This is a genomic window from Paraglaciecola sp. 2405UD69-4 (genome assembly GCF_047525415.1).
Taxonomy (GTDB): domain Bacteria; phylum Pseudomonadota; class Gammaproteobacteria; order Enterobacterales; family Alteromonadaceae; genus Paraglaciecola.
Genome location: NZ_JBLIXM010000002.1, coordinates 922,743 through 980,413 on the forward strand (window position 1 = coordinate 922,743; position 57,671 = coordinate 980,413).

Sequence of the window (57,671 nt, forward strand, 5' to 3'; positions counted from 1 at the left end):
GGTGTCATAGTGCCACGTTTAAAATATACAGATACTAGTCAAATAAAGCCGTATGACTTCGCTAAGGTTGGGATTAGCACCAAATGTTTTGCAGTTCGCTTCAAGTATTACTCTGTGATCCCTTTTGAATACTTAAAACACGTAACTCTTACTAACAGTTCAGGCAATGTAGGTTTTATATCAGAACAACTTGATGATGATAGTATTTATATGTTTCAGAAATCAAACGATGACGAAATTGAAAATAATGTCTTAAATTACCAAAGAATAAACAAGCATTTATTTATTGATAAAAAGTTTGACTCCTTAGTAAAGTTGAGTAATTAGGTTCATTATTTATATTACAACTAGGTGAATAACATTAATTCACCTATACATATTTCGACTTATTGCAAAGTATCTTCCAACTGCTGAACCCTCAAAATTAACCCATCAATTACTTTTTTTTGTTCATTGATTTGTATCTGTTGGGTGCCAAGTTTTGAGGTCAGCTTATTTTTCTCCTTTACATTTTGTAAATGTAAAATTCCAAACATTTGGATAATAACCTCAATTGGTATATCTGGAGTCGGATGCCATTTTTCAGAAAGGCTCGGTGTTGGTTCGATGAATAATTTCTTGTTATTCAAAAATCGTTTTTCGATCATTTCATAAAACGGTGCGTGCTCACTAATAAAATCAATACGTTCTTGAGGAGAATAATGACTTTGCAACCAAGTAGATTCAGACTCTAAAGTAACATTATGTACGCGATACTCTCTACAAGGAGTAATAAGTTCTTTTAAATACTCTGGAAAATATTTTCGGATATACCAATAAAATTCAACCACAAACAAGTTTTTTTCGGTCTCATTAGGTCTAGCAGATAGAGACTGAAACTCATTTGTTTCCTCAATATTTAGAACATTAAGAAAGTCGCTAAAAATACTATGATTTTTTAACTGCTCTCTCTCAAAAGGTCTCACAATTATATGTTCCTCACCAAATACTTCGGCATAGCTGAATATAGTCTTATATGCATCCATGATATAAATAGGGTCGCCTTTTTGTAGATCTTTTTTATGTACAACGTATGAGAAAAAGTTATAACATGTATTGGCTAAGTCGTCAGCTCTACGTAAATACATTACAATTGAAATTTCCCTAAAATACTTTTTCAATAATTTAAGTTCATTAAAGTTTACAGAGGGGTGGCATAACAAATCACTTGATATTACAACGTTGTTATAGCCATCTGATTCAGCAACTATTGAAGATACATATTCTTCAAACTTTAAATTAGTATGATGGTTTACATTTTCATGAGGCTCTTCACGAAGAGATGAAGCTAGCTTATGATGCGCTATTTTACCCGCGTAAGGATTTGCCATACATCGACCACTTTCGGGGTAGATGAATGAATGTTTTTTCAGAGCCTCACTGTTAATATGTAAGTACTCTTCCAAAGATGTCGTTGCTGTTTTAGACATTCCAATATGTATATATAAATGCTCTATCATTAGTATTCTAACCCACTTTAAATTATTAATATTCGTATAACCAGCACCAAATATACTTTACGAAAGATAGTCACCCGGTAAATATGCAAGAAGCTTCTCAACAACTTTCTGCCAACCATACTTATCAATAAAAGCAGTTCGCTTGTCCACTCGACTTCTTGTTGATAGCTCATGGAATAAGTTTAAATCAGTTTGAAGGCTATCAAAATCATGGATAACAAAGCCGTTATCCATTTCTTTAACATATCTAACACTTGGAGCTAACTCTTCGGTCAACACATACATTCCAGTTGACAGATAATCTATTGTTTTCGTATTGTCATGTTTTTGACCAACAGACCTAGAAAAATCAAGCCCAAAGTTATGTTCGAAAAGTACTGACTCATAATCATCATCAACCCCCCCTAAAAACCTGAGGTTATCAGGCCATGACATACCACACCAGTCAGACAATACTCTTGTAACATCTGCATTAAAGCCCTTATCATCAAGCAAATTGACAACTGCATGTTCAATAGGTCTTTCCGATTGTTTGAGTTTTTTCGTACAGTCAAATATTAAGCGACTAACAATACTAAAGTTTACATCATCAAAAGCTCGGCATGTCTTAAAAATTTTTACTAGTATTTCAGGATGACGAATACTGCCAACCCATAACCCTTTAGGTTCTAGAAAAGGCCTTATTTCTCCTATCAAGTTCAACGCACCGAAATCTAGTTGTCGTACATTTAATTTTAAAGACACTTTTTTAACTAAGTCTTGTTGGTTGTAGTTATTGACCGTAATTAAATCAAAACCTTCGTACGCTTCTTGCGCCAAGTGTTTGGGTAAACTGGATACGAAACAAGAAAGCAATATTTTTCTTTTGTGTTTAATATTTTGGGGATTAATACCATGAATGCCAGAGAGTACTTCAGGCTTTGTAGTACTAAATATAAGAACTTTGGCTTTGACATAAAACTGCTCTAGCTTTTTCTGACTTACAAGAACAAGATCGCTAAACAATGAGCGGGTTATATCTGGCGAGGTAAACTCTACAACGAGTCCAACCTTAAAACCTAACTTTACAAGCTCAGTAGCAACATTGACGCTTCTGATTGCGTTCCCATAAACCTTTGAAAACGGCTTATTCGTGTCATTAACTTCTATTTTGTGACCAATGATTAGAAAATCAAACATAAAAATATAGCCTAATTAGATGAAATAAATGTACGTTACAGGACAGAGTTTCCCTACATCATACGAATCACTGCTGCGAGTAGATGAGCATTTAATCAAATAATGTTGCACTACAAATACGATAGAGTTAGAAAGACAATTAAATTTAATATAGAAACCCAACAATTACTTCAACTCTGTTTGGATAGCTGTTAAATCGTCAACCCAATTGTGGACATATTCAAGTTCTTTGTCTGATACCAACTTGTCATAAACTAATTGTTGGTAACAATTCAGCAATGCTTCCTCAGGGCTATTTTTTTCATTCATCTCCATAGAAGATAACGACTTGAGAACATGAGGGGTGTTCTGATAACACTCCAACTCATCACTAAAATCTTTATAAAGATCATGGGCATTTCTTTCTTGGAATACAGTAGCAGGAGCAAATGCTAATGATTTCTGCATATGATCTAAACACCGCTTGGCAACGAAAGATCTTAGTATATCAGTAAACCTGAAACTAACTGTTACAGGCAAATACATTAAAGCAAAAACCCTATGGCTCCAAAGTGTATTCTGAGAATTGAACGGACAATAAATTCCTTTAGGTAAAGCATATGAAGAGTTACCTTTAGAAAACTTAAATTCATCTGACGCTTGAGTTAAGCGATAGATAGCATCTACATCAGGATCTTTATCTGCTAGTCCTTGAACAATATCTGCGTTTACCATTTCTGATGAAATATCAAAGTTTTGTGTCTTTGTTACTTCGTGTAAGGGAAAACCCCTAGGCCAAATTTTTTCATCTGAAAACAACTGATAACAGTTAAATGAAGTTAACTCACTCAATTCTAAAACTAGACGATTTGCATTTTTAAACGAACTCAATGACTGTTCTTTATAAGGAAAGTTGTCATCATCAGTTTCGAAAATTTCAGTCGCGCCAGCTCGAATAGCTAAGAGGTACCCCAAATTCTTCCTACTGTAATGATGAAAAGGCATGTCAATAGACTTAAACTCATTCAAGCTAAGCTGCCTTTCATAGGAATAATATTGCAATCCCTTTATATGTGAATCTATATCTATCCCTCCTTTATCACCTATCACAATAATATTGTTAAATTTAGGAAGTGTTAAGAATTCCTCTATTGGCTTAGTTAAACCATTAATGGTTGTTATTACGGTATAAATCATTCATGTATCCAAATAAATACTTTTTAATCGAGTGTGAAGGTGAAGGAAAGCTCAGCCCAAAATCAGTAATCAAACGATGAGAAATTGAAAGTTCGCTATCGCTTAAACCATTTGAAGAGGCGATTGATTTTTCTAACTGTTTAAATGTGAAAACGGTTTCTACCCCATAAGCCTCCCATAATGTTTCCACAAATTCAGAAGCGATAGAAATAGCTCTTTTCCCCATCAACTTAGCCTCTAACAACATAGTGCTGTTTATTGAGAGAACCACTTCGGAATCATTTATTGCGTCTAAAGGATCATCAGTGTTATTAAAAAGTACTAAATCATTCAGCAGCTTATATTTTGCAACTATTGAGCTAGGGATTAGATCAACATTATTGGGAGGGTTTCTAATCACTAGACGCTTGTGCATGTTTACTGCATATTCGCACATAAACTCTATAATTGAGTTTTGAAATTTCACAGCCTTTTTTATGTCACTTTGACAGTCCATATTTTGCAATACAAGCAAAAAGGTAGTAGCTGTCTTAACGGTTTTCATGGTAGTGAAGGTTAAAGCTTCAATCTTCGGAGCCCCAACAATTACAAACCCTGCACCAGAATGGCCACGTCCTATAAAAACTCTTTTTTGCAGTTCCCCCCACAAAAGGCAATGCTTACAAATTGGAATGTCATAACCGTATTCTCTATCCAAATAATAACGGTCCTCTGATGAAAAGACCCCTTCATGAGGAATTAAAATAGTTAATATGCCCTTTTTATTAGCTAAATCGACAATATCTCTGAACATAAAATACCAATCGAAAGTAAACACTATCCCTTTTATATTGGAATCTAATACTTGTTCAAGCTTATCTCGATACACACTTCTATTTTGCTTGACAAACTGATGAATTTTTATTCTGTTCTGTGGCGAATTAGGTTTTTTAAAAAAATTAATTGGAAATATGATTTCTTGGTCGGGATCCACCATATTAATTAACTTATCACAGGTATTTTTTATCCAATTTATGTAAACAAATTTGTTGTCAGGAATACTAGCAAAAGCCTCCCAATTGAATAAATTTTCGGCTTTATTCATACCAATTGTACTCATAAATATCGCCATCAAATCCTTGCTTTACAAAATGCGGAAAGAACTTTGATAACAATTCGAGATCACCAGCGTCAAAGCTTAACTTTGGAGGTAGCCTAATTGCTCTCTTTCTAATGATAACCGTAATATTGTAACCATATTTAAGAATAGATGGATTTGAACAATCAAAACCTGCCATGACCAAATTATATAAAAGTATGCCAGCGTTCCACAAAGTAAAATGACCACCGACAATATCTTGCTTCAAGGGGGGTACCGTTATGGCAATAACCCCCCCCTCTTTAACCAGACGATTAATCTTAGTTAAAAAGAGATTTATATTTAGTTGGTGCTCAAGAACATGGGAGCACCAAGCACAGTCAAATAATTCAGTTTCTGGGAACTCATTAAAATCACCATAGAAATAATCTATCTCTTCCGGCCTCTTATTCTTTTTGTAATAAATTGACCGCCCATAATCGATAGCTGTTACTTTTTTGCCATATTTAGTTAAAAGTTGGGAATGTAGTCCTTCCCCAGCGCCAATATCCAGTACGGATGAAAATGTGTAGTCATCAACAAGTTTTTGCAAACCTTGGGCTGCAGTCGAATAATTTACTAACGTTTGAAAATCAGCTCGAAGTGGCTTTAAATAAGACTTATAAAAATTTCTAGAACAAATCATTTTAATAACTTTCAATAAAATTCTAAGGGGTCAATTAGGTTGTTATCGGCATATTTAAAAGAAACTGAACTACCAGATAAAAAGTTCATTTTTTAATAAAAATTTACACAACTTTTTACTCTAATAAAGAGGAACAATTTCTAGCTGCAATTTAGAATTTTTCAACTGTAAGGTGATCTCATGTGTATATTTAAATGCAGATATCAATACTACGTCGCCATCAATTAAATCTGCAGGCTCCAAAACTGGCACGCCTTCATAGTCTAAACTTAATTCTTTATCAATTACACCGCGGATTTGTGGCTTTAAATAAGGAAACAACAGCCTTCCTATACTTCCAACCCCATAAAGAACAATTTTATTCCGTATCGACAAACATTCTAAATTTTGCCCTATTTGAACCAATGAATTGTAAACTATATTTTTGTGACGTAATGAAGAAGTACTTACTAACTCTTGAGAAAATAGCTTATACGCATAAAAAGCATCAAACTTGAGTCGTAAAAAATTATCAAAATTGAGGTATTCCCATGATTTCTTTTTATCATCAATAGATAAAATATCTTTCCAAAAAGTTGACGTAAAAAACTCTTTGTATATATCTATATAATTTTGATTTAACGTTGGTCTAAATAAATAAATAGATTTTTTGCCAAAAAATCTAGCTTCTTTCAAAACCGAAGATGACAACGCAACAACTACATCAATCTGTTTCATGGATAGTAGTTGATAAACGTTTTCATTTTGCAGGTACTCAACGTTTTCGAGACCTAAATTATTCAAACCATCAACAATTTTTCTAAAATCATTTTCTGACATTAGAGGGTGTTTTAAGAGGTATAACTTGTTATAACTTGCCGATAACTTTTGCAATTCAAGCGGAAAATCTAGCAACGTTAAAAACCTATCACCATCTTGACAGGCTTTATCCACAAACAATTGACCAATTAAGAGAGCACTATTATTTACTAAGGTTAAATGGCTTTTTTTAAAATGTTCACAATAGGCACTTAATATGTTGGCTTCATGGATAAGCACATCGTTTTCTATTTGGTAAGATATTAGCTTTGATTGAATAGCAGTATTATTTGAATAAAATGAGAAGAAAATGTCTTTACCAAACCTCAATGGAGACAACCAAATATCGATATATCGTAAACCTAAATGATCAAAATAATTTCGAGTACTTTGTGATAACTCATAACCGATAAACAAATCACTTTTACCAATATAACTTTCAACTAGTTTTCGTGAACGCAGACAGGATATATCAGGCTCTATATAATTTAACAACTTATTGCTATAAGTTTTATTGTTTAACTGATAAAACTCTTCAATTGGAAAAGCATTATTTAAACTAGTATCTAATGTTACTTCTGCACCAACTTTAGTTAATATTTCAACGAAAAAGTCTAACCTCTCAAGTCCTCTTTTCCCAACAAAAACCTGCGTTGTAAGAAAGTCATAACTAATAAAAATCTTTTTTTTAAATGGTTTCAATTTTTCATTTCTCTCAAGAAAAGCGTCAAGGAGTAGCATACTCATTTTCCCCATAAGCGCTGACTGCAGTAACTACTTCAGAATGCTCTTTTATTGAGTCATAAATGGCTTTAGTAGAACCGACCGAACCAATAATTACCACATCATCTATATTACAACCTTTTATAACATCAATGTCGAACATGGGGATTCTTTCCACTGGACTAGGAGTTGGAAAGGTGCTGATAAATCCCGATAACTGCTTACTCTCTTTAATTATTTTTTTTGCTATAAGTTTAGCTAACTTGCCACTACCGAATATATAAACTTTAGCCGTCGGTGAAATTTTAGAAAGATCAAACTCTTTGATGATTAGACTTTCACAGGAGTGTCTTTTCAAATTACACTTTAGAGTGTAATAATTTAATATCAACTTAAAGTACTTTACTGGTGTTTTAATTTCTCCAATAAAACTAATTCTCTTTTTGTTTCCATTAAAAGTTCGAAGAAGCCTCACATCTATAAACGGTAAAATTTCAGATGAGTTGTTTCCTAATGCTTTTAATATTATGTTTCTAACTATTAATCCGTCATATAATCGCTTAGAAGCAGCTCGACTATTTTGAGCAAGAGTTATAGACTTTTCATGTCTGAAATAACGATAGCCCAAAGTAGAAAGAACTGATATTTTTTGATTATATTTATTATCGAAAAATAAAAAAACAGACCATAATAAATCCTCAAACATATTTACTCTGGGGACTCCAGATAATCGCTTTAACGTTTCTATTGCACATGTACGACGAACTAACTTGTTTACTGCAATATGCCAAACCCATGCGTTTGGCAGCATTAAAATTCGTTGAAGTATTTCATGTCCCGAAATATAGTTTCTACTCGACAAGGTATTATTTGGTGAAGACCAGGTACTACCTTCGATGTTGCATTCCTCTACACCGAAAATTACGATATCTAAATCACATATTTGAGCTTTTTTCAATGCTTCATAGTATATATCTTTCTGAACCCAATCGTCAGGATCCAAATGTACTATATACTCTCCATTAGCAGCCTCTATTCCAGTTTTTCTAGCTGCAAATAATCCTCTATTATATGTATGTTTTATATACTTAATATCAGGGTAACAAGCTATAATATCTTGGCAGTTTCCAGGTGAATAGTCGTCAACAATAATCACTTCGAATGATGTAAGTGAGCTAGTATAAATAGATTGTAGCGCTCTTGAAAGGTACTGTTCCGCGTCAAAAACAGGAATAATTACACTTAAATCAAAAGAATTTTTAATTGAAGCGGGGTCGTGCATTTTTAAAACTCCCATTTAATTTAAACCGTCACAAAATTTATTGAATTTCAGTTTTACGCCTAAACAAGAATTAGGGTGTTTTATAAACTTATAATCTTCATTGTGTTACAACTAAACTCACCCGACTTTTTATAAATATTCTGCGCAATTTCATCTTTAAAGCGTTTAGAGCATATTACAATATTCTTACAATTCGATTTTATTGCCTGGTTTAGTGACACAACCTCATATCCTAAATGTTGAAATGGTCCAAATATTTCAGCTTTACGATCTATCACCATATCCACTATGAGATCATTTTTATTTAAGTGCGGAAGTAATTTTTCGAAAAATACTCCAGCACCATAAACAGTAAAATTAGTCCACCCTCGTCTCAAAATTCTATCCGCTAGCTCAGCAGCATCATTATCTGTATCCATAAGCAATAGGCCATGTTGTTTTTGCATAAACTCTTCTGACAACAAATTCAGCATTGCTTGAGGCCAATGAAGATTGTCAATTTTCCATTTTATATTCCTACTGAATTCAAGATACACACTTTCAACACCGAGTCGTTTTACCAATTCGAGCTGTTCATTGCTAATCACTGCATAAGAATTATCCGAACCGAAATTATCTTGCTGCTTAATTTGGGTAAATAACTCGGCTTCGTATTTGGTTGGATATTGAACGTAGCGCAGTAATATACTCATAACCTCTGAAAGGTTAATTTTATGAAAACCTAGTTGGTGATGGCAATTAACATACTCTATTGTCCCTGCCAAAAATGCTTTTACTGGGGAAGTATTCTCTTTAAGTTTGGGTGCTAATATTGGCGTTCCTTTAGGATCATCCCCATAACTCAGCGTTGTTCCGTAATCACCTAGTAAAAATGCTTCAATACACTCAGATGACCTACAGAGAAGTCGCCTTAAATGATTAGTATCTGTACCTGCATTTATAAAACTAATGTAAGCTGTTGTTTTAGCATGCTTATAAACTCTATCAGATGAAACAAATAATAGATTTGCAGCACTATGTTGGTCAAAAATCATTTGTAGGTTATGTTGGATAGTCCCACCATAACCAAAATCTACAACTGTACATTCTTGATATGGAACAGAAATTTGTGAACTATAATATGAAGTGAACCTCACCTTTTGTTGCTTAATTATTTTTTCTATTTTAGCGATGTTATTCGTCGCTAATTCAATAAGGCAATTAAGTATGCTACGGCCGCCATAAAATAGGCCATCAGAACTTTTCATGAATTCAGATTTAAATTTACTATGCAGTGCATCAGGGATAAGCTGAAAGTCACGATAAAAGTCGTCAACTGTGTACCCTCGTCTAGAAACTAACAGCGCAATTAGGTCATTAAACCAATTAATTGAATCAAGATTTATAGAGGGCCAAATAGTGGATTTACGGGAAGCAAAGAGCTTTTTGACTACTATATGCTTTATATTTCTCTGTGATAGCCTCAAAGAGATAAGCGGAACAAAAACTTCAGCTTCACGCATTAGGCACAAAATTGTAGAGCTTTTTACACTGATAGTCTTATCAATAACCCAATCAGAGAACGCAAAAAGCGCAGGTCCCCACACAAAAGCACCTAATTCGAATGCTTTTGGTTCAACTAAAGCATACGTCTTATCCTTTTTATGAGTAACAGCTATTTGCCTAATAGAGTTGCAGGTGAATCCTGAAGGAGAAATAAACTTTTCAGTTTTAAGAATTTGAGTACTACTAAGTCTCCCTCCAGCGTAAATAGCATGTAAGCCAATTTTATTAGGTACTTCAAAATCCGACTTTAGATTATCCCCAACATGTAGCCATTCAGAATACTCCAAACTAAGTTGCTCTTTTACATAATGAAACAATTGCCCTGATGCTTTATTTTTTTTATATTCTGATGATACGTATAGTGGGATATCGCAAACCCACTTATTTTGATCAAAAAATGTTTTGTGAATCTGCTCTTTACTAAGATACATATCAGACAAAAATAAAATCTGAATTCCTTGAGCTTTTAACTCAGTTATTAGATTCAACAGGGGCTCATATAAAAAACCATATAGAGCTTCAGTCTCTAATTCACTTTTCAGTAATGCAGCTTTAATTGATTGCGAAAAAGGCATGTAATCATATATTTCCTCAAGTGAGACCTCATTACTAGGCACATTATATTTCGCCTCTTTTTCAGCAAAAAACCTCAACTCCTGAAATTCTTTATCATGTAACCCTAATAGAAGTTCATCTTTAACCTTGGCATACACGTGAGAAAAAATATCTGTAGGTTTAGATACTTTTCGATAAATTAACGTATCAAACAAATCAAAAGACACCACTTTAATGTCATGATCTTCAATGAAAGAGTTAATGTTAGCGATCAATACAGACATAAAGCGTCCCTTTAAAGCGGTGTGAATAATAAAAATCTGAGTTAAATATCAACATTTCTCGGTCAGCAACTTTGCAGCTTCGGCAAAAATAACGGCTGAACTATTTCCAATATTTTTAGGCTCATAAAGTTTTTCAAGCAGGTTATGCCTTTGCTTTACATATTGGTCTTGTTTTAATGAACTTAAAATACTGTCAAACAGATTCAATAAGTTTGCAGGTTTCAAACCGGGAGTGTTTTTGTCAAAATCTAGCATAAAATCACCGTGACGCTTTACGTACTCCTCCTTGTCATAAACAAAAAATACAATAGGTTTATCTAAAAGCAGGTAGTCAAAATAGATCGAGGAATAATCTGTAATTAATAACGATGACATGGCTAGGAGCGGATAAATATCATTCGTACTTGGGTAAAAAACAATATTGTGTTGATAGTCTGGTGTAAACTGATAATCCTCATTTTCCATTGAATCAAAAAATGATTCTGGACGAATGAAAGGGTGCATCTTCAATACAATAAGTAAATCATGTTGCAAAGCAAACTTGTTTAAACTGTCTAGATTGATGGGGTTGTTATCAAAAGAGTCCCCACGCCATGTTGGGGTATAAACAATCAGTTTATTATTTGAAGTTTTCGCCCAAGCATATATATCTTGATCAACCAGCGCTAAACTTTTTTTATTATCGCCTTGTTCAAATAGTACATCGTTTCTGGGATACCCAGAGTTAATAATTCTTTTATAATCAAAAATTTTTGAAAAGGCGTAATCTGTCACAAAATCTGAAGTTGATATAACTAAATCATATTTCACGGCTTTGTAATTGGCTAGGTGACCAATTTTTTTTAGGGGAATACCATGCCATATTTGAATGGTTTTCGCGTCATTAATTGCGTAGCGTAAATCTTGGGTGATGGGGTTATGATCTAACACCATCAGTTTAGATCTTAGGCTGTAAAAAATGAATAACCATGAGTTAATGTCGACTATCTTGAAACCAAGAGGTTTTAACAACGCGATTTGACTTTTATTGTCGGTGGCTATTACCGCATTAATACTTTGCTGATTTTCAAAGTACAAATAGAGCTGTTTGATGTTAAGGTCAATAAACCCCTGCCCTAAAAATAGTACGGTGTTATCGCGTTGCATGTATTTTTTAAAATATCGCTGTAATACTAAATGGATTCGCGGCAAAGCACTGTTATTGGTTTTTTGCCACCATAATTTGAAGTTAGATATTTGTCGGAAACCCTCATTATAAATCACCAACTGTCGTTGTGAATTGGCAAGGCCGATATGTTTCAAAGCTTTGTTTATTTCTAACCCATAATTAGGGGAAATAATAAGTACTTTATCGAATTTTTTCTGAGCTAAATCATCAGGAGAGATGATATCTTGGCCCTGCTTACTTTTATCCACAAAACCTAAAAAATTGATACTGGAGTCTTGCTCCAGATAACGCTTAAGTTTTTCTGACATGGGGGTAAATGGGGTTATATAAACGGACTGTCCAGGTTTAAGACCAAGCTGCTCTATTTGTGATGACATATTATTTCCATAACGGCTTTTTAACTCTTTCTCTTCGTCCAATATATTGCAAAACACCAACCATTATAAAATCACCTATTCTAGTGCTTTTACAATATCCAACACCCCATCCAATCCTTGTTTGATTTTTTGGATTGCTTCACTGTCTATTTGCGATAGTGCTTTTTTTAGGCTTGTTGTTGAAATACTAGGAGTACGTGGCAAATATATGACCTCACACAAAGTCTGTAGCTCATCAAATTTACCTTGCCAATCTGCGCCAATACCAAATAAATCAATATTATACTTTTTGATATCCCCACTTTTCTGAGACCAATTATTTTCTGGAATTACTAAATCAACACAGCCTAATGCCCCAACAATCCTTGCCCGTTCAGCGTACCCGTAAATACACTGCTTGCCTTTTAAAAGATTAAATTCATCGGTAGACACACCCACAATAAGTTTATCTCCCAAAGCTCTTAGCCTTTCCAATAAATTAACATGACCAACATGGAGTAAATCAAAGGTGCCATAGGTAATAATTGTTTTCATTTAACTCTCAGCAGTAAATACAGTCGCAGATCTAATATCACTTAATGACCAATCTTGTTTTGGAGTACGCCAATCCCCATAATGTCCACTTAAATAGTCCTCCACATCGCATGGAAAATAGACGATACCATTAGAAAAAGAGTAAGGTTTGGGGTCTATAAAATGTTTAGCTGGCATCCGAAAACCACGGGATGCTAAACAATAATCCATATACTCCCCATGTATATACTTAACAAAAAAATCGATTCCCGGAAAACCCCCAGAGTCATCATTTGGTAGCAACTTTAGCGCTCGAATAGCTCCCGCTGGGACAGCCCCGTAGGCTTGTTGATTAATATATTGATGTAAGGTCCAAGCTACGCCTGTTATTGTAGATAAGCTAGGAAGTTGCTGTTCTATTACGTTTATACTGAGATTTAAATAGTCCGCATCAATAGCAAAATCTAAATCATCATCCCAAGGTATAAGGGCATTATCTCTATAAACTCCTAATAAAGTACCAGCATCTATATAATGTGGAACTTCATGTGCTCTCAATTGTTTAGATAATAACAATAATATATCTACAGCAGTTTGGCCTTGGCGATGTGAGTTTTTTAACTGAATGGGTTTAATTACCCGAGCAGGTAATACTTCTACTTCAATACTAGGAATAAGTTCCATTAACTGAATTTTTATTTGTTCAAAAAATTCACTTGCGATAAGAATTTTATCTGGCTGTAACTCCCCTATTTTATCCGGTGGTATAACAGGGATATTTTGAATATTAATTCCATGCTTAGATACATCGTTGTCAGCAAAAGCTAAAACGTTAAATTCTTCAGAAATGGCCGACAATGCAGAGCGTCCAGATAAGCTGGCTCCAAAAATAACTACATTAAACATTGGCTGACATGCGCCGTGCATTTCATTTCCTTTTAAGTTTCGAAGTTTGGTATTCACTACTATAGTTATCGACTACTTTTTGAAGAGCTTTAACTTACAAAACTAAGCTGTACTTCCTGCATCAACAGTCATCACTGTGCCTGTTATTGCAGCGGCTTGCTTACTCATAACAAACACAATCATAGCAGCGACATCTTCTACTGTTGCAAGCTTCCCTAAGGGGCTACGACGCTTTACTGATTCTAACTTTTCACCTTGTAGGCTGTTAGTCATATCCGTTTGCATATAACCAGGTGCGACGCAGTTTACTGTCACTCCAGCTTTACCAACTTCTCTTGCTAGTGACTTTGTGAACCCTTCCAGGGCAGCTTTACTTGCACCATAAACGCTTAAACCATTAAAACCAGTTTTAGCGATAATTGATGAGATATTAATGATTCGTCCCTTGCGATTCAGCAGCATTGACCGTAACAAGTACTTGCTTAACAGCATTGGAGCCTGAACATTCAATCGCATTATATTATCTATATCAAGATTTGGCATAGTCGCTAGCACACCGTCATGGCCAACTGCAGCATTATTAATTAAACCATAGGGGCGACCGAACTGTTTCGTAATCTGACGGCAAAGTTCGGGTATGTTATCTAACTCACAGAGGTCTGCTTTTACAAAATGACATACTCCTGGGTACGTTTCTGTCAAAACCTGTAATTCATCAGACAAAGTACGTGCTATGGCTACAAGGTGATAGCCTTCACTGAGAAGTGCTTTACTTGTGGCAAGCCCTAAGCCTTTACTAGCACCTGTCACTATCACATAGTCAGTCATTTACATTACTCCGAGATAATTTACCTGATGAGTTAACTCTAATATTTGCCACTTGCGTTAATTTTACAGGTATTTCAAAGCGTTGCAGCTGTAACTTACATTCTTCTCGAATATTTTTGAGTACTGAGCTCCAGTCAAAACTTTTACCTATAACAATATCTGCTTCTACCAAAGCGCCTAAAACACTATTTGCTTTGGCATAAACTCTACTTTGTTGCACCCCGTCTACTGATAACAGCACCGACTCAACTTTTTCTGGGTGTACTTTATTGCCACCCACATTAATAATGCCACTGGCTCTACCTAAAAAGAGTACTCTATCATTTAGTAAGTCGACTCTATCTTGAGTATCAAGAAATCCATTACTATCAATAAGTGCAGCAAGGCTCTTATCAAGTTCACCTTTAGGTTTAATTCGCAGATGCTGATTGTCATCAACCATCAACTCAGCACTATTAACTCCTTCTTGTAGCCAAGACTTAGGAAAACCTGCTCTTTTATCAGATACAACAAAGCCAACGCCAGCTTCTGTCGAAGCATAAATATGACGAATATTAGCTTTGGGGAAAATATAACTTAAAGAATCGAGTATCCCTTGGTCGGCTATTTCACCGCCTAGGGTTATATTAGAAAGAGATAAGCTTTGTAATTGATTGGTCATTAACAGCTGCCGCCACATGCTAGGGGTGGCAGATATTGCTGAGACGCCTTGCTGGGCGAATATCTTAACTTTATCAATGAGACTAGTCTGCTCTGTTACCACTAAGCTTGCCCCACTCAATAAAGCCTGTAGTAAAACCTGTAAACCAGCAAATCTGTGGGGCTCATATAAGTTTGCCCAACATAAGTTTTTTAGCGTGTCAGATACCCGAATTTGACTAATGAGGTTATTAAAACTGTGAGAAAACCACTTAGGCTTTCCAGAGGTGCCTGAAGAAGCTAGGTACCATTTGGTTTGTAGGGGTTGGGATAGTTCCCCCCCTTGAGTAACTTCAGTAAAATCACTAATACTTTTTACAGACCAGCGATAGACATCCTGAGGGGTATCTTTAACTGAATCCCTAGAGCATAAATAAATTTTTTCACAGAAACCATCAAACGCAATCAAAGCTGTGACAAATGAAATTGAATCAGTGTTTACAACCGCCACACTTTTCGCTTTAAGCTTTGCAAAAGCCGTGCGCAAAGCAAGGGCCTCTGCTAGAAGTAGCTCTGCCGTTACCTTGTCAGCATCTGTAATAATTTGACTTTGCTTATTAAGGCTATGTAGCCCGCTCTCAAATGTAGACATTAGACAGACTTACGAGCGAAACCTTGTTGATAAATAGCGACAAACTCTGCAAATGTAGAAGGATATATAGTTATGGCCATTTCAGTAAAAGGATCTATTCCCAATTCTTCTTCTAACTGCCCCACCAGCATGGCATACCCCAGAGAATCAAGACCTGACTCCAACAACACAGTATCAGCTTCAATTGCTGTAACAAGTTTACAGTCACTAATTTCTGCCACTTCAATCATGGCATTTCTTACGACTTGCTCTATATCCACCACTGTTATTCCTTCTCTAAAAATTGAATTTGGCTAATAGCCTTTTGAATAGGTTTGGGCATTCTAGCCAATACTTTGAACTGCTCATCTTTCCACTTTTTGGTAGCATAACTAAAAAAGTGAACTTGATAGGGCTCTTCTATGCCGCAATCTTGCAGCACTCTAACTCCCCCTTGCTCACTTTTTATTTTTTCATAGCCAAATAATTTATGTAGCTTTAAAGCAGAGCGATTAAAGGATAAAACTTCGGCATCTAAGGTTAAACAGCTACTTTGCTGCATAGCCCAATTCAAAGCTGCCCACTCCAGGACTAAGCCACTACCAGGTAAAATATCTATTTCACCTAAATAACACCCCCATTCAATATGGGCAGTTTTTACCTGACTAAAGTTTAACACTCCAACTGGCCTTTGATGCTGACAGTAAATCCAACACTGGCGATTTTGATCTTCATTTAATGCAGCAAACCAATTTTCATGCTCACTTTGAGTAATTGGCGTACTAGTGTGCATATTTACCCGCACGCGCTCACTGTTTCGCCATTTTAAAACTAAATTTAGATAATCCGCAGTTAAAGGAACAAAGAAGTGTTCACTTTTCGTTTTTAGTAAGTCATTGACCACTATCAAAACATCGCCTTTATGATTTTCTGAATACCAGATAAGTTTGAATGTATTTTAGTATTTTGATGCATAAAATTTAGCTTGGCTGAGTTTTCCCATAAATTAACTGCAGATTGAGCGATACCTTTAATCAAAGATTTAGCTTCCACATTATGACTCCCTACAAGCTCACACCACCCCTGCTCTTTTGCTTGCTGACTGGCAAATACTTGATTTTCAGCAACAATCACTAATACAGATGGCGTCAAACAGGTAAGTAACTCAAATTGACTAGCTCCAGCGGCAGATATAGCTAAACGAGCTTTCCCCATCAGTTGCGCAATATTTTGGCTGTCATGGTGATGACTAACAGACAACGAAGAAGCTTGGATAAATGCAATTAACTGAGGCAATGCTTGGTATCCAGCCCCTGTCACTACGGTTATTGGCATATCAGCTTGTAAAGCTGCCAACTCTTGCAATAAAGGGAGTGTAAATTTAAAAGGGTCACTACCGCCAAACATAAGCAATAAAGATTTTCTATGCTCATAGAACTCTAGTTCAGATTGGTAGAACTCTTCTCTCAAAACTCGATAGCTATCCCCCACACATAAATAAGCATTAGGTGCATATTTGTCATAAGGTAAATGTTCAGCCCCGGTAGACCAGTTTATAAGCAGGTTTAAATTAGGTTCAACACTCTGGGATTTACATAATAAACCATCGTCAAATATCCCAAGTTTGCAGCCTATTTTATTTAGCTCATTGCGATACTCACAATCAAAATCATAACCATCTAGAATGAGCCACTTTGCCTCCACGTTATGGCAAAGTGAAGACAATGAAGCTAGCTCAACTTGTTTAGAAGTAGTTGGCAATATATGTACTTCCCCAACCCAGTCTTGACGACTCTGGCAATAATGTTGAGTGCTATCGGTAATTGCGAACACTAGCTTGATCCCTTCTCGATACAGTCCCTGTGCCACAGCAAGGGATCTCATCAAGTGACCAAGACCTATAGTCGGGTTTGCATCAACCCTAAAAACCACACAGCTAGACATAAAGTTACGACTCTACAAATTGCCAAGATAATGGCGTCCCTTTTTTCAAATCACATTTTGAGACTTTATCGCAAATATCATCCCAATGTTTTGGCGCTAAGCCATAAGCAGGCCGAACTATTTTTATATTGTCTTTTGAAAATGGCTCCCCTGCTTTCATGTCTTTACTAATATATATTGAGCGACGATATAACTTGGATTTTTCTTCGGCCTGAGTTCCCCCATAACAAACTTGCCCCATAGCTTGGTGTGCTCTAGTGGTTTCTTTTACTAAAGACGATAATTCATCTGGCTCTAGTGAAAATGCAGCATCAACTCCACCAGCATTTCTATCAAGCACAAAGTGCTTTTCTATCACAGTGGCTCCCAATGCAACTGCGGCCACAGATACACCGACTCCAGCGGTGTGATCAGACAAGCCTACTTGGCATCCAAATGCCTCTTTTAGATGAGCAATAGTAACGAGGTTAGTGTTGGTAGCCTGGGCAGGATAAGTACTTGTGCATTTGAGTAGTATTATGTTTTCACAACCCGCGCTTTTAGCGGTATTAACAGCCTCTTCTATCTCACTTAAACTAGCCATACCGGTAGACATAATTAATGGCTTACCTTTAGTGGCGGCTTTACGGATTAACGGTAAATCGGTCAACTCGAAAGACGCAATTTTAAAGCAAGGGACATCTAATTCATCCAAAAAGTCCACAGCGGCTTCATCAAATGGTGAGCTAAAAGCCAACATGCCTAAAGCATTAGCCTTATCAAACAAAGGCTGATGCCATTCATAGGGTGTGGCGGCTTTTTGGTACAAACCATAGAGCGATTCACCCTCCCATAAACTATCTTTTTCTTGAATAACAAAATGTTCGTTATCTACATCTAAGGTCATGCTATCGGCTGTGAAGGTTTGCAACTTGATAGCATCAGCACCAGCATTGGCTGCCGCTTCTACCATAGCAAGCGCAAGATTCAGGTCTTGTTGGTGGTTTCCACTAAGCTCAGCTATTACAAAAGGTCGATGGGATGGGCCAATTAGCCTATTGCCAATTTGAATATCAGCCATTATGTACACCTTGGGCTTCTTCTGCTAGATGCTCAAAAATAGATTCAATGCTTTCCGTTAAATCAGCAGCATTATCACAATTACATGCGCGTGCATTTGTTTGCCCCAAAGTATTACTTCCAGCAGAATGCCTTAAACAAGGTGAAACTGTATCTGTAGCAAATTCAGGCATTAATAAAGACGGCTCACTGGCTCCGCTAACCAACAAAGTTGGGCACTCTACAGCTTGGGCATACCATCTAACTGCCGCTGATTTACATACCATTAAATCACTAGCAGTGAGCATTTTTAGCAATTGTTTAAGATCCCCTTTGCAGTCTTGCTCTACCCAAACTACATATCCTAGCTGCTCCAAAGACTTTTTTAACTCCCCTTGATAGGGGTAAACATAGCTGTCTGCAGATTGTTCAAAGCACAGCCCTATCACTTTAGTTTTTTTCTGATTTTTAGATAAACGCTTATCTGGCGTGACAATAATCTCGGATTGCAGTTTATCCACCACTAACCCACAACACTTTTTTAGATAAAATTCAGGGTATCCACCATCAGGTGCATCCTCATACTTCCACCATTGACTATGCCACTTGTACATCAGGCTAAAAGTACTGTCTGTAAACCTCTGAGGAGAGTTCACATAATCAGCTTCTAGTGTCTGGTTTTGCACTTGTGTTAGCAATTCTTTTACAGACAAACTAAGAAAATTACCGCTTACTGGCTCAAGTGCATCTTTTAAAAACCTAGCAAGAAAACACGGCATAAAGCTAGTATCAAGATTGATTATTTGGCTATATGCCTCACCTACTATCTCTTCAGCTAGTGCTAAAAAGGCTTCTAATCCTTGAAAAAAGTCGTCCGGCCATTGCGCTTTAGTCAGTCCATAGACTTTAACCTCTGGCTCTGCGAGTTTCATCAATTTAACCCCATCACCAAATGTTAAAAAGTGTAACTCTGCATTAGGGTTTTGCTGCTTAAAGTATCGTACAACAGGTAAACCAATGGCGCATATGTCAGCAGTACTTAACATACGTATAACTAATATTTTTTCTGCGGGCTGAGTATTATCTAAAATTTCAGTCACTTTTTAATCCTTGTATATATGCTTTGTACATCAACTCTGCTCTGTACCAATCTTCTGGAGTATCAATATCTTGAACAAGGTGACGAGGTAAAACAACAGGAATACTATGCTCACTAAACATTCGCTTTTTAGAGAGGTAGTCGTCTGTTCTGCCCCAATAAAATTGTCCTGCATCATGATAGGCTTCAGGTAAATCTTGAGAGCGTTTACTTATAGTTTCAGGAAACATAGGCGCCACGCCAGAGCCTTTTTGAATCAAAGCTCTTTGGACTGGAAAAGCAAAGCTAGTAACAGAAAAAGCAAATGCCTTATCATGATTTTTTTGCAACAAACCTAAAGCGTTTTGTAAATATTTAGCTTCAATAAATGGCGCTGTGGCATAAATACAACAGCAAAACTCTGGTTTGTAGAAATTTTCAATACAAAAATTTATCGCATGGTTAGTTACAGGTACCGTTCCAACAAAGTCATTTGATAACTCTTCAGGGCGAATAAAAGGCACTTCAGCACCATAGCTAATAGCAATATCTGCTATGTCTTTGTTATCAGTGCTTACAATAACTTTATCAAACACACCCGATAATCGTGCTGCCTCGATGGAATATGCTATGAGAGGCTTTCCAGCGAAGTCTTTTATGTTTTTCTTAGGAATACGCTTACTGCCACCTCGGGCAGGGATAACCGCAATATTCACACTAATACCTGTTCAAGTGCATCTATAACAGTCTGTTGCTCAGTGACTGTGAGAGTGGGATATAAAGGCAAGGTTAAAGCATTGTTGTAAAAACCTTCAGAGTTTGGAAAGTCTCCTACCTGAAAGCCCATATTTTGATAATAAGGCTGAAGGTGTATGGGAATATAGTGAACATTAACCCCTACTCCCATCTCGTGAAGTTTTTGATAAACGTCTTTTCTATCATGGTGTGTTAATTCAACCATATATAGATGCCAAGCACTTGTTGCAAAGTATTCCACACTAGGTAATCTCAATGGTAGGTATGCTAAGGCCTTTTGATAAACTTGAGCGCGCTCTAATCGCTTAGCAATAAAACTATCTAACTTTTTAAGCTGTGATAGCCCCAAGGCAGCATGCACATCGCTTAATCGATAATTATACCCAAGTGTAACTTGTTGGTAATACCAAGGACCGTGGTTTTCACCCTGCATCAAATTGGGATCTCGGGTTACTCCATGTTTTGCATACAATTGTATTTTTTCTGCAAATGGAGGGCAATTTGTGAGAATTGCACCGCCTTCTGCACTAGTTATGGATTTGACAGGGTGAAAACTCAGCACAGCCATATCTGAAAATTGGCAGCTGCCTATTTTTTGCTCTTGATATACGCCCCCCAAAGCATGAGCGGCATCTTCAATCAAGATAATGCCATATGGTTTTACTAGCTTTGAGATGTTCTGCATATCACAGCTTAGTCCTGAAAAATGCACCACAATTAAAGCTTTAGGAAGCTTGCCTGCTTGTTCGGCCTGTTTAAGTTTAATTGCAAGCTGGGTAACGCAAATATTTCTAGTTTGAGAGTCAATATCCACAAAGTCGACAGTCGCACCACAGAATAGTGCACAGTTAGCCGACGCTACAAATGAGTTAGGTACAGTCCAAACTATATCACCATCCCCTACTCCAGCAGCCAAACAAGCCACATGCAACCCTGAAGTCGCACTGTTTACTGCAGTACAATATTTGGCACCAGTGTATTCACAAAGGGCTATTTCGAACTGAGGAACAACTGCTCCTTGTGTTAAAAATTGGTTTTCCAACACTTCTACTACAGCATCAATATCTGCTTGGTCAACTGCATGTTTACCGTAAGAAATCATGTTTACATCCAGTTTTAGACTGTAACCTTATCGAGTTTTTTCAGCTCATCCACTGTCAAAAAGTGTGGATTAGTACCCGAGTGATACTCAAACTTTTCTGGTACCGCTTGCCCCTCTTCACCTAACTTGTTTTTAAAATAATTTACCGTTTTATCGAAAAACTTTATGGCTGGAGTAATAACATAGTGGTCGTCAAATTCTAGTGAATGATGGGCCATTTCTTCTGGCACCATAACCTCATGTAACTTTTCACCGGGGCGAATACCAACAACTTCATATTCTCGATTACCACTGATGGATTCTACCAAGTCTAAGATTCTAATTGAGGGAATTTTTGGTACAAAAACTTCTCCACCTTGCATTCGCTGAAAGTTCTTAACAACAAATTCCACGCCCTCATCTAAGGTGATCCAAAAGCGTGTCATTTCCTTGTGAGTCACTGGTAATACTTTTACGCCATCATCTAATAATTTGTGGAAAAATGGCACAACAGACCCTCTAGAGCCCACCACATTACCGTACCTAACCACTGCGAACCTTGGGCCTTTCGCCCCAGAGATATTATTAGCGGCAACAAATAATTTATCAGACGCTAATTTAGTTGCTCCATATAAATTGACCGGGTTAGCGGCTTTATCGGTAGACAAAGCAATAACCCGTCTGACATCAGACTCTATGGCTGCATCAATGACATTTTGCGCACCATTAATATTGGTTTTAATACACTCGTTTGGATTATACTCTGCCGCTGGAACTTGTTTTAAAGCAGCGGCATGGACCACATAATCCACATCTCGCATTGCCGCCTTAAGTCGCTCTTTATCTCTTACATCACCTATAAAATAACGCATACATGCAGCGTTAAAGGTTTGCTGCATTTCAAACTGCTTAAGTTCATCTCTAGAATAAATAATTAGCTTTTTAGGAGTGTAGTGCTTAAGTAAGTGGCTAACGAAGCGTTTACCAAAAGATCCAGTACCACCTGTTATTAAAATTGATTTATTTGAAAACATAGTTATTTTTCCCTAAAGGTGGGCAGCTAAAATTCTTACAAAAAAACAGCATTAAACATGATTACAGGTATTTTTTCACGGCTTTACGCCCACGTACTAACCCAGATAGCTGTTTTAATGACGCTTTTGCCATCTTTTCACAGTAAGCAACTAATAGACCATTCATTATTAACTCTTGCTCTGCAAAATTTTTTAAGTGCTCTTTGGAATGCTCTTTTAAAAAAGCCTGAATAACATCTTCACGGTTTTTGATAAGTTGCAAAAGTACAGCTTCATCGGGGTCATCAGTACTGAGATGTTCCACCAACCTTTGATTAACTGTACTTAATTGAGGGGGCGTATAGGGATGGTCTAAAGTTAATTTTTTCAAACTGCTGCTTGACGTTTTTGCCTCTGCGCTTCATAAGCCTCTTGTTTAGCAGACTCAGGAATTTGTGACCAGGCAGTTTTAATGGGTAAAAACAGAGTAATCACTTCATCTACAATCTTCAAGTTATTCTGCACGTTGGCATCAATTAACCTTTGTAACATATAATCATAAAGGTCAAACAAGTTGCCGCCCACATCACCGCCAACCTCTAAATCAATGGTATCTCGTAAATTCATAATGATTGCAGATGCTTTAGATAGATGTTCAGACTTACCAGCATAGTCTTTACGCTCCATACAACCTTTACCATAGGCTAATTTATCTAAGGCTCCTTGCATTAACATTAACGTTAATTTGTGTGGGTCTGCCTGCGCTATATCTTGTTTAATGTTGCCTTTTTTATAAGCGTTGATGCCTTTTAAAGCCATAATAAATTTCCGTGCTATAAATAATTATATTGCACAACTAGCCTAAGGTTGCCAATAAGGCAGAGCTAGTTGAGTTTAATGAAGCTACTGTTTGGTCTAAATTTAAGTACTTGTCTCGCAATATTTGTTCAGTACTGGCTAATCGTAATTCTAAGGTTTCTCTATCGTCATAAATCTGTTCACGCTGATCTTTTGCTGTATCTTCCCGAAGTTTAAGTAAACCACTGAAATTAGTATATTCTTCGATAAAATCATACAAGCGAACAGCAATACCACTTTCTTCATCAGTAAAAAGCGCTGCTATATCATCAAAATTATCTTCTAATGCCTCTGACAAGCGATCCTCACCGCTACCTAGACCAATATTATCCGTAGAGCTAATTTCCAGTTCACCATCGTCATTAAACTCAATACCAATTTGATAAATGGTCCCTAGCGCAGATGAGTCGACTGATGAAAATAAAATACTAGCAATACCATTTTCGATACCACGAACCAAAGAGTCTCCAGCTAAGGCTCCATCTTCTTCTAAGTCAGACTCACCATAGTTAGTTAAAACCTCGATTTCAGCTTTTAATGCGTTATAATTATCTACAAATGCTTGAATAGTCTCTTTTACCTGATCCGTATCAAAGCCAACACTCAGTTTAGAGGCTTGATAAGTTAAGCCGTCGGCAGCAAGCTCGGATAGCTCAGATACTGTGAAACTCACATTTTCAATAACATTCTCAAACTCATCAGTATCACTTTCAACATCAATACCGTCTATAGTTGCTTTTGAGTTTTGAGCAGACTTAACCGCTGACAAATGCTCGATAGTTTCTAGAGAATTAGTGGTAGAAACACGGTCTAGCTCAGCAATATCGTTGTTATTTACTATAACCAAATCATTGCCTTCCCCTGTTACACTAGAGGTAAAAACTAGTTTAGCCCCACCTGCTTCGGTACCGGTTGAGATGATACTTGCTGTCACACCAAAGTTATCGTCCGAATTGTTAATGGCGTTTCTTAAATCTTCTAGGGAATCACCTGCCGATAAATCAATTGTAAAAGCATCACTAGTGGCATCAACTTTAAAAGTAAGACTAGCCGTTCCTGAAGAAAGCACTGAATCAGAGGAACTTTCAAAACCGCCATCTTCTGCATCAGCGGTTTCTATCCTACTGCCAGCAGCTAATTGAGTTACTGTGATTTGGTACTCGCCTTCTAAGGCACTATTTGAAGCCTCAGCAGTAAAGGGCTCAATATCAGAAGAAGGGTTATTTATGGTCGGCTCTCGGCCTTTAAGGTTAGTTTCACTTCTCAAATCATCTAGGGTTTCTTGAAAGTCTTCTAATTTAGACTTTAACTGGCCAATAGCAGAAATTTCAGCTTCAACTGACTCTTCTCTAGCATCTAAAGCTTCTGTTTTAGGTACACTTTCAGCCTCTAGTAACTGAGTTACTAAGCCTTCCAGGTCCAATCCAGACCCTACCCCTAAAGATTGTATTGACATTTTACACCTCTAATCCAAGCTTAATGAATGTAATTCATCCACTTCAATTACACTTGCTTATTAAATAATAACCCCACTGCCGTACCAACATCAGCTTGTAAATCTTGCAAACGCTCAGATAGTTTCAATACTTCTTCTGACGGGATCTGCCTAATAACATCTCCAGACTCAGCATCCGTTACTTTAACAACTTGTTTATTACTGTCTTCATCTACAGAAAAATTTAACTGTCTGCGACTGCTGCTTTGCACAAACTCACTGATTTGCGTAACAGCGTCTTCAATTTGGCCAAGGTTCGTGTTTTGCTGTACTGCTTGGTTATCGGCAAAACTTTCGGTAACTTTAGCTTGCAGATTTAGGTCTTCTGACAACTCAGGTGGTGATATTTTACTTTGTATATTATTTACTTCAAGCTCATCAGATTTCGAAGCAAAAGTCTGGCCAACTTGAAAAGAATTAATTTCCATAAATCCCTCCTTTAAAATACAAATGGCCGCTATAAAGAATAGAGGCCAATCATAGAGCTATATGTATCTCCAAAAGCAAATCATTAGCCTAGTAATGACAACGCTGACTGTGGTCTTTGATTTGCCTGGCTTAATACAGATAAAGAAGCCTGTTGAACGATCTGGTTACGGGTCAACTCAGCTGTCTCAGATGCAAAATCAGTATCTCGGATACCTGAACGGGCTGCAGAAACGTTTTCAGAAATATTCGATAAGTTACGAATAGTCGATTGGAAACGGTTTTGTAAAGCACCCAAATCCGCTCTTACACCACCAATTGCAGATATTGCATTTGTTATAGCCGTTAACGCTGACGCTGCACCTGCTTCAGTTGCAACAGTAGTATCAGTTAGAGATAACCCTGAAGCCCCATATCCACCGGCTCTTGTTAACCCAACGGCAATAGTTTGCCCTGCGTTCGCACCGACTAAGAAAGTAGCAGAAAAATCTCCTTTTAAGATATCCACCCCACCAAACTGAGAGTCACTAGCGATACGGCTTATCTCATTTTTTAGGGCGGTCACTTCTTTTTGAAGCGCTGTACGGTCAGCTGATGAGTTGATACCGTTTTGTGATTGTACTGCTAAAGTACGAATACGTTGTAACGCTGTAGTTACCTCATCTAACGCACCCTCAGCTGTTTGAGCTAACGATATTGCGTCATTTGCGTTACGTGCGGCCTGGTTTAGACCTTGAATTTGTGTTGTTAATCTATCGGTGATTTGTAAGCCTGCAGCATCATCTGCAGCACTATTAATACGGAATCCTGATGACAAACGTTCAAATGATGTACTTAAAGCATTTCCTGAATCAAACAACTGGCGTTGAGCGTTCAAAGAAGATACGTTGGTGTTAACAAATAAAGACATAAAAACCTCCTGAAAACTCACTGCACGCTTTTAGCGCTATTTTTAACAGCAAGTTTGCCTCAATATTAATGTTCAGAAACCTCTTCCTGAACATCACCTCATTTACATTGATTAGTAACACCTCTATTACTAATCAAAGCTAAAGCAATCAAGTTAGACTACCTCTCAACTAATGGTATCGACCTCAGCTAAAGTAACTTTAATTTTTTTTCGATTTTATTATAAACTCTCTTTAAAAAAGTTTTAAATCCATGTTTTTAATACATAATTTTTAATATAAAAAACTCAACAATGTCCTCAAAGGTAATTTTCATTTAGATTTAGCCACAAGATAAATCGTACTTATTTTTAGCAAAAAAAATATGAAGATATAAAAACAAAGGTATGAAAATAGATAGTCAATTTTACTAAAGTTTATAGCCCAGTTTAAAAGTACCTTTATGAAACTAGACCATGAAAAAAAGTGAAAATAACATCAAATGAACTGAGAAAAAGTTAGAATCTCATACCAATAAAATATTGGCACAAAGAATGCTTTGTTTCTGATGTGTAACCTTAAAGGGTTATATAAAAAAGGCCGAGGTATCTTCTAAAAAGAAAGCCTCGACCAACTTGCTCACGTTAGGAGATGGAGCAAAAAGGTTTCTGTCCGACTGGCAGGGTTAGAGATGAATACTGGCCTCTCAACCAAACTTCTACACTCTTAGTCCTGTTAGTCGGCGTTTTAAATTACACCCTAGATGTAACATAAACATAGAAATACTTATTGTTTCCGAAGGCTTCTACTTTAAAGCCTTTATATAGTTACTTAGAAAAAAGGCCTGAGTCACAGCACATTGGAATGACGGAGACTCAGGCCAACTTGCTCACGTTAGGAGTTGGAGCAAACTTGGCACTTATTAAGGTTATAAACCTTAATGTATAAAATAGTGCCCTCCTTAGCATATGCAGCAAACATCCATGATTGCATTTTTTAGGGCTTAGCCCCGGGTTGGCCTCTCATTTCCTACCCTCTTTATTTAATTTTTCGAGCTACTTACCCAAGTAAACTTAAAGCTGACTGTGGACGTTGATTAGCCTGACTTAACACTGTAATGCTGGCTTGCTGTACAATCTGTACACGGGTTAATTCTGCCGTTTCAACGGCAAAATCTGTATCGCGGATACGACTTCTTGCCGCAGACACATTTTCAGATATGTTACTTAAGTTTCTGATAGTAGATTGAAATCTATTTTGTATTGCCCCTAAATCTGCTCGTTTTGCATCAATGATTGAAATAGCTTCTGAAACAGCTTTCATTGTTGCCGAAGCCTGTGCTTCTGTAATAACAGATGTATCACTAACAGCTAAGCCTGAAGCTCCAAATCCACCCTCTCGCTCTACATTCACACTAATAGTTTGGCCAGCATTAGCACCCACTAAAAATTTTGAAGAAAAGTCACCTTTTAGTATGTCAACTCCACCAAATTGTGATGTAGATGCAATTCGACTTATCTCCTCTTTTAGAGCTGTCACTTCTTTCTGAAGTGCCACTCTATCAGCTGATGAATTTATGCCGTTTTGAGATTGAACCGCCAGCACTCTTATTCTTTGTAATGCTGTGGTAGTTTCTCCTAAGGCTCCTTCGATTGTTTGTGACAATGAAATACCATCATTAGCATTTCTTACAGCTTGATCTAGCCCCATAACCTGAGTGGTTAAACGGTTAGAAATTTGTAAACCTGCTGCATCATCTTTTGCACTATTAATACGAAAGCCCGACGATAGCCTTTCAAAGGATGTGCTTAAGCTATTGTTTGAATCAAATAATTGTCTTGTCGCATTTAAAGACGACACATTAGTATTAACGAATAAACTCATTTTTTATCTCCTAACCATGCACTGACTTATATTTTTATTTGTAGCGTCAGTGTTTTTTGGTAATGCTAATATTAAAATTTACACCCGTAGTGCACATTTGGCACACTACATGCTTTTAGTTAATTGCTAGCTGGTACCCTGGTTAGCATTTTTGTTAAGTGTTAGACGCACATAAACAAAAGCAAAAAAGTGTGAGCATATGCTCAAGCTGACAGACGGAGTTGGTGGCCTATACCTCAATACCTCACTACCTCCTGGCATCTACTTCGTCTGTTAGCGATATAACAAAAAAGTTCCAACTACTCTTGTTATATCAAGTTAGCTTACGCTAATCTTGTTTTTAACTCGTTGATAATACTTAATAAATTTAAATCCCTCGGTCGGTTGCAGCCTGTCCCCACATTTTGCAATTCGACCGTTTTCCTATGCTCATTGGGTTACCCCTCCCAACAAACAAATTATCCTCGTATAATAAGTTGCAGCCTGCCCCCGCGATTGCTCAACATTTGATACATAACCTTTACTCACCAATCTAGCTAATTGTTAACCTTGTAATAAACTAAGTGCTGATTGTGGACGTTGATTTGCCTGCCCAAGCACAGTAACACTTGCTTGCTGTATGATTTGCCAGCGGGTTAACTCTGCCGTTTCGACGGCAAAATCTGTATCACGGATACGACTTCTCGCCGCTGAAACATTCTCAGAAATGTTACTTAAGTTACGAATGGTAGATTGAAATCTATTTTGCACGGCCCCTAAATCTGCACGCTTAGCATCTATTATCGAAATAGCTTCTAATACCGCAGTTAAAGTAGTTGATGCACCACCTGTTGTCTCAACGCTTAATCCCGCCACACCAAGGCCGGAAGCACCATAGCCCCCTTCTCTAAGCACGTTAACACTGATAGTTTGTCCGGCATTTGCGCCCACTAAAAAGGCTGAAGAAAACGCGCCTTGTAGTATATTCACTCCACCAAACTGTGAAGTAGAGGCGATTCGACTAATTTCTTCTTGAAGTGCCTGCACCTCTTTTTGTAATGCAACTCTATCGGCAGAAGCATTAATACCATTTTGCGATTGAATTGCGAGTACTCGAATACGCTGCAATGCAGTAGTGGTTTCTGCCAACGCACCTTCGATAGTTTGCGATAAAGAAATTCCATCATTTGCATTTCTTACAGCTTGATCAAGACCAAGAATTTGAGTTGTAAGACGGTTAGATATTTGAAGGCCTGCGGCGTCATCTTTCGCACTATTAATACGAAACCCCGAAGACAGACGTTCAAATGAAGTAGTTAAATTATTGTTCGACGTAAACAACTGGCGAGTTGCGTTTAACGACGACACATTTGTGTTGACGAATAAGCTCATTTCAATCTCCTAACGATTTTTTTGTAAATTCTATTTGGCTGTTTTTATTGTTATTGGCCTTAATAGATGTAGAGCTTTTCTTTTATTATTATTTAGCTTCTACTTCGCCGTTCGCTTATATTTTTGTTAGTTGCGTAACGTCTATTTAAGTTATCGTTGCTTTGATGAAAATCCTTTAGGAAAAAAACAATTTATTTTAAAAGTTATTATTTTTCAGACACTTAAGACATGAAAAAGCCGGAGAAACTCCGGCTGAGGGCTCTTTTATTAAGAGAGAGTGAGCAAACTCTCAACTGCTCGGTCCGTTAAATCCAGAGCACTACCTCCTGGCTTCTACGCCTCCAAACAGGAGAAGAGTTTTGAAACCTAGGCTATTGTAATACTTAACCTAGTAAAGATAGCGCTGATTGTGGTCTTTGATTAGCCTGACTTAATACTGTCAAACTAGCTTGTTGAACGATCTGGTTACGGGTTAATTCAGCTGTTTCAGTAGCAAAATCAGTATCTCGAATACCTGAACGGGCTGCAGAAACGTTTTCAGAAATATTCGATAAGTTACGAATAGTTGATTGGAAACGGTTTTGTAATGCACCCAAATCCGCTCTTACACCACCAATTGCAGATATTGCATTTGTTATAGCCGTTAACGCTGACGCTGCACCTGCCTCAGTTGCAACAGTAGTATCACCAATTGATAAACCTGAAGCTCCGAACCCACCGGTTCTTGTTAATCCAACGGCAATAGTTTGCCCTGCGTTCGCACCGACTAAGAAAGTAGCAGAAAAATCTCCTTTTAAGATATCCACCCCACCAAACTGAGAGTCACTAGCGATACGGCTTATCTCATTTTTTAGGGCGGTCACTTCTTTTTGAAGCGCTGTACGGTCAGCTGATGAGTTGATACCGTTTTGTGATTGTACTGCTAGAGTACGGATACGTTGTAACGCTGTAGTTACCTCATCTAACGCACCCTCAGCTGTTTGAGCTAACGATATTGCGTCATTTGCGTTACGTGCGGCCTGGTTTAGACCTTGAATTTGTGTTGTTAATCTATCGGTGATTTGTAAGCCTGCAGCATCATCTGCAGCACTATTAATACGGAATCCTGATGACAAACGTTCAAAAGATGTACTTAAAGCATTCCCTGAATCAAACAACTGGCGTTGCGCATTCAAAGAAGATACGTTGGTATTTACGAATAAACTCATGGTTTTCTCCTACACTCTCAGTCCAGACTTTGCTGGCGACCGAATAAATTCGGCTGGTTAAATAACACTAATAGAATAATGATTCGGTACTTCTAAAATCATTATTACTGGCTCTCTCAAAAAATGTATCGACCCTTTTAAAAATCCCTTTAGCCATTCGTTGCCTTTATTTTAATAATTCGGCAATTATTTGCCGGCTTGATATTAATATTTACTTGCGTTTCAATAAGTTAAATTCTACAAAATAATTTTAAAATGAAGATAAATTGGTCAATTAAAATAGGAAATAAGGCTGGTCATAATGCTTTTGTGGATGTATGTCACTTTAATAACTGGTTTTATTGTTGCTACAGAGAAGCAACGAATCACATAAGTGCAGACGGTAAAATTTGCATATTAAAGGTAGATCACCAGGGCGTGGTTTTAAATAGATCTCTGATTCAACTCCCTTCAACAGATCTAAGAGATCCTAAGTTGACCATTACCCCTGATGGAAAGATGTTACTTATAGCTTATGCAAGGCGAACAAATAGTGAAAATCGCACTATTGGAACCCGAAACCTCTGCTGGGTATCACAGACAGGTGATAGCTGGTCAACACATAAGGAGTTTGCTGAAAAGGGTTGGTGGCTCTGGCGAATAACTTGGCATCAAGGTTTAGGGTATGGCTTTGCCTATAACCGAAAGCAAAATGCTATCAACTTTTTTACTGGCGATCCCCGTCGCAGTTTTCATCGTCATGTAACTTCAGCATTTAGCTTGAAAAAACATGGCAAAGGTTACCCTAACGAGAGCGATATTATTTTTAACGAGAAAACAGCATATGCAATTATTAGACGAGACGCCGACAGTTACACCGCTCAACTTGGAATAAGCAACTTTCCATATAAGCGCTGGAAGTGGACAGATTTACAAAGATATATAGGTGGCCCAGCTTTGATAAAGGTTAACGCTGAACTTGCGATACTAGCTGGCAGGATTTTTGAAGAGGGGAAGCTAGTAACAGGGGTATTTACACTCAACCTGAATACGGCAAAATTAATTAAACAACTCGTTTTACCGTCTCAAGGAGATAATAGTTATCCTGGTTTAGTTATCGAGAACGATAAACTGTACATTTGTTACTACTCTTCCCATGAAGACAACAAAAGTAGCGTATATATGACCGAGTTGGATATATACCCTTTAAAAGAATAAACTACAGATAATCAAATAGTGACGTACCTGTAACTAAACTAAAGGTAGACTGTGCAGCCTGGAGCGCAGTTTCTTGACGGCTTAACTCAGAAACAGCCTCTGCATAATCAACCTCTTCAATATTTGCTCTTGCAGTTTGATTGGCAATTTGTATATTCAGATTAGAAGCTAATACCGAGTCAGCCACATTCATTCTAGCGCCGATAGCAGACATTGACTCGCCAATGCGAGTTAACGCATTGTCTGCCCCGGTTAGTGCATCAGTTAAAGCTTCTTCAAATTCCGAATCACTCAGATTTTCATTGCTCAAAGCGATAACAAAATCATTTAGTGTTTCAGCAATATTCTTCTTTTCCGGTGGAGCTAATTCAAAGTCAACAGAATCGCCAGTAGTACCACTGATATTAAATTCTAAGCCCTGATACAAAAAGCTACTGCCACTTTCAAAATCAACAGTATCTAATACAGCTCCCGTACCTAGATTTGTTACTTGCACCTGAGTAGCGGACACTACAGTTAATCTAAACTCATTATTTGCTAGGTTCACTGCATCATAATTATTTTCATGAAAAGCATCATAACTTGCTTGTTCAGCTATCTTCATACTTGCATCTAACACGCCTGTAGAGCCACTGATAGAAGCTTTATTTCTAGCACTTACGTTTTCAAATACCTCAAAACCACTATTATTAACTTGTAGTTGCACTGAGTCCGATATTTTAATTTCATTAAACCCATCATCGCCTTCAAAGCTATACTTGTTGCCTGTAGAGCTCTCGTTATAGCTGAAGGCGGGTGAGTCAGATTGATAACCAGCAAAGATGTAATCGCCAGCGGAATTTTGAGTATTCATTAAATCAAAGACTTGATCTCGAATTTCTTCAATCTCAATAGCAATAGCGCGCTTATCGTCACTGGTATAAATACCATTTCCCGATTGCACCATTAAGACTCTGGCACGGTCAATGGCATCATTTACACTACCAAGCACTGTCTCTTCTTGCTCTAAGCTATTGTTTAACATGTTATTGTTAACTTTGAATTGATTAATCTGGTCAATTTCTTCAGTTAACCTAATAACCTGTGCAGCACCTACAGGATCATCAGCTGGTGTAAGTAATTTTTTACCTGACGATAACTGCAGTTGCACATCAGATAGGTCACTTTGATTATCCAAAACCGCTTGGATACTACGGTCATACAATTGTGCAGTAGAAATACGCATAAATAATCTATAAGCCTCTTAAGAAACAACGCCTAATATTGTATTGAATATATCTTGAGCCGTGCTTAGCAACCTAGCGGATGCAGCATAAGACTGCTGATACTTAACCAAATTTGCCGCCTCTTCATCCAAACTCACTCCTGATATTGATTGGAACCAGTTATTAGATTGGGACTTTAATGCATCTGCAGCTTGCAAGGATATGTCGGCACTTGATGCTTTTTGTCCGATATCAGTCACGATATTTGAATAACTTTCATGGAAAGTAATAAGGTTTTCACTGCCGTTATTATTTAAAAGCATTTTGTCGGAGTTTTGTAGGTTAGCCAATGCTAATCCATTGCTGGTGTCACTCAGACCGTCTGTGTTGTAGCCTATGGTAAAACTATCTCCGGCTTTAGGTTCACCCTGTAAACTAAAATCATAACCAGGATAATTATCCATTGCTGAAAACTCAGTAGGCCAAGCCGGACCAGAACCTGAGGCTTCTGCTTGAGCAAGCATATTGGAAAAACTTGTGGCACCAGTGACTTCTGTAATGACATTACCAGTATCGTCTAATACTTGATAATCTGTCGCTGAAGTAAAATAAATTTCAGCAGGTGCACCCACACCGCCAGCGCCTGTAGGCGAACTACCTGCACTATGAATACCACCAGCACCATCAAATGCTGACGCGCCACTATCTGAAAAAGTATTATCAACCACGGTATTTGTGACGCCACTGGCGGTCACAGTAGTGTCACCAAGGTTATTAATACTTCCTTCAACACGAATGGGTGATGCAAAAGCCAAATCTTCTGGGCGAGTAATCGCAAGCTCTATAACACTTGCCGCTTCTTTAGTGGGTTGTAGTAAAAACTCATCACCTACGGCATAACTTGAACCACTTGCAAATTCTAACTCGATACCACCTATGACTGAGTTAAATGTGCCTTCTTCGGCAGTTAACCCCGTATAGTCTTGAGTAATAGCATTGCCATCAACATCTAACACAGCCGTTCCATCTGGATTTACCAAGGCAACTGTAATATCAATGGTGTCAGGCGTACCACCATTTACGCCATTAACTGTCACTCTATAGTCAGCACTGGTAATACTGCTACTTTCACCAGCAGTCATTCTGCCAGAAACAAGTAAACTGGGGTCTGAGTTATCTGGGTATTTTAAACCTATAACTTCTGGTCTAGTAAAAATGTCACTACCAAGTTGCTGGTCGAAATCCATCCCCTGGTTATTCTGAGTATTAACAGCGTCAGTCAAAGCTAGGGCTATTTGTCCTAATTCTCTGCGGCTACTTTCTAATACTTCATCACGATACCTAAACAAACCACCTAGCGTTCCCCCCATGTCAGTTTCATGGATATTCAAGCTAGTTGAGTTGTCATCACTGGTTAACTGTAATGAGGTATAGCTTATATCCGCATCATTACTGACAGTGAATACGTTAAACGAGCCATCTTGTAAGACTAAAGACTCGCCAGATGATAGGTTCACCAATACGCCACCGTCATCAGCGTTTACCCGTGTTTCTATAGACACAAGTTCCGCAAGCTCCATGATAGCTTGGTCTCGTTCATTTTTAAGGGCACTAGGTTCACTATTAGGGTTATTTCCTTGAATGCTGCGAATTGATTCATTCAAATCAGAAATAGATTGAATTAAGGTATTGGCAACACCTATGGTCGTTTCAAATTCTTTATTAACTTCATCTTGCCTTTCATCTAAGAAATTCGAAACAATTCCGATTTGGCTAACCATTAACTCAGCTTCACCCAGTACAACTTGTCTTGCTGCCATGCTAGTAGGATCATCTGTAGCGGTTTGAATTGAAGCAAAAAAACGGCTCATACTGCTAGAAATACTATTGGCTTCACTTGCAAATAAGTTATCTAAAACTGAGGTTTTATCGTAATAAGTCTGAAACTCGCTTTGCATGGTGGTATCGCGGCGTAATTGATTTTGCGCAAAAGTGTTCAATACCCTAGAAGTGGTAGACTCTCCCACACCACCATACAACTGCCCTACAAATGTAGTTTGCTCCCGTACATACCCATCGGTATTTACGTTAGCAATATTGTTACCTGTAGTGGTTAATAATTGATTACTCGCATTCACACCACTAGTAGCAATAGAGTAAAGATCGGCAGTGACAATATTTCGATTAGAGTTACTAGTAATCAATGTAAGCTCTCCTAATTACAACGGCATTCGTTAGTGGTGTTTTCATGGTAAATACTGCTTAAATTGTGCACTTTCGAATACCGATATAACTTTGTTTGCGTACTCGGGATCCGTTGCATAACCGGCTTTTTGTAATTCAGAGAAATAATTTTGTGGCGAAGCAGAATTTTTTACTGCTTCTTCATAACGTGGACTTTGCTGAACTAAATTAACATAGTCATTCATCGCTTCTGCAAAGTTCTCGTATACTTTAAATGGTTGTTTTTTGGTGGAGGCAATGCCTTGTTCAAATTCCACAGTATCCACCATGGCTCTATCACCCTGCCAACTGCGACTTGCTTTAATACCAAACAAATTATGGGAATTTTCACCGTCAATATTGTGGATCATGTGTTTGCCCCAGCCTGTTTCTAGGGCGGCTTGAGCTAGCAGAGCTTTAGGATCAAGGCCAAGGGTTTCTGCAGCCTGCTGAGCAATAGGGTAAAGCTGCTCAACAAACGCTTGAGCATCTGTAAAAGCAGGAGATTTAAACGCATTAGTGGATTTGGCCTGTGCTTGGGTACCACTTGGCTGCTGAGAACCACTTACCTCGCCTAAAACAAGACTTTGAGCAGATCGTGTTTGCTCTACTGCCTGACGGTTAATACTTGATAGGTTACCGTCATCGCGGATCACCCCAGCAGGCATATAACCATCGCCTAATTGCCCTAGCTGCCTAACAATAATATCTGCAAGGCCAATACTGCCATTACTGGATAAATCAGTGGCGAGCTGTTGGTCGTGCATATCACGATAAAACTTAACTTGCTCAGAGTTTGTCGTACTGTCTTTGTCTGCCAATACATCTTGGGCTTTACGCATAGACTTCAACATCATTTGAACGAATATGGCTTCAAACTGCTTAGCCGCCTCCTCTAGAGCCGCTCTATCACCACTTTGAGCAGCTTGGCGTAAAGTATCCAAACCTTTTATATCATTGGCGTTTCTTGATGCCTCAAGTGGGCTTTGGCTAAGTAGAGTTTGATCCATGATAATTACCTAGATAACCACTAACTCGCCTTGCAGGGCACCAGCCTCACGCAAGGCTTCAAGAATCGCCATCAAATCACCAGGTGCTGCACCCACTTCATTTACAGCCCTGACCAACTCATCGAGCGTCACGCCAGGATCAAAACTGAACATTCGGGTATCGTCTAGATTTACATCGACTATAGATTGAGTTGTCACAACTGTCTCACCGTCAGCGAGAGGGTTAGGCTGTGATACAGTTTGGTTTTCAGCTATAGTAACTGTCAATCCACCATGAGTAATAGCTGCAGGTAACAAGCGAACATCTTGTCCTATAACAATTGTTCCTGTTCGGCTATTAATAACTACACGAGCTGACGCTTTAGCTGGTGTAAATTCAAAATTTTCCAATGTGGCCAAAAATCCAACCCTTTGCCCTACATCTCTAGGTGCAGAAACCCTAACCGACGCGGCATCTAAAGGTGTAGCAATCACATAGCCTTTTGATGGGTCTGCCCCTAATCGACTATTAATGGTGTCAGCCAAAATTTTTGCTGTGGTAAAGTCTGGGTAGTTCAAATTCAAAGTTAAATAATCATTTTGCATAAAGCCACTGGTTACCGCTCTTTCTACCAGTGCGCCATTGGCTATTCTGCCTACTGTTGGTGTGTTAACCACAATTTTTGAACCGTCACCACCTTCTGCCCCAAAACCACTAACCACTAGGCTACCTTGGGCAACTGCATATACATTACCATCTAACCCTTTCAAAAAGGTTTGTACTAAAGTGCCACCCTGTAAACTTGCAGCCTCGCCTATTGAAGACACTGTCACATCAATAGTTTGACCTGGTTTAACAAAAGGTTTTAGCTCTGCGTGTACTGCCACTGCAGCCACATTTTTTATCTTGGGCTTAACACTGCTATCTAAACTTATGCCGAAGTTAGCTAACATTGTCCGAAAACTTTGCTCGGTAAATGGACTTTGTTCTCCAGTTCCTGGTAAACCAACCACTAAGCCATACCCTACTAATTGGTTACTTCTGACACCTTGAATAGACGCTAAGTCTTTAATTCTTTGAGAAGAGGCTACTGGCGATAACAGCAAACTCGTTACCACTATTATGGAAACAAAAAATTTCATTTAACTCTCCAGCCTAAAATGGCCAATATTCAGATGAGAAAAAGCCACTTAACCAGCCAGCTTGTTGAGCAGACGCAAAGCTGCCTGTGCCACTGTATTGAATGCGCGCGTTAGCAATTTTAGTGGAGACAATTTCATTGGTAGGGCTTACATCAGCAGGGCGTACCACACCCGTTAAACGGATATACTCATCTCCGTTATTTAAGGTTAGCCATTTCTCGCCACGAACTAATAAATTTTGATTAGCTAAAACCTGTACCACAGTGACCGAAATATTTCCGTTTAGGTTGTTACTCTGATTTGCTGAAGCATCACCATCAAATTCATTACTTGTATCTAGCCCCAACTGAATCGACTGGCCGCCAATATTTACTGCGTTACCGCCTAATCCAACAATTGGGCTTACGTCTACTCCTGTCTCTCTTGATTTGCTGGTACCTGCAGATTTAGTTGCACTGGTGTTTTCTTGCAGGGTAACCGTAATAATGTCACCTACTCTTCTGGCCTTTACATCAGAATATAAGCTGTCAGCCATATCTGATTGGAAAATTGCACCATCACTGGAAATTTTTTGCCTAGGTGATTCAGGTACAATAGGCGCGTAAAAAGGATCATTAGGCAAAGGGTGCTGTGCGCTAGTTGAGCCACATCCCGTAAATAATAACGCGGCTCCTAAAAGCACAATCGTCTTCAATAAAATTTGATCAACCATCAAACTTCCCTCCTACTATAACTGCTGTATGACCTGACCTAACATAGTGTCGACGGCAGAGATAACCTTTGAATTCATTTCGTATAAACGTTGGCTTTCTATCAAGTTAACCAACTCTTCAGTTACATTTACATTCGATGTTTCAAGAGCGCCTTGCAATATAGTTCCAATCCCCTCAAGGCCAGGCACCCCTTGAATTGGCGCACCACTTACCGCTGTCTCAACATATAGGTTTTGACCAATAGGCTGTAACCCAGTGTCATTAATAAAGTCAGATAACGTTATTTGCCCTAATACTTGTGGCTCTGCTTCTCCATTGATAGACGCTGAAACTTCACCATCTTGAGAAACAGTAATTTGTTGTGCGTCTTCTGGTACTGTGATTTCTGGTTGCAATAAGAATCCAGCGCCAGGCGTCACAATTTGCCCTTGGTCATTCAAGGTAAATTGACCGTTACGGGTATATGCGATAGTGCCGTCGGGTTGTAACACTTCAAAGAAACCATTGCCGTTAACCAACATATCTAAAGAGTTATCTGTGGTTAACATATTGCCTTGAGTATGACTTTTTTGAGTTGCAACTACTTTACTTCCGGCACCTAGCATCAACCCAGATGGAAGTTCTGTATCCGCAGACGAGCGACCTCCAGGCTGATTAATGTTTTGATAAAGTAGATCTTCAAATACTGCTCTGTCTTTTTTAAAGCCAACTGTACTAGCATTAGCCAAGTTATTAGAAATGACCGCTACGTCAGTTTGTGCAGCATCTAAGCCTGTTTTACTTATCCATAGTGCGGGATGCATAATTTATCTCCTAAAATCAATGTATCTATTACGTTTTATTAAATGATGCGCAGCAATTGATTGCCGCGAGTATCCATACTCTCTGCGCGTTTCATCAACTTAACTTGCATTTCATAATGGCGCTGCAATGTAATCATGCTGACCATCTCTTCTACCGGATTAACATTACTGCCCTCTAAAAACCCTGTACGGACACTAACAGTCGGATCTTCTGCTGCCGGCTCCCCATCTTTCATTCGAAATAAACCATCTGTTCCTCGCTGCATATTGGATACGTCGGGATTAACAAATTTAAGGCGCCCTACTTCTTCGAGTACCGTCTCAGGTGCTCCTTGAGGCCGAACTGACAAAGTACCGTCATTAGCAATGTTGATATTTGATACGGGAATAGGCAGGAAAATAGGTCCAAAATCACCAACAATAGCATTACCATGGGAGTCTTTTAGCTCACCATTAGCGCCTAATTCAAAGCTACCATTTCGACTGTAAGCTTCGTTGCCATTTGCATCTAATACTGAAAACCAGCCATCTCCTTGAAGTGCTACGTCCAATTCTCGGCCAGTTTGAATCATAGTGCCGCCTTCATAATCATTAGAAGGGCTTTCTGTCATCGAAAAAACGCGAGTCGGCAAACCTTCGCCGTATGCCGGCATAGCACGAGCTTGCTCTAACTGAGCCTTGAAGCCTGTAGTTTGAGCATTAGCAAGGTTATTGGCTCGTATTGCAGAGCCTGTTAGGTCTTGATTGGCCCCACTTGCGGCTATGTATAGTAATTTATCCATGACAGAATCTTGACTAAATGAAAATATTACTAACGAAATTGCAATTAGGATGCCATCTATGTAAAAAGCTGGCAGGTCTCCCTATTTACTGACTAAAATAAAAAAGGCCACCAATTGGCAGCCTTTAAAGTTCATAAAAATCAAATAGTTATTATCTAATATTTAAAACTGTCTGATTTAACTGATTGTTTATTTCAAGTGCACGAGAGTTTGCCTGGAAGTTACGTTGGGCAATAATTAGGTCTATTAGCTCTGTAGTGAGGTTAACATTTGCCTGCTCTAATGCCGATGAATTGATATCACCAAACGTACCGGTAGTCGCTTCGCCCGCTAAGCCTTCACCAGAAGCAATACTTTCTTTCCATGCGGTATTACTTTGTTGCGTTAATCCTTGCTCATTAGCGAATCTAACTAAGGCGATACGAATGATTGGCTCAGACGTACCATTTGAGTATGTCGCACGTAACAAGCCATCAGAATCAATATCGATACCAGTCAATCTACCAACTGCTAATCCATCCTGCTCCAGTGATGTCACCTCAAAAGACGATGCGTATTGAGTGGGTTCATCAGCAACTGAGGTAAGGGAGTTTAAAACAAAGTTAGTAGTAATGGTTTGCGTCGGCTCTGAACCATTAGTTAAGATAGTTGCACCGAGCTCGGCTGAAATCGCATCACCTAATGGTAGGTCATCACCATTAGAATCTTGCATAGACGTAAAGTCACCGCCACTACTGAACACCATTTTAAAAGCTGACACGCCAGAGCCTGCAGTACCATCTCCTAAAGAAGTTACACCTACTTCGTTTACTGTTCCTTCAACGCCATCTTCAAGAGGCAGATCATCAACATAGGTTACACCAATCCATTCGTTACTACTGGCCGCTGTGCTATCTTTCATGAAGTAATAGGTCATGACATGACTATCACCTAACGAATCATATACGGTTATTGAGGTTGCAGAGTTGTAGGTTGTAGGATCATCTGGGTCAAAAAACGCTGGGTCTACCGCTTCGTCACCTGCCGGTAAATTCATAGTAAGAGACACTTCAGAAGTGGCTGAAGGCGAACCCGATGAGTCAGGAATAGTAACTGGCTCAGTGGTACTTAATGCCACTGACGCAGAGGTTCCATCAACATTTACTGGAAATCCTAATAAATGGTCGCCATTTGAGTTAACAACAAAATTATCTGAATTTAACTTAAATGCACCTGCACGAGTATATGAAAAATCTCTATTTTCAATATCTGGGACAGTGGCAAAAAAGCCTGTACCAGTTACAGCTAAATCCAGAGCATTTTCTGTAAATTGTAAGCTACCTTGAGAAAACTGTTGTGCTACTTCTTGGGTTAATACCCCATCGCCGACTTTAGTTTTACCACCCGCCAATAAAGATTGCGCGTAAACGTCACCAAACTCAGCACGAGACTCCTTAAACCCTACAGTATTAACATTTGCAATATTATTTGCTGTTGTATCTAGGTCTCTTTGTGCTGCAGACACACCACTTAATGCAATATTAAAAGACATAATTAGTTTCTCCTGTTAACCACCGATTTGAATGACGTCGTCAAGTGTGACACTAACATCACCATCTAAATTAAGAATGATACCTTGGCTGCTCGCAGCCAAACTGACACTGTCTACATGCCTATTGATAGCAGTTGGCATTTGTACCGACTCGCCGCTTATTTTTCCTTGGGCACTGACAACATAGTTTCCAACAGGCACATTATTGCCGTTTGCATCTGTGCCATCCCAATTAAACTCAATATTGCCAGCAGCTTGAGTACCGGCACTAATGGTTTTTATTATTTCACCTGTCTCGTTTTCTATAGTGATTTCAAGGTTTTGGATAGTTTCCTCACTAATGACAACCCCAGAAATATTTTGCCCTTCTTCAGAGATATATCCGATATCACCTTGTAACAAAACATCTTGCCCAATCAAGCTAGAGGCTTGTAATGCTTGGTTTGAAGTCATTGAACTCGCAAAGTCACTAAACTGGGTATTTAACTGATCAATACCGTCAGCCATAGTAAAGCTGGTCATTTGGGCAACCATTTGATCATTATCAACGGGGGCCGTTGGATCTTGGTTGGCCAATTGTTCAGTCAATAGCGAAAAGAAATCTTCTTGAGATAAAGTCTGATTAGAATCATCAGCCACTTCAACTGTTTCTGGTTGCCAATAAAGAGCGCTGTTTAAGCCATTATTTACTGTATCCACAATCTATCCTCTGTATGCATCATCACTAAGCCCAACTAGCTGCCTTGGCCTAGTCTTAATACATTTCTAAAAATACGCTTAGTCGTATCTGCTACTTGCACATTGGTTTCGTAAGCCTTTGAGGCTGACATCATATCTGCCATTTCTTCAACAACATTGACGTTAGGTTTATATATGTAGCCATCACTATCAGCCATGGGATGCCCTGGGCTATATTCAATTTGCAAAGGTTTTGTACTCTCAACAACACCTAAAACACTGACTTTAGAACCTGCACTTTGTTCTTGAGATGCTCGCTGCATTTCAGCAGCAAACACTGGATGACGAGCTTTGTAAGTATCTTCGTAGCTACTGCTAACGCTGTTAGCATTCGCTACATTACTAGCGGTAGTGTTCAAACGAATACTTTGCGCACTCATGCCTGTACTTGCGATATCCATTACATTAAATAGACTCATTATTGCTGTCCTCCACTAATGGCTTTTTTCATGCCTTTAATCTTTCCATTAAGAAATTCCATACCAGCTTGGTAGCGAAGACCGTTATCCAAAAAGGTATTACGTTCTATTTGCACGTCGACTGTATTACCATCACCTGTGTCCGGTTGGTCGGGTGTTCTAAACTGTAAATTATCGACGGCTTTCATTGAGCCCTTGATATGTCCTTCATGGGTACGGGTTAAATTATGGCTTTGATTGAACTGGGCAGACTTCATTGCCTGCTGGAAATCAATATCTTTTGCCTTGTAACCCGGCGTATTAGCGTTGGCGAGGTTTCCTGCAATAACTTCCATTCGCTCAGTGCGAACTTGTAAAGCTTTATGGTGGAACCCCATCAATTTGTCTAAGCTGATTGCCATGTATTTCTCCTCTATGGATTTAACTTAGCAAAGCCTATGCCATAGGGAGTAATTTAGGTAAAAATAACGTGGATACTAAGGTTTTTTGGAGGTTTTACGGTAATAGAGGCCAGGATGGCATCGAACCATTGAGAATTCTTCTGATAAATTGGTAATGGACTCGGAGGCCCCTAAAAATAATATGCCGCCTTCTTGCAGGCAAGCGGCAAACTTTTGCAGGATTTGTTTTTTAACTTCAGGAGAAAAATAAATCAGCACATTTCTACAAAAAATAATGTCAAAGCGTCCTAGAGATTGATAACTACTTAGCAGGTTCAATTGCTTAAATTGAGTCATGGCTGTCACATTTGATTTTACTTTATACTTGTCATTACCACTGGGTTCGAAATATTCTGCTTTAAGTTTCGCATCTAACCCCCTAGCCATAACTAGATGATCATATTCTGCTAGTCTGCAACGTTCTAGCATTTCTTTAGATATGTCAGTGCCTAAAATATCAGCATTATTTCTAAGCTGTTTACCAGACTTTTTGTAATTAAGAATGGTCATGGCTATGGAGTAAGCCTCTTGACCTGATGAGCAAGCTGCACTCCAAATTCTAATAGGACCGGCTTTGTTAGCAAACTGGGGTAAAACTTCTTTTTCTAGAAGAACAAAAGGATATTGATCGCGAAACCACAAGGTTTCATTGGTGGTCATTGCTTCAACGGCTAAATCTCGGCTTTGTCTGTTACCCGCTAAAATACTATCAATGCAAGCCTCAACTGAATCTAAGGATAACTGTCTAGCAACAGGTGACAAACGACTACGAACCAAATACTGCCTGCTATCCCCTAAAACGATGCCGCATGTATCTTCAAGAAACTTAGCGAACGCAGAATATCGCTTAAAGTCGAGTTCGTGTTCTGTCATTCTAGCCTTTTCCTTTTCTTACATCCTAACGCCTAACTACAAAGGCATTTACTAGACAAGCTCTACTTAGTACTACCAAACCATTTTTGCACTGATGAAGCTAATTCATCAGGGTGGAATTTTGCGATGAAATCATCGGCCCCTACTTTCTGAACCATTGCTTGGTTAAAGACTCCACTTAAAGATGTGTGTAAGATAACGTGAAGATTCTTAAGTTCAGGAGTATTCCTGATCTCAGCAGTTAGGGTATATCCGTCCATTTCTGGCATTTCAATATCAGATACCAACACACCAACCTTATCGGTAACATCTCCGGTTTCAGCTCCTATTTCTTTTAATCGCTCAAGTGCCTCTAAACCATTTTTAGCAAGTTCAATTTCTAATCCAAGGGCTGAAAGCGCTTTCTTAACTTGATTACGAGCAACGGAAGAATCATCTGCAATAAAGATAATTTTTTGCTGGTCGTTATCTTCTGTCTCGATTGTACTTTCAAAATCATCACTCAAATCAGTATTAACAGGAGAAATCTCATTTAAGATTTTTTCAACGTCTAAAATTTCAATAAGCTCGTCTTCTATTTCAGTAACCGCCGTTAAATAGCTTGCTTTTCCGCTACCTTTTGGAGGTGGCATGATTGACTGCCAATTGGTGTTAATAATGCGTTCCACAGAACCAACTAAAAAGCCCTGCACTGAGCTATTATATTCAGCGATAATAATGAAAGAATTAGCGACATCTTCAATTCGTTTGCCACCTGTGGCCATACTCATGTCGATTACAGATATAGTTTGCCCACGAATATGCGCAATACCTCTTACCAAACTGTTTAGTTTAGGCATTGAAGTTAAAGGGGGGCATTGTAATACTTCACGCACTTTAAATACGTTTATACCAAATCGTTGTCTTGAATTAAGTTTAAATAATAATAACTCTAATCTGTTTTCACCCACCAACTGCGTTCGCTGGTTAACTGAGTTAAGAATTTCAGACATGTGTCGCTCCAATTCATTTAAATCCGGCTCAAAATTTGCTTTCTCGTGATATCACAACAAATAATTGACGCTTTCTACCTAACCTACTGAATCCAACTAACTCATTAGGTTGTATTCAAAACCTAGGAGTTATTGCCTCGGTTAATATGCATCTAGCATAGACAACTTAACGACAAGTGAACATGAAAAATTCATATTTTTATCAAACGCTGGTCAAGTTTATAGCAATTATTTGTTATATATATACCAGTGTAACGGCCGCATCAGAAAATAATTTAGCTAAACAACAACTTATCCAGCAAGGTGAAAGGTATGTATTAGAACAATTAGAGGCTGACACACAACATCAAATAGATGTATCTGCAATGCCAATTGATGACAGAATAGTAATACCAGACTGCCCGTCAGATTTACTTTTTTCTGCCAGTCCCGAAGCACTTAAACAATCAAATGTAACGGTAAAAGCCCAATGTGCCTCCAATGGATGGTATATATTTATGGTAATCAAGGCCCTTCAAACCCAACCTGTCGTGGTTATATCAAGTGCAGTGAGTCCGGGAACCATACTAACAAGAAACAACGTCAGCACAGTAGATATGGATGTAAAACGGTTGAGAAGTACTACCTTTTCAAGTGTTGAAGAGGTAATTGGCGCTCGAATTAAACGTAGAGTTACTGCAGGTAGACCTGTGTCTCCACAAAACTTATGTTTTGTGTGCAAGGGTGATAACGTCGTAATTTCAGCAGGTTCAAAAAGTATGCGAGTTAAAACTAGCGGGATTGCCATGGAAGATGGTAAAGTCGGTGATACAATTCAAGTAAGAAATAGTCGCTCAAACAAGCGAATTCAGGCTAAAGTAACCAGTACAGGGCAAGTAGAAGTAAATTTTTAATTTTGAATAAAACTATAAATAACAGTAGCTTTATTTAATTCATAATTTTTTTTACTTTATTTACTAAACTAATCACGTTTGTAGTCGATAATATGTTTGAGGTTTTAATTTAAGGTATTGGATAGTCATCATGTCTATTAATAATGTGAATAACGGCAGCCCTAAAACGCCGATAGATAATCAAAAGTTAAATCAACAGCAGCAAGCTTTAGATAACGATAAAGCGCAGCAGCTTGGTACGCAAAAAAGCGCGTCTTTACCTCGACAAGATTCTGTGTCGCTGACTTCTTCAGCTCAACACCTAAATCAAGTCCAGAAGAAAGGCTCTGAAGCACCTGTTAACCAAGAGAAAGTTGATAAGCTGAAAAAAGCCATACAAAGCGGTGAATATACAATTAACGCTGAAAGCTTAGCTAAAAAAATATCAGCATTAGAGTCAGAAATATTTGGTACTGATGCTTAAAAAAAGCATAATGAATTACCTTGGTGATTTCGGTTATTCTTATGCTTGAATTAAAAAATACAATTACTGCACAAAATACGAACTTGCAAGAGCTTCAAAAAGTTCTAGAAACAGAATTGCATCTTATTAGCAGTCGAGACGCAGAGGCTCTTATTTCACTCCTTAAAGTAAAAGAAGCCTTACTCAATACAATTCAAGAACAAGATCTCGTCATTTCAAAGGTTTATACACAAGCCAGTCAAGAGTTAAAAGACCACCCTGAGATCACTTCTCTATTTAGTGAAGCAAAAGAATTAGTAAATCAATGTAAATTCCGCACTCAGATCAACGAAACTGCAGTGGAGCAAGGGCAACTTAGGCTCGAGCATTTACGCAGTTTGTTACTTGAGTCCAGAGCCAAAGAATCCATGACCTACGATAAAAGTGGCAAAACCCGTGGTGGCTCGGCAAGTGGTGGGATCAGCGCTTAGCTTGGCGTAAAGCTTTCCTACTAAGCACTGCCAATTTAAGTAAATCCTGTAAAATTAGCCTAGCAAGGCCATTTAACCGCTTGCTTTTTGTTTATACAACGCTTTGATTCTTGCCAGCATAGGACCAGCCTTTCCATCTCCAATTAATCTACCATCAATTTCAGTAACAGGAGTTTGCCCTGCGAATGTACCTGTCAAAAACGCTTCATCTGCGGAGTAGGTTTCATATAAAGAATAGTTTTTTAACTTTATAGGGATCCCGTTTTCTTCACAGATTTCGATCACTTTTTTTCGAGTAATACCGTTCATGCAATAGTCACCTGAAGACGTCCAAATCTCACCTTTACGAACAATGAAAAAATTACAGGAGTTGGATGTGTTGACAAAACCATGTGGGTCAAGCATCAAGGCTTCATTAGCACCAGCCTTTAAAGCATGGTTAAGAGCAGTAATGCAGTTTAGTTTGTTGTGACAATTTAACTTAGGATCTTGAGTGGTAGGTAAACCTCTTACAATGGGTACTGTGTGCAAAGTCACACCATTATTTGCAGTTTCTAAATTAATCACACTGTGTTCGGCAATAACGACTATGGTAGAGCCAAAAATACTTAAGCGAGGATCCTGGAACGGTTTAGTTTTTTTACCTCTGCTTACCATCAAGCGAACATGAACATTGTCACTCATATTGTTGGCATCTAAGGTTTGTTGTAAAATGCCTTTCATTTCATCTCGGCTAACGCCAATATCTATATCCAAAAAATAAGCGGATTCATATAAACGCTCTAAGTGCTCATCAAGAAAAGCTAATTTTCCTTTATACAAGCGCAAGCCTTCCCACACACCGTCCCCTAATAAAAATCCACTATCGTACACAGAGACTTTAGCGTCTTCTTTATCTACTAACTCACCATTTACATAAATTTTAATATGCTCATTACGAGGATCATTCTCGCTATCATGGGTTGAAGGTACATATGCTACGGTTGCTGGTTTCACGTTTTTCTCCACATTAAAATAACTTGTATTAACTTCTATTGCTTATGCTTAGCATCGCAATAGATGATTAGGTTTTTGGTGTTTTCAGGGCTTGCCTCTTCCATTACTCCACCATGTAAAATAAGCGATTTCTGTTGGCACCATGTTTGAATTTCTTGTTCAGAAGCCTTAGGTATAAACCAACCAGTTATTCCCCAAAACAAATTAAACAAAAAAGATATCCAATTACAAAAAGCAAAAGGGGCATAAAGTAGAGTAGGAATACCTAAGGTACTTGATACAAATACAGCACCCGAATTCCAAGGGATAAGAGGAGCACTCATGGTGGCTCCGTCTTCTAAAATTCTTGAGACATTGCAGCTAGATAATCCCTGCCCCCTAAATGCAGGCGTAAACATTCGACCAGGAATGGTGTAAGCAATAAACGCATTGCTAGCAAAATTAAAACTCACTGTTGCAAACATAGTGGCAAATACCAAGCCTATGCGCCCTTTAATGAGAGGCATTACACTTGCTAAAATAGCATCAAAGCACCCCGTTTTTTGTAACACTCCGCCAAACGCCATAGCAATCATAATGAGTGTAATTACCCAGGTCATGGACATAATACCGCCCTTGGATAACAGGCTATCTATGGCAGAATTTCCAGTATCACTTATGTAACCATTCATCATCACTTGTAAGATATTGTTTAGAGACATGTCTTGTACGAAAAAAGCAATGGCACTGGCTGTAAACACACCTAGGAACATACAGGGCATAGGTTCAACTTTTTTCCAAATACACATAGCGATAACCAAAGGTGGAAATAACACCCAGATGTTTAATACGAAGGTTTCTGTCAACAATCTATCTAGCGTTTCAACATTGCCCAATTCAGCTAACGTGCTGGTGTAGGTATTGCCTAAATAACTGTAAATAATCAAAGAAATAACTAAAGCAGGTAAGGTCGTAGGCAGCATATTACGCATATGAGTGTAGAGATTAGTGCCGGTTATAGCTGCTGTAAAATTAGTGGTATCTGACAAAGGCGACATTTTGTCACCAAACCACGCGCCAGAAACAATAGCACCGGCGGTAAAATAACTAGGGATCCCTAAACTCTCCCCAATTCCTAGTAGAGCCAAACCAATGGTTCCCACTGTTCCCCATGAGGTACCTGTAAAAACAGAGACAATGGCACAGATAATACAAGTTAATGGTAGAAACCCAGCTGGAGTCAAAATTTCCAAGCCAATTTTAGTCAAAAGAGGAACAGTACCACTGGCTATCCAAGTGCCAATAGTCATACCCACCACCATAAATATACCTAGTACTGGCAAGGCCACTGCAACACTTGATAACATGCCATCTTGCAAGTCAGACCATTTATGACCGTGAGCTATTCCAAATACAGCAGTAATTCCAATACCTAAAATAAGAGGGACATGGGGTGCGCCATTGAACATCAATATTTGCAGCATCAATATAGCCAAGGTACTCACAATAGGTATCAAGGCTATTTGCCAACTAGGTTTACGGATTGTTTTCATTTATTTATCACCCACTAGCATATGATGGCAACAGCATAACAATTGTCGACATATGTGTATACAACAATACAAACTAAGGTATATAGTCATAAGAACAAGGCGCTCGTATCTTAAAATGGGAATAAAACGTGACTTGGCTAAAAAATTACAATTGGAACATGTTTGTCAGTGATTGTGTGGCAGGTATAGTGACAGCAAGCATTGCCCTACCCCAGTCTTTGGCTTACGCTCAGCTTGCAGGTTTTCCTGCTGAATATGGCCTTTATGCAGCTGTTATCCCTCTTTTTTTATACGCTTTTTTAGGTAGTAGTCGCACATTAGTGGTTGGCCCAGCAGCTTTAATTAGCTTGCTAATCGGCTCCTCAATAAACAAATTAGCGCCTCAAACACCCCAAGAGTATTTGAGCTTAGGCGTGAATTTAACGATTTTGACAGGGCTGTTTTTAACTTTATTAAGCTTGTTGAGACTGGGCCGTTTTACAACATTTATAAGTAAGCCAGTCATAAGCGGTTTCACTAGTGCATCGGCTATTGTCATTGCTTGTAGTCAACTGCCTATCATCTTAGGTCTGCAGCCTAGCAGTGGTCTAACATTTAATGATGCCCTAATATTTACAGCTACCCATCTAAATCAAACTAATTTGGCGGTATTATCCTTAAGTACTCTGGGTATTGCGCTGCTATGGTCAAGTAAGTCTATATTTCCAATACTATTAAAAACTATACAACTAAAAGGGCCTGTAGTCTTAGCACTTAGTAAATCAAGCCCTGTGATTTTAGTTATTTTAAGTATCCTTGTAGTGAGTCACTTTGACATGCACCTTGACCATGAAATTGCAGTTATTGGTCAGGTTCCTAATTCATTACCCAGCATAAATACCGATATTTTAGCATTTGCACGCTGGCCAGATCTGGCCTTGCCAGCATTATCAATTGCATTGATTTGCTTTTTAACCAGTATTGCCACTGGCATTACCCTTGCCAGTAAAAACGCAGAAAAAATAAGACCAAATCAAGAGCTACTTGCATTGGGGGTAGCCAATATTGGCTCCGGTTTAGTAGGCTCATTTGCAGTTGCAGGGAGTGTTAGTCGCTCTATGGTGAACTTTGCATCTGGTGCTATCACCCAAATGGCAAACGTTATATCAGGGTGTGTTCTTCTCCTGAGTATTATATTTTTAACGCCTTATCTATTTCACCTACCCAAAGCAGTTTTGGGAGTGATCGTAATTATGTCTGTATTACCCATGATCGAATTTAAGCATATTCGACGTTGCTGGGTATTCAACAAAGCAGATGCTATTAGCTTGTTGTTTACATTTTTCAGTTCATTATTTTTAGGAATAGAAATCGGAATTTGGGCTGGTATAGCCTGTTCTATTGTACTGTTTATGCATCGTACCACCCATCCCCATATTGCAGAGGTTGGGCGAGCAGACAGTGGCTACTTTAGAAATGTGAATCGGCTCAATGTGAAAACCCAAAAAAACGCAGTGTTTCTTAGGATTGATGAAAACCTATTCTTTGCCAATATCCAATACATTGAAAATTACATTCTTGAGCGCTGCGCCAAAAGCCAAGAGGTTACTAATTTAGTGTTAATTTTTAGTTCAATTAGCTCTATAGATGAAAGTGCACTAGACACATTAGAAAAGTTAATTGTTAATCTCAGAGAAAGGGGTATCACACTGCACTTGTCTGACGTAAAAGGAATTATTCAAGACAAATTAAAATTAACAGATATCTTCAAAACTCTCGCCCCTGGCAAGTTGTTTTTCACCGCAGACGATGCCATGAACTACATCGAAAATAAAAACAAATAATCGGCGTTTTTTTGTTTTGCTGTTTATTGGCACGAACCTATTTATAATATCAACAATCTCGTTAAAAGCTGTTAAATCAAATTATGTCTAAAACTCCCTCCAATACTCATAAAGTATCTAATGCAGTATCTATTTACGAAACCATTAGAGAGGAAATACTTACCCTGGAGTTAGCCCCTAGCAGTACGATTGATGAAAATAGTATGGCAAAACGCTTTGATGTCTCACGCTCCCCGGTAAGAGAGGCTTTTATTCGTTTAGCCGCTGATGGCTTAATTAAAACGCTACCTAACAAAAACTCTCAGGTATCTCCTTTAGCATTAGAAGATTTCCCACACTTTATGGACGCCCTTGATTTAGTTCAAAGAGCAGTTACCAGGTTAGCCGCAGCCAATAGAACAGCTTCTGATCTACAAATAATAAAAGATAAAAATCATACATTTAAAGAAGCTGTGCGCTCCCATGATGTAGTTGCCATGATTGAATCTAACCACGCATTTCATTTAGCGGTAAGTGAGGCATCTAAAAACAACTATTTTACAGTTATGTACAAGCGTTTATTAGACGAAGGAAAACGAACCTTAAGAATTTACTACAGACTTTTCAATGACAAACCACCAGCTGAGATGGTAAACAACCATGACTTGATTATTGAAGCGATTGAAAATCAAGACACTAACCTTGCTGACCAATTAGCCCAACAACATGCAAATCAACTTAGTGACGGGTTTATTGCTTATTTAAGCCAAAGGCAATCTCAAAAAATAACCTTAAAATGACGATAATCAAGCTAACTAACGATTAATAATACCTAACATCCTTGATTCGTTTAGGTTTAGCAGTAGATAGATATATGTCATTGACTAACTTAAAATCTAGTTCCAATTCAGTCGCGTAGGTATCATTACCAACGGGGTAACTCTTTACTACTCGCGCGCCTCTAATGACTCCCTGCACAGAACTATCTAAATGGGTATTCTCTAAAACAAGACTTTTTAGAGATTGGCCGCCGTCAACTTTTTGTCCGTAAACCTGCTGAGTTAACTCACGGTAAGCATCTAATTTTGACGCTTTCAGTGCCATTAACATTTTTACCGAGTCATCAGAGCCTCGTTGCGCAGATATTGGCGCATAGCCGATAGCAGAGATAACAGGATAGCTCTCTGGCTCAATTGTTTCCCAAGTGACATGCTTGTTAAATAAACTAGTGCACCCCATGAGTAAAACCGGCAAGGCTAACACCACTATCTTTAAAATTTTATTGAAACCAAACACCATTGCGATAACACCTACAAAACTCTCATGTAAAATATTTAGCAATATCCGTACCTAAAACTTGTTAGGTATGGTTTGTGCTTAATCACAATAACAAATAAAGGTTATTAATAAAGTGACAAAATATTGCCTTTGTCATAATTGCAAAAAATTTAACGAGTAAAACTATGTCAGCAGTGAAAGGCCACATTCTATTTTTAATACTAATGGTAGCTAACTTTGCAGCGCAAGCTACATGGTTTGAAGCCAGTGGCCAGGCCGTTATTCACGATGGTAACAAGCAAGCTGCGAGACAAATTGCCACCCAAGAAGCCATTAAACAAGCGCTTATGTTCTCTGGGGCCTCTGTAAAAAATGTACAGACAATGGCAAATGGATTACTCGAAGATGACACATTAGAAATCACCTCCTCAGGAGATGTGGAGCACATTGAAATCATTGATGAGGTCTACCATAAAGACTATGTCACTGTATCTATTCGTGCAGATATATTTCCAATTGAGACCCAATGTGCCGCATCAGATTACAAAAAAAGCATTGTAACCACCTGGTATGATCTACAAAAGCGGCAACAAGCTGCAGCCGGCAATCTATATGACTTTGGAAAAACCTTTGCTACCCGGTTACAACTTGAGTCTCAAAAAAGCAGTAAATTTGGCTATATAAAACAGGTAGAGCCCTATTATTTAAAACCTCTACAAAGTGAGCAGAAAAATATTGCTTATGAACTATCCAGAAAAACCAACAGTCAATTTGTCATATTTGGAGAAATTGATGAGTTTTCAATTGAAAGGATCCCCAATAATAGCTGGAATCCATGGGGTAAAGACACCATAACTCGCAACCTAGCAGTTACACTGACTATGTACGATGGTAATTCTGGAGACATGGTTTTTCGTAATCACAAAACCATGAGCGCACCGTGGCACTTTGATTTGCATCAAAGTATCGATAGTAATAGTCACATGCTTTGGAATTCGAGCTTTGGTCTAGCAACTCAAGAACTAATTGAAAAAAGTATAGAAGAGGTTGACGAAGCCATTAGCTGTCAACCGGCTTACGGAAGAGTGATTACCACTGGAAACGAAAGCCTGATCATTAATATAGGCTCACAAAATGGGGTAAAAACAGGCGACCAACTCACCTTGTTTAAAATGAACCAATATTACTCCCCTCAAGGTGAGCAACGCAGACAATTTCATTTACACCCAGAGAAAGTAACAGTGGTTGAAGTATTTGCCGAAACAGCCATAGTTAAATCACCTACAGGTGCCCTATTGATGAATATTCAAGCAAACGATTTTGCAGCCAGACAATAGCAGTTTAATTCCTAACTGTACTGATACATAATAGTCCGCTAACAACTGCAAGTCCCCGTAGTTTAATGGATAAAACAAGGCCCTCCTAAGGCTTAGATCTAGGTTCGATTCCTGGTGGGGACGCCATTTAATAATCTTATGATTAGTTTGATTGAATGGCTCTCAAGCATGTGGCTTATCCCAGGCCATAGCGTCAATGTTCACTTTTGCTACAAGACTTTACTTCCCCCTATTGTAAACTTTATACAATTTACCTAGTCTGACTAAGTGTTAATAAGTCAAGGATTACAAAATACATGACACGCTTGTTCAAGCGCCCTCTTTTCTTCAAAATTTTCAATGCTGTTTTACTACTTTTGGTAGTGTTAACACTTTTATTTTCTTTTAGGCGCCCTATTGCCATTAATCTAATTGAGCATTTTGCTTCATCAAATAATGTCAAAATTGAGTGTTTAGACTTTTCTGTTTCTTGGCCGATGACTATTGATATTCAGCAAGCCTGTGCCACCTCCCCCATAGGAGAGCTACAATTACAGAGCTTAGCTTGGAACCTATGGACAAATGAGCTAGCGATTGAACAAATTAACATCTCACACAAACCTAGTAGCGAACCTGACACTAGTCATGTGGGCGTTCAGCAAAGTGGCGCCCTAGAGTTACCTAACTCGTTACCCAAGTTCAACATATCAAATATACAGCTTGAATCTTATCTTTTAGAGCAACCTATCAATTTAAGGGTACAATCAAGCTCATATTCAACACTTAATATTAGCGGTGATCTAACAGCAGAAATCGAGTTCACCCCCAAACATGTTTCAGCTAGTCTTACGTGGTACTTATCTGATCCAGTTAAATTTATCTCCGAGGCTCAAAGTTGGAATCAAAAAATTGCAACAGCTCTAAAAAACGAAGATTTAGGTAAAAGCGAAATCAACACTCAACTAAGCTACGATGGCTATAAATTACTTACCGAGAGTAACGTAAATATAAAAGCACCTATTGCCCAAGAACATTGCCCCGTTGAGCTCGCTATTGAAGGCAAAATTGCTGCTGATTTAAACCTTGATAACAATCAGGTCAACACAGATTTAAGCCAATTATCTAGCACAGTATCTTTACTTAACTGTCAGTGGCTAAAAAACTATTTAGTTGCAGATGACGTTCCTAAGTTAGCAATACATTTACCAAACACCATTAGCCTTGATGCTACTAAGATCACTGTCCCTAAATTGGAAGTGACTGATTTACAAAACAAGGATAATCAAAACATCTACCGAATAATGACAATAAAGGACCTTAGCTATGATTTTAATGGGAAGCTTGAGCTAAGTTATAATACAGTGCTTAAGCAGCCTATCAAAAACAAACAGCTATCTGCTGAACAGTTAAAATTATCTGGACGAGCCACAATTAAGGCTTTACCTGTGGCGCCAAATAATCAACATCTAGATCATCGCCTTAGCATTAAAGTAACGGATGACAATCACTTAATCACTGTTACCAATTTTGAGCAAGACTCACTAAACATAGAAGAGATAACAAGCAAATTTAAGTTCAGCCAAACCGCAATTGATAACAACAGCTTACGATTAGGAATAGACAGCCATATATCTAAGTTAAAATTTGCTGACCAAAGTATTGGGGATTTTCATAACCAATTAGATGTAGCCATAATGAACTTTGATGTGTTCAATGTTACTGGGCACTCAAGCATCAATGATTTAAGTGTGCAGAATATCAAATTTCAACCAATCAAAATCACCCACTCAAGCCAAGGAAACCTCAATAACCAGATAATATCTAGCCAACATAACCTACTGTTAGAAGATGGTTTTGCACTAAAAATATCTCAACAACAAGCAAGCGCTAAGTTAATTGTAGCGCCTCAAGAAGCCACAACTCTCGCAACTATATTTACCCAAATAGACCAATCACTAGTTATTAATCATGGAGAGTTATCTGCCAAGCTAGACTTAGCCTTGCCCCTTGAAGGCCAGGACCCAACTGTGTCAGGGCAAGTTGCAACCACAGAGTTATCCTTTAAATATCAGGATTACCAAGTCAATAATATCAATTACCAAAGCCCAATAACCTACAATTCAGCAGGGCTTCAGCTACCCAAGTCTACTCTAAATATAGATGAAATTGATGTCGGCGTAATAAGCTCAGATATAGTAGCGAGTCTAGGGGCAATAAACGGGGAGCTAGCTTTACATAATCTGACAGGAAAGCTATTTGAAGGACAGTTTCTGCTACCCAAGTTATGGCTAGACGGCAGAGATCAAAACTTTAATGTGGAGCTTACAAATATTGAATTATCCGAGGTCGTTGCACTGCAGCAACAGCCTGGCATAAACATAACAGGACGGGTAAACGGTGATTTACCTATTAGATTAACCCAAGAAGGGATATCGATAGATGAGGGCTGGATGGCAAGTTTAGAAGGAGGAAAGTTAACAATAGTCAATAACCCTTCTTTTGATTCCATTAAAGCCCAGCAACCTGAATTAGCCCTATTAGAAAATCTGGACTTTACACAGTTAAGTAGTAACGTTAAGTTCACCCCAGATGGCTGGGTATTTTTTGATATCGCCTTAAAAGGCAATAATCCAGATAAAAAACAAAGTGTTAACTTTAACTATAGCCACGAAGAAAACTTATTCTCCTTGTTGGAGTCTATTAGATTAGTTAATTCAGTAGGCAACTCGGTTGAACAAAAAATAAAGCAAGGTGATAAAAAGTGAGAATACCCATTTTAGTGCTTACCGTATTAGGAATAACTGCTTGTACACACAAGGTACAAGTTGAAACCAAAGAGCCCATAACGATTAATATAAACGTCAAGATTGACCATGAAATTAGGGTCAAGGTAGATAAAGAGCTTGATGACGTATTTAATGAAGACAGTAGCTTATTTTAAAGCCCTATAGGAGCCAGATCATGAAACCCACATTTATTTTTAAATCTTTAGTATTTATTAGTCTTTTATTTAGTAGTGTCACTTTCGCATTAGAACTAGACCAAGCCAAACAACAGGGCTTAGTTGGCGAAAAAAGTGATGGTTATTTAGGAGTTATAGTTGCCAAAGCTGAAGTACAAAATTTAGTAACCGAAATTAATACAAAGCGAAAAAATGTCTATTCAAAATTAGCGGCAAAAAATGGAATAACCTTGCAGCAAGTAGAAAAACTAGCAGCAGAAAAAGCCTATAATAAAACGTCATCCGGTCACTACCTATGGGTAGATGGCAAGTGGGTCAAAAAGTAACAATAGTCCCAGTACCTGCATTAGAAGGCTACAGCTAGTAAATAAGTACCCATACATGCTCACAATGAAATGGGTATTTATTTGAACACTTTATACAATATGAACATTTACCCTATCCCATTATTTATTTAGCTATGTATAATCTAATTTTAATGTCACAGCCTAATAACAAAACATAAAATGACAAATGAGAATAATGGGGAGTTCCCCAACATAACCTTAGACAAAGATGACCTCGATAGCTTTCATCGCACCCGCTCAAAGGGCAAGACAAAAAGCAAACCTAGCACAGGCGACAACAAACCACCTAAAGAGCCTAATAACTCTCCATCTTGGTTGAGCTTTTTATTTTTAATTTTGTTACTAGGAGCTGGGTTTGGATATTGGTCGTTTTTGCAATATGAAGTGCTACAACAAGCACAAACCCGCATCACTGAGCTAGAAAACCGCCTTTCTGCTACGGGTGAAGATATGGATCAATCCGCAGCCGCTCTGCAGGTGAAGGTAGTTGAACTTACAGCTAAAACCAATGAACTTTGGGAGCAAATGGATAAACTTTGGGCTTCTGCATGGCGCAAAAATCAAGGGCAAATTGGTGATTTAAATAAGACAGTAGCAGGTTTAAAAACAGCATCTGAGCAACTAGATAAACAGCTCAAAAGCAACAATGCTGACAATCA

General features: G+C 38.3%; 57 protein-coding genes and 1 tRNA gene (2 of these 58 cut by a window edge). 13 read left to right on the top strand and 45 right to left on the bottom strand.

Going from position 1 to position 57,671, the window contains the following annotated elements; translation table 11 throughout:
• Positions 1 to 327 carry the final stretch of a 6-hydroxymethylpterin diphosphokinase MptE-like protein gene (locus ACMUMK_RS10480; RefSeq protein WP_414701064.1) on the top strand. 3,258 nt of this gene lie to the left of the window's left edge, so only the last 327 of its 3,585 coding nucleotides appear in the window; its start codon lies beyond the left edge, outside the window; its stop codon occupies positions 325 to 327.
• Positions 328 to 386: 59 nt separating this feature from the next.
• Here the strand turns inward: ACMUMK_RS10480 and ACMUMK_RS10485 are convergent, their stop codons facing one another.
• The 29 genes from ACMUMK_RS10485 to ACMUMK_RS10625 form a co-directional block, all read right to left on the bottom strand.
• Complete coding sequence (locus ACMUMK_RS10485; protein WP_414701065.1) at positions 387 to 1,499, bottom strand: hypothetical protein; 1,113 nt, start codon at positions 1,497 to 1,499, stop codon at positions 387 to 389.
• A 57-nt stretch (positions 1,500 to 1,556) separates the two neighbouring features.
• Positions 1,557 to 2,678 carry a hypothetical protein gene (locus ACMUMK_RS10490; protein WP_414701066.1) on the bottom strand — a complete coding sequence of 374 codons (1,122 nt, stop codon included), beginning with the start codon at positions 2,676 to 2,678 and terminating at the stop codon, positions 1,557 to 1,559.
• A gap of 165 nt (positions 2,679 to 2,843) precedes the next feature.
• Complete coding sequence (locus tag ACMUMK_RS10495) at positions 2,844 to 3,854, bottom strand: STELLO glycosyltransferase family protein (protein ID WP_414701067.1); 1,011 nt, start codon at positions 3,852 to 3,854, stop codon at positions 2,844 to 2,846.
• The gene (locus ACMUMK_RS10500; protein WP_414701068.1) at positions 3,826 to 4,953 is read right to left on the bottom strand and encodes a hypothetical protein; all 1,128 of its coding nucleotides are present in this window, start codon (positions 4,951 to 4,953) and stop codon (positions 3,826 to 3,828) included. The genes ACMUMK_RS10495 and ACMUMK_RS10500 overlap by 29 nt, the downstream gene beginning before the upstream one ends.
• Positions 4,931 to 5,632, bottom strand: a complete 702-nt coding sequence (locus tag ACMUMK_RS10505; protein WP_414701069.1) for a class I SAM-dependent methyltransferase — start codon at positions 5,630 to 5,632, stop codon at positions 4,931 to 4,933. The genes ACMUMK_RS10500 and ACMUMK_RS10505 overlap by 23 nt, the downstream gene beginning before the upstream one ends.
• A 105-nt stretch (positions 5,633 to 5,737) precedes the next feature.
• Positions 5,738 to 7,156, bottom strand: a complete 1,419-nt coding sequence (locus ACMUMK_RS10510) for a hypothetical protein (RefSeq protein WP_414701070.1) — start codon at positions 7,154 to 7,156, stop codon at positions 5,738 to 5,740.
• A complete protein-coding gene (locus ACMUMK_RS10515; protein ID WP_414701071.1) occupies positions 7,143 to 8,420 on the bottom strand; it encodes a glycosyltransferase family 2 protein in 1,278 nt (425 codons plus the stop codon). Before ACMUMK_RS10515 ends, ACMUMK_RS10510 begins: the two co-directional genes overlap by 14 nt.
• A gap of 80 nt (positions 8,421 to 8,500) precedes the next feature.
• Entirely contained in the window at positions 8,501 to 10,747 is a 2,247-nt protein-coding gene (locus tag ACMUMK_RS10520) for an HAD family hydrolase (RefSeq protein WP_414701072.1), read from the bottom strand.
• A 105-nt stretch (positions 10,748 to 10,852) separates the two neighbouring features.
• Positions 10,853 to 12,349, bottom strand: a complete 1,497-nt coding sequence (locus ACMUMK_RS10525; protein WP_414701073.1) for a CDP-glycerol glycerophosphotransferase family protein — start codon at positions 12,347 to 12,349, stop codon at positions 10,853 to 10,855.
• Positions 12,350 to 12,424: 75 nt separating this feature from the next.
• A complete protein-coding gene (locus ACMUMK_RS10530) occupies positions 12,425 to 12,883 on the bottom strand; it encodes an adenylyltransferase/cytidyltransferase family protein (RefSeq protein WP_414701074.1) in 459 nt (152 codons plus the stop codon).
• Entirely contained in the window at positions 12,884 to 13,789 is a 906-nt protein-coding gene (locus tag ACMUMK_RS10535) for a LicD family protein (RefSeq protein ID WP_414701075.1), read from the bottom strand.
• 81 nt (positions 13,790 to 13,870) lie between these two features.
• Positions 13,871 to 14,596, bottom strand: coding sequence for an SDR family NAD(P)-dependent oxidoreductase (locus ACMUMK_RS10540; RefSeq protein WP_414701076.1), 726 nt, complete (start codon positions 14,594 to 14,596; stop codon positions 13,871 to 13,873).
• Positions 14,589 to 15,887 (bottom strand): AMP-binding protein, encoded by a 1,299-nt coding sequence (locus ACMUMK_RS10545; protein WP_414701077.1) that lies wholly within the window; start codon positions 15,885 to 15,887, stop codon positions 14,589 to 14,591. Before ACMUMK_RS10545 ends, ACMUMK_RS10540 begins: the two co-directional genes overlap by 8 nt.
• Positions 15,887 to 16,147, bottom strand: a complete 261-nt coding sequence (locus ACMUMK_RS10550; RefSeq protein WP_414701078.1) for an acyl carrier protein — start codon at positions 16,145 to 16,147, stop codon at positions 15,887 to 15,889. Before ACMUMK_RS10550 ends, ACMUMK_RS10545 begins: the two co-directional genes overlap by 1 nt.
• A 5-nt stretch (positions 16,148 to 16,152) precedes the next feature.
• Positions 16,153 to 16,770, bottom strand: a complete 618-nt coding sequence (gene pseH, locus ACMUMK_RS10555; RefSeq protein ID WP_414701406.1) for a UDP-4-amino-4,6-dideoxy-N-acetyl-beta-L-altrosamine N-acetyltransferase — start codon at positions 16,768 to 16,770, stop codon at positions 16,153 to 16,155.
• 2 nt (positions 16,771 to 16,772) lie between these two features.
• Positions 16,773 to 17,810, bottom strand: a complete 1,038-nt coding sequence (pseG, locus tag ACMUMK_RS10560) for a UDP-2,4-diacetamido-2,4,6-trideoxy-beta-L-altropyranose hydrolase (protein ID WP_414701079.1) — start codon at positions 17,808 to 17,810, stop codon at positions 16,773 to 16,775.
• A 4-nt stretch (positions 17,811 to 17,814) separates the two neighbouring features.
• Positions 17,815 to 18,870 (bottom strand): pseudaminic acid synthase, encoded by a 1,056-nt coding sequence (gene pseI / locus ACMUMK_RS10565; protein WP_414701080.1) that lies wholly within the window; start codon positions 18,868 to 18,870, stop codon positions 17,815 to 17,817.
• The gene (locus ACMUMK_RS10570; RefSeq protein WP_414701081.1) at positions 18,863 to 19,948 is read right to left on the bottom strand and encodes a glycosyltransferase family 9 protein; all 1,086 of its coding nucleotides are present in this window, start codon (positions 19,946 to 19,948) and stop codon (positions 18,863 to 18,865) included. Before ACMUMK_RS10570 ends, pseI begins: the two co-directional genes overlap by 8 nt.
• Positions 19,941 to 20,642 (bottom strand): pseudaminic acid cytidylyltransferase, encoded by a 702-nt coding sequence (gene pseF / locus ACMUMK_RS10575; RefSeq protein ID WP_414701082.1) that lies wholly within the window; start codon positions 20,640 to 20,642, stop codon positions 19,941 to 19,943. Before pseF ends, ACMUMK_RS10570 begins: the two co-directional genes overlap by 8 nt.
• Entirely contained in the window at positions 20,639 to 21,784 is a 1,146-nt protein-coding gene (gene pseC, locus ACMUMK_RS10580) for a UDP-4-amino-4,6-dideoxy-N-acetyl-beta-L-altrosamine transaminase (protein ID WP_414701083.1), read from the bottom strand. The genes pseF and pseC overlap by 4 nt, the downstream gene beginning before the upstream one ends.
• Positions 21,785 to 21,798: 14 nt before the next feature.
• On the bottom strand, positions 21,799 to 22,797 hold the full coding sequence (pseB, locus tag ACMUMK_RS10585) for a UDP-N-acetylglucosamine 4,6-dehydratase (inverting) (RefSeq protein WP_414701084.1): 999 nt from the start codon (positions 22,795 to 22,797) through the stop codon (positions 21,799 to 21,801).
• A 61-nt stretch (positions 22,798 to 22,858) separates the two neighbouring features.
• The gene (locus tag ACMUMK_RS10590) at positions 22,859 to 23,167 is read right to left on the bottom strand and encodes a hypothetical protein (protein ID WP_414701085.1); all 309 of its coding nucleotides are present in this window, start codon (positions 23,165 to 23,167) and stop codon (positions 22,859 to 22,861) included.
• Complete coding sequence (gene fliS, locus ACMUMK_RS10595; RefSeq protein WP_414701086.1) at positions 23,164 to 23,595, bottom strand: flagellar export chaperone FliS; 432 nt, start codon at positions 23,593 to 23,595, stop codon at positions 23,164 to 23,166. Before fliS ends, ACMUMK_RS10590 begins: the two co-directional genes overlap by 4 nt.
• A 37-nt stretch (positions 23,596 to 23,632) precedes the next feature.
• Positions 23,633 to 25,090, bottom strand: coding sequence for a flagellar filament capping protein FliD (gene fliD / locus ACMUMK_RS10600; protein ID WP_414701087.1), 1,458 nt, complete (start codon positions 25,088 to 25,090; stop codon positions 23,633 to 23,635).
• 47 nt (positions 25,091 to 25,137) lie between these two features.
• Positions 25,138 to 25,557, bottom strand: coding sequence for a flagellar protein FlaG (locus ACMUMK_RS10605; RefSeq protein ID WP_414701088.1), 420 nt, complete (start codon positions 25,555 to 25,557; stop codon positions 25,138 to 25,140).
• 83 nt (positions 25,558 to 25,640) lie between these two features.
• Positions 25,641 to 26,465, bottom strand: coding sequence for a flagellin (locus tag ACMUMK_RS10610; protein ID WP_414701089.1), 825 nt, complete (start codon positions 26,463 to 26,465; stop codon positions 25,641 to 25,643).
• Positions 26,466 to 27,501: 1,036 nt separating this feature from the next.
• On the bottom strand, positions 27,502 to 28,326 hold the full coding sequence (locus ACMUMK_RS10615) for a flagellin (RefSeq protein WP_414701090.1): 825 nt from the start codon (positions 28,324 to 28,326) through the stop codon (positions 27,502 to 27,504).
• Positions 28,327 to 28,869: 543 nt separating this feature from the next.
• On the bottom strand, positions 28,870 to 29,697 hold the full coding sequence (locus ACMUMK_RS10620; RefSeq protein WP_414701091.1) for a flagellin: 828 nt from the start codon (positions 29,695 to 29,697) through the stop codon (positions 28,870 to 28,872).
• A 383-nt stretch (positions 29,698 to 30,080) separates the two neighbouring features.
• Positions 30,081 to 30,905, bottom strand: coding sequence for a flagellin (locus ACMUMK_RS10625; RefSeq protein ID WP_414701092.1), 825 nt, complete (start codon positions 30,903 to 30,905; stop codon positions 30,081 to 30,083).
• Positions 30,906 to 31,160: 255 nt separating this feature from the next.
• Between ACMUMK_RS10625 and ACMUMK_RS10630 the strand changes: the two genes are divergently transcribed.
• Entirely contained in the window at positions 31,161 to 32,102 is a 942-nt protein-coding gene (locus ACMUMK_RS10630) for a hypothetical protein (protein ID WP_414701093.1), read from the top strand.
• 1 nt (position 32,103) lies between these two features.
• Here ACMUMK_RS10630 and flgL read toward each other — a convergent pair whose 3' ends face one another.
• The 13 genes from flgL to ACMUMK_RS10695 form a co-directional block, all read right to left on the bottom strand.
• Positions 32,104 to 33,327, bottom strand: coding sequence for a flagellar hook-associated protein FlgL (gene flgL / locus ACMUMK_RS10635; RefSeq protein ID WP_414701094.1), 1,224 nt, complete (start codon positions 33,325 to 33,327; stop codon positions 32,104 to 32,106).
• An 18-nt stretch (positions 33,328 to 33,345) separates the two neighbouring features.
• Positions 33,346 to 35,511: a flagellar hook-associated protein FlgK gene (flgK, locus tag ACMUMK_RS10640; RefSeq protein ID WP_414701095.1), complete on the bottom strand. Its 2,166-nt coding sequence runs from the start codon at positions 35,509 to 35,511 to the stop codon at positions 33,346 to 33,348.
• A 42-nt stretch (positions 35,512 to 35,553) separates the two neighbouring features.
• On the bottom strand, positions 35,554 to 36,540 hold the full coding sequence (gene flgJ, locus ACMUMK_RS10645) for a flagellar assembly peptidoglycan hydrolase FlgJ (protein ID WP_414701096.1): 987 nt from the start codon (positions 36,538 to 36,540) through the stop codon (positions 35,554 to 35,556).
• Between the two features lie 9 nt (positions 36,541 to 36,549).
• Positions 36,550 to 37,662, bottom strand: coding sequence for a flagellar basal body P-ring protein FlgI (locus tag ACMUMK_RS10650; RefSeq protein WP_414701097.1), 1,113 nt, complete (start codon positions 37,660 to 37,662; stop codon positions 36,550 to 36,552).
• 13 nt (positions 37,663 to 37,675) lie between these two features.
• A complete protein-coding gene (gene flgH, locus ACMUMK_RS10655; protein WP_414701098.1) occupies positions 37,676 to 38,374 on the bottom strand; it encodes a flagellar basal body L-ring protein FlgH in 699 nt (232 codons plus the stop codon).
• Positions 38,375 to 38,389: 15 nt separating this feature from the next.
• Positions 38,390 to 39,178: a flagellar basal-body rod protein FlgG gene (gene flgG, locus ACMUMK_RS10660; RefSeq protein ID WP_414701099.1), complete on the bottom strand. Its 789-nt coding sequence runs from the start codon at positions 39,176 to 39,178 to the stop codon at positions 38,390 to 38,392.
• Positions 39,179 to 39,216: 38 nt separating this feature from the next.
• On the bottom strand, positions 39,217 to 39,960 hold the full coding sequence (locus ACMUMK_RS10665; RefSeq protein WP_414701100.1) for a flagellar basal body rod protein FlgF: 744 nt from the start codon (positions 39,958 to 39,960) through the stop codon (positions 39,217 to 39,219).
• A gap of 151 nt (positions 39,961 to 40,111) precedes the next feature.
• The gene (gene flgE, locus ACMUMK_RS10670; protein ID WP_414701101.1) at positions 40,112 to 41,491 is read right to left on the bottom strand and encodes a flagellar hook protein FlgE; all 1,380 of its coding nucleotides are present in this window, start codon (positions 41,489 to 41,491) and stop codon (positions 40,112 to 40,114) included.
• Between the two features lie 15 nt (positions 41,492 to 41,506).
• A complete protein-coding gene (locus ACMUMK_RS10675; RefSeq protein WP_414701102.1) occupies positions 41,507 to 42,190 on the bottom strand; it encodes a flagellar hook assembly protein FlgD in 684 nt (227 codons plus the stop codon).
• A gap of 35 nt (positions 42,191 to 42,225) precedes the next feature.
• Positions 42,226 to 42,648, bottom strand: a complete 423-nt coding sequence (gene flgC, locus ACMUMK_RS10680; RefSeq protein ID WP_414701103.1) for a flagellar basal body rod protein FlgC — start codon at positions 42,646 to 42,648, stop codon at positions 42,226 to 42,228.
• The gene (gene flgB, locus ACMUMK_RS10685; protein WP_414701104.1) at positions 42,648 to 43,049 is read right to left on the bottom strand and encodes a flagellar basal body rod protein FlgB; all 402 of its coding nucleotides are present in this window, start codon (positions 43,047 to 43,049) and stop codon (positions 42,648 to 42,650) included. Before flgB ends, flgC begins: the two co-directional genes overlap by 1 nt.
• Before the next feature lie 75 nt (positions 43,050 to 43,124).
• The gene (locus tag ACMUMK_RS10690; protein WP_414701105.1) at positions 43,125 to 43,961 is read right to left on the bottom strand and encodes a CheR family methyltransferase; all 837 of its coding nucleotides are present in this window, start codon (positions 43,959 to 43,961) and stop codon (positions 43,125 to 43,127) included.
• Between the two features lie 62 nt (positions 43,962 to 44,023).
• On the bottom strand, positions 44,024 to 44,953 hold the full coding sequence (locus tag ACMUMK_RS10695; RefSeq protein WP_414701106.1) for a chemotaxis protein CheV: 930 nt from the start codon (positions 44,951 to 44,953) through the stop codon (positions 44,024 to 44,026).
• A gap of 182 nt (positions 44,954 to 45,135) precedes the next feature.
• Here ACMUMK_RS10695 and flgA point away from each other — a divergent pair, with 182 nt between their 5' ends.
• From flgA to ACMUMK_RS10710, 3 genes are all read left to right on the top strand, one after another.
• A complete protein-coding gene (flgA, locus tag ACMUMK_RS10700; RefSeq protein ID WP_414701107.1) occupies positions 45,136 to 45,846 on the top strand; it encodes a flagellar basal body P-ring formation chaperone FlgA in 711 nt (236 codons plus the stop codon).
• Between the two features lie 130 nt (positions 45,847 to 45,976).
• Positions 45,977 to 46,309 carry a flagellar biosynthesis anti-sigma factor FlgM gene (gene flgM, locus ACMUMK_RS10705; protein WP_414701108.1) on the top strand — a complete coding sequence of 111 codons (333 nt, stop codon included), beginning with the start codon at positions 45,977 to 45,979 and terminating at the stop codon, positions 46,307 to 46,309.
• Between the two features lie 41 nt (positions 46,310 to 46,350).
• A complete protein-coding gene (locus tag ACMUMK_RS10710; RefSeq protein WP_414701109.1) occupies positions 46,351 to 46,779 on the top strand; it encodes a flagella synthesis protein FlgN in 429 nt (142 codons plus the stop codon).
• Between the two features lie 72 nt (positions 46,780 to 46,851).
• Here ACMUMK_RS10710 and ACMUMK_RS10715 read toward each other — a convergent pair whose 3' ends face one another.
• Together ACMUMK_RS10715 and nhaC are read right to left on the bottom strand one after the other, a co-directional pair.
• Positions 46,852 to 47,775: an aminotransferase class IV gene (locus tag ACMUMK_RS10715; protein WP_414701110.1), complete on the bottom strand. Its 924-nt coding sequence runs from the start codon at positions 47,773 to 47,775 to the stop codon at positions 46,852 to 46,854.
• A gap of 35 nt (positions 47,776 to 47,810) precedes the next feature.
• Positions 47,811 to 49,307, bottom strand: a complete 1,497-nt coding sequence (gene nhaC, locus ACMUMK_RS10720) for a Na+/H+ antiporter NhaC (RefSeq protein WP_414701111.1) — start codon at positions 49,305 to 49,307, stop codon at positions 47,811 to 47,813.
• 128 nt (positions 49,308 to 49,435) lie between these two features.
• Here nhaC and ACMUMK_RS10725 point away from each other — a divergent pair, with 128 nt between their 5' ends.
• A complete protein-coding gene (locus ACMUMK_RS10725) occupies positions 49,436 to 51,130 on the top strand; it encodes a SulP family inorganic anion transporter (RefSeq protein WP_414701112.1) in 1,695 nt (564 codons plus the stop codon).
• A gap of 83 nt (positions 51,131 to 51,213) precedes the next feature.
• Positions 51,214 to 51,909 (top strand): GntR family transcriptional regulator, encoded by a 696-nt coding sequence (locus tag ACMUMK_RS10730; RefSeq protein WP_414701113.1) that lies wholly within the window; start codon positions 51,214 to 51,216, stop codon positions 51,907 to 51,909.
• A gap of 22 nt (positions 51,910 to 51,931) precedes the next feature.
• Here ACMUMK_RS10730 and ACMUMK_RS10735 read toward each other — a convergent pair whose 3' ends face one another.
• Complete coding sequence (locus tag ACMUMK_RS10735) at positions 51,932 to 52,348, bottom strand: LPP20 family lipoprotein (RefSeq protein WP_414701407.1); 417 nt, start codon at positions 52,346 to 52,348, stop codon at positions 51,932 to 51,934.
• 224 nt (positions 52,349 to 52,572) lie between these two features.
• On the opposite strand from ACMUMK_RS10735, the gene ACMUMK_RS10740 reads away from it, so the two are divergent.
• The 6 genes from ACMUMK_RS10740 to ACMUMK_RS10765 all read left to right on the top strand — a co-directional run.
• Entirely contained in the window at positions 52,573 to 53,724 is a 1,152-nt protein-coding gene (locus ACMUMK_RS10740) for a flagellar assembly protein FlgT (protein WP_414701114.1), read from the top strand.
• A gap of 51 nt (positions 53,725 to 53,775) precedes the next feature.
• Positions 53,776 to 53,850 (top strand) — tRNA-Arg (locus tag ACMUMK_RS10745).
• Between the two features lie 170 nt (positions 53,851 to 54,020).
• Positions 54,021 to 56,468 carry a YdbH domain-containing protein gene (locus ACMUMK_RS10750; protein ID WP_414701115.1) on the top strand — a complete coding sequence of 816 codons (2,448 nt, stop codon included), beginning with the start codon at positions 54,021 to 54,023 and terminating at the stop codon, positions 56,466 to 56,468.
• The gene (locus ACMUMK_RS10755; protein ID WP_414701116.1) at positions 56,465 to 56,644 is read left to right on the top strand and encodes a YnbE family lipoprotein; all 180 of its coding nucleotides are present in this window, start codon (positions 56,465 to 56,467) and stop codon (positions 56,642 to 56,644) included. Before ACMUMK_RS10750 ends, ACMUMK_RS10755 begins: the two co-directional genes overlap by 4 nt.
• Positions 56,645 to 56,664: 20 nt before the next feature.
• Complete coding sequence (locus ACMUMK_RS10760) at positions 56,665 to 56,991, top strand: YdbL family protein (RefSeq protein ID WP_414701117.1); 327 nt, start codon at positions 56,665 to 56,667, stop codon at positions 56,989 to 56,991.
• A 180-nt stretch (positions 56,992 to 57,171) separates the two neighbouring features.
• Positions 57,172 to 57,671 carry the 5' portion of a hypothetical protein gene (locus tag ACMUMK_RS10765; protein ID WP_414701118.1) on the top strand. 277 nt of this gene lie beyond the right edge of the window, so the window shows 500 of its 777 coding nt (coding positions 1-500); its start codon is at positions 57,172 to 57,174; the stop codon falls past the right edge of the window.

Coding starts and splice junctions, on each gene's coding strand:
- flgG (WP_414701099.1), bottom strand. CDS start 39,178: ATGCATCCCGCACTATGGATAAGTAAAACAGGCTTAGATGCTGCACAA.
- ACMUMK_RS10485 (WP_414701065.1), bottom strand. CDS start 1,499: ATGATAGAGCATTTATATATACATATTGGAATGTCTAAAACAGCAACG.
- fliD (WP_414701087.1), bottom strand. CDS start 25,090: ATGTCAATACAATCTTTAGGGGTAGGGTCTGGATTGGACCTGGAAGGC.
- ACMUMK_RS10735 (WP_414701407.1), bottom strand. CDS start 52,348: ATGGGGTGCACTAGTTTATTTAACAAGCATGTCACTTGGGAAACAATT.
- flgB (WP_414701104.1), bottom strand. CDS start 43,049: ATGGCAATCAGCTTAGACAAATTGATGGGGTTCCACCATAAAGCTTTA.
- ACMUMK_RS10730 (WP_414701113.1), top strand. CDS start 51,214: ATGTCTAAAACTCCCTCCAATACTCATAAAGTATCTAATGCAGTATCT.
- flgE (WP_414701101.1), bottom strand. CDS start 41,491: ATGTCTTTTAATATTGCATTAAGTGGTGTGTCTGCAGCACAAAGAGAC.
- ACMUMK_RS10740 (WP_414701114.1), top strand. CDS start 52,573: ATGTCAGCAGTGAAAGGCCACATTCTATTTTTAATACTAATGGTAGCT.
- ACMUMK_RS10630 (WP_414701093.1), top strand. CDS start 31,161: ATGAAGATAAATTGGTCAATTAAAATAGGAAATAAGGCTGGTCATAAT.
- pseI (WP_414701080.1), bottom strand. CDS start 18,870: ATGGCTGATATTCAAATTGGCAATAGGCTAATTGGCCCATCCCATCGA.
- ACMUMK_RS10525 (WP_414701073.1), bottom strand. CDS start 12,349: ATGTCATCACAAATAGAGCAGCTTGGTCTTAAACCTGGACAGTCCGTT.
- ACMUMK_RS10750 (WP_414701115.1), top strand. CDS start 54,021: ATGACACGCTTGTTCAAGCGCCCTCTTTTCTTCAAAATTTTCAATGCT.
- flgC (WP_414701103.1), bottom strand. CDS start 42,648: ATGAGTCTATTTAATGTAATGGATATCGCAAGTACAGGCATGAGTGCG.
- pseC (WP_414701083.1), bottom strand. CDS start 21,784: ATGATTTCTTACGGTAAACATGCAGTTGACCAAGCAGATATTGATGCT.
- ACMUMK_RS10610 (WP_414701089.1), bottom strand. CDS start 26,465: ATGTCTTTATTTGTTAACACCAACGTATCTTCTTTGAACGCTCAACGC.
- ACMUMK_RS10690 (WP_414701105.1), bottom strand. CDS start 43,961: ATGACAGAACACGAACTCGACTTTAAGCGATATTCTGCGTTCGCTAAG.
- ACMUMK_RS10495 (WP_414701067.1), bottom strand. CDS start 3,854: ATGATTTATACCGTAATAACAACCATTAATGGTTTAACTAAGCCAATA.
- ACMUMK_RS10665 (WP_414701100.1), bottom strand. CDS start 39,960: ATGGATAAATTACTATACATAGCCGCAAGTGGGGCCAATCAAGACCTA.
- fliS (WP_414701086.1), bottom strand. CDS start 23,595: ATGGCTTTAAAAGGCATCAACGCTTATAAAAAAGGCAACATTAAACAA.
- ACMUMK_RS10760 (WP_414701117.1), top strand. CDS start 56,665: ATGAAACCCACATTTATTTTTAAATCTTTAGTATTTATTAGTCTTTTA.
- ACMUMK_RS10530 (WP_414701074.1), bottom strand. CDS start 12,883: ATGAAAACAATTATTACCTATGGCACCTTTGATTTACTCCATGTTGGT.
- ACMUMK_RS10490 (WP_414701066.1), bottom strand. CDS start 2,678: ATGTTTGATTTTCTAATCATTGGTCACAAAATAGAAGTTAATGACACG.
- ACMUMK_RS10500 (WP_414701068.1), bottom strand. CDS start 4,953: ATGAGTACAATTGGTATGAATAAAGCCGAAAATTTATTCAATTGGGAG.
- ACMUMK_RS10620 (WP_414701091.1), bottom strand. CDS start 29,697: ATGAGCTTATTCGTCAACACAAATGTGTCGTCGTTAAACGCAACTCGC.
- flgM (WP_414701108.1), top strand. CDS start 45,977: ATGTCTATTAATAATGTGAATAACGGCAGCCCTAAAACGCCGATAGAT.
- ACMUMK_RS10535 (WP_414701075.1), bottom strand. CDS start 13,789: ATGCACGGCGCATGTCAGCCAATGTTTAATGTAGTTATTTTTGGAGCC.
- ACMUMK_RS10710 (WP_414701109.1), top strand. CDS start 46,351: ATGCTTGAATTAAAAAATACAATTACTGCACAAAATACGAACTTGCAA.
- ACMUMK_RS10650 (WP_414701097.1), bottom strand. CDS start 37,662: ATGAAATTTTTTGTTTCCATAATAGTGGTAACGAGTTTGCTGTTATCG.
- pseG (WP_414701079.1), bottom strand. CDS start 17,810: ATGTCTAGCTGTGTGGTTTTTAGGGTTGATGCAAACCCGACTATAGGT.
- flgH (WP_414701098.1), bottom strand. CDS start 38,374: ATGGTTGATCAAATTTTATTGAAGACGATTGTGCTTTTAGGAGCCGCG.
- ACMUMK_RS10510 (WP_414701070.1), bottom strand. CDS start 7,156: ATGCTACTCCTTGACGCTTTTCTTGAGAGAAATGAAAAATTGAAACCA.
- ACMUMK_RS10695 (WP_414701106.1), bottom strand. CDS start 44,953: ATGTCTGAAATTCTTAACTCAGTTAACCAGCGAACGCAGTTGGTGGGT.
- ACMUMK_RS10515 (WP_414701071.1), bottom strand. CDS start 8,420: ATGCACGACCCCGCTTCAATTAAAAATTCTTTTGATTTAAGTGTAATT.
- pseB (WP_414701084.1), bottom strand. CDS start 22,797: ATGTTTTCAAATAAATCAATTTTAATAACAGGTGGTACTGGATCTTTT.
- ACMUMK_RS10615 (WP_414701090.1), bottom strand. CDS start 28,326: ATGAGTTTATTCGTTAATACTAATGTGTCGTCTTTAAATGCGACAAGA.
- ACMUMK_RS10545 (WP_414701077.1), bottom strand. CDS start 15,887: ATGTCTACATTTGAGAGCGGGCTACATAGCCTTAATAAGCAAAGTCAA.
- ACMUMK_RS10605 (WP_414701088.1), bottom strand. CDS start 25,557: ATGGAAATTAATTCTTTTCAAGTTGGCCAGACTTTTGCTTCGAAATCT.
- nhaC (WP_414701111.1), bottom strand. CDS start 49,307: ATGAAAACAATCCGTAAACCTAGTTGGCAAATAGCCTTGATACCTATT.
- flgJ (WP_414701096.1), bottom strand. CDS start 36,540: ATGGATCAAACTCTACTTAGCCAAAGCCCACTTGAGGCATCAAGAAAC.
- ACMUMK_RS10540 (WP_414701076.1), bottom strand. CDS start 14,596: ATGACTGACTATGTGATAGTGACAGGTGCTAGTAAAGGCTTAGGGCTT.
- flgA (WP_414701107.1), top strand. CDS start 45,136: ATGAAAAATTCATATTTTTATCAAACGCTGGTCAAGTTTATAGCAATT.
- ACMUMK_RS10625 (WP_414701092.1), bottom strand. CDS start 30,905: ATGAGTTTATTCGTAAATACCAACGTATCTTCTTTGAATGCGCAACGC.
- flgL (WP_414701094.1), bottom strand. CDS start 33,327: ATGCGTATTTCTACTGCACAATTGTATGACCGTAGTATCCAAGCGGTT.